At 72.1% G+C, this 56475-nt stretch carries 47 protein-coding genes, 1 tRNA gene and 4 pseudogenes (2 of these 52 cut by a window edge); 31 read left to right on the top strand and 21 right to left on the bottom strand.

What is annotated here, in order from left to right; all coding sequences use genetic code 11:
* A protein-coding gene (locus tag ACZ7LV_RS26165; protein ID WP_471942848.1) for an NAD-binding protein crosses the window boundary here: on the bottom strand, window positions 1–1433 show its 5' portion. The gene continues 505 nt to the left of window position 1, outside the view; the window shows 1433 of its 1938 coding nt (coding positions 1–1433); the start codon lies at window positions 1431–1433; the stop codon falls past the left edge of the window.
* Window positions 1434–1592: 159 nt separating this feature from the next.
* On the opposite strand from ACZ7LV_RS26165, the gene ACZ7LV_RS26160 reads away from it, so the two are divergent.
* From ACZ7LV_RS26160 to ACZ7LV_RS26135, 6 genes are all read left to right on the top strand, one after another.
* A complete protein-coding gene (locus tag ACZ7LV_RS26160) occupies window positions 1593–2651 on the top strand; it encodes a permease (protein ID WP_471942666.1) in 1059 nt (352 codons plus the stop codon).
* The gene (locus ACZ7LV_RS26155) at window positions 2648–3349 is read left to right on the top strand and encodes a TIGR03943 family putative permease subunit (protein WP_471942665.1); all 702 of its coding nucleotides are present in this window, start codon (window positions 2648–2650) and stop codon (window positions 3347–3349) included. The genes ACZ7LV_RS26160 and ACZ7LV_RS26155 overlap by 4 nt, the downstream gene beginning before the upstream one ends.
* A 134-nt stretch (window positions 3350–3483) precedes the next feature.
* Window positions 3484–3927, top strand: a complete 444-nt coding sequence (locus tag ACZ7LV_RS26150) for a hypothetical protein (protein WP_471942664.1) — start codon at window positions 3484–3486, stop codon at window positions 3925–3927.
* A gap of 83 nt (window positions 3928–4010) precedes the next feature.
* The gene (locus tag ACZ7LV_RS26145) at window positions 4011–4199 is read left to right on the top strand and encodes a ferredoxin (RefSeq protein WP_471942662.1); all 189 of its coding nucleotides are present in this window, start codon (window positions 4011–4013) and stop codon (window positions 4197–4199) included.
* 19 nt (window positions 4200–4218) lie between these two features.
* Window positions 4219–5196 carry an FkbM family methyltransferase gene (locus ACZ7LV_RS26140; RefSeq protein ID WP_471942660.1) on the top strand — a complete coding sequence of 326 codons (978 nt, stop codon included), beginning with the start codon at window positions 4219–4221 and terminating at the stop codon, window positions 5194–5196.
* A 61-nt stretch (window positions 5197–5257) separates the two neighbouring features.
* Window positions 5258–5614, top strand: coding sequence for a VOC family protein (locus ACZ7LV_RS26135; RefSeq protein ID WP_471942658.1), 357 nt, complete (start codon window positions 5258–5260; stop codon window positions 5612–5614).
* A gap of 373 nt (window positions 5615–5987) precedes the next feature.
* Here the strand turns inward: ACZ7LV_RS26135 and ACZ7LV_RS26130 are convergent, their stop codons facing one another.
* The 3 genes from ACZ7LV_RS26130 to ACZ7LV_RS26120 form a co-directional block, all read right to left on the bottom strand.
* Window positions 5988–6767, bottom strand: coding sequence for a glycosyltransferase family 2 protein (locus ACZ7LV_RS26130; RefSeq protein WP_471942656.1), 780 nt, complete (start codon window positions 6765–6767; stop codon window positions 5988–5990).
* Window positions 6761–7549, bottom strand: a complete 789-nt coding sequence (locus tag ACZ7LV_RS26125) for a GntR family transcriptional regulator (RefSeq protein ID WP_471942654.1) — start codon at window positions 7547–7549, stop codon at window positions 6761–6763. Before ACZ7LV_RS26125 ends, ACZ7LV_RS26130 begins: the two co-directional genes overlap by 7 nt.
* 226 nt (window positions 7550–7775) lie before the next feature.
* The gene (locus ACZ7LV_RS26120) at window positions 7776–11753 is read right to left on the bottom strand and encodes an nSTAND1 domain-containing NTPase (RefSeq protein WP_471942653.1); all 3978 of its coding nucleotides are present in this window, start codon (window positions 11751–11753) and stop codon (window positions 7776–7778) included.
* Between the two features lie 767 nt (window positions 11754–12520).
* Here ACZ7LV_RS26120 and ACZ7LV_RS26115 point away from each other — a divergent pair.
* The 3 genes and pseudogenes from ACZ7LV_RS26115 to ACZ7LV_RS26105 form a co-directional block, all read left to right on the top strand.
* Window positions 12521–12616: pseudogene (locus ACZ7LV_RS26115) on the top strand (bifunctional DNA primase/polymerase); the annotation flags it as partial.
* 188 nt (window positions 12617–12804) lie between these two features.
* Window positions 12805–13353 (top strand): hypothetical protein, encoded by a 549-nt coding sequence (locus ACZ7LV_RS26110; protein ID WP_471942651.1) that lies wholly within the window; start codon window positions 12805–12807, stop codon window positions 13351–13353.
* Window position 13354: 1 nt separating this feature from the next.
* Window positions 13355–13981, top strand: a pseudogene (locus ACZ7LV_RS26105) (LacI family DNA-binding transcriptional regulator); the annotation flags it as partial.
* A 119-nt stretch (window positions 13982–14100) separates the two neighbouring features.
* Here ACZ7LV_RS26105 and ACZ7LV_RS26100 read toward each other — a convergent pair.
* The 3 genes from ACZ7LV_RS26100 to ACZ7LV_RS26090 all read right to left on the bottom strand — a co-directional run bounded on the left by ACZ7LV_RS26100 (window position 14101) and on the right by ACZ7LV_RS26090 (window position 16066).
* Window positions 14101–14174 (bottom strand) — tRNA-Pro (locus tag ACZ7LV_RS26100).
* Between the two features lie 32 nt (window positions 14175–14206).
* Window positions 14207–15001 carry a Pr6Pr family membrane protein gene (locus ACZ7LV_RS26095; protein WP_471942649.1) on the bottom strand — a complete coding sequence of 265 codons (795 nt, stop codon included), beginning with the start codon at window positions 14999–15001 and terminating at the stop codon, window positions 14207–14209.
* 138 nt (window positions 15002–15139) lie between these two features.
* A complete protein-coding gene (locus tag ACZ7LV_RS26090) occupies window positions 15140–16066 on the bottom strand; it encodes a metallophosphoesterase (RefSeq protein ID WP_471942647.1) in 927 nt (308 codons plus the stop codon).
* A gap of 94 nt (window positions 16067–16160) precedes the next feature.
* Between ACZ7LV_RS26090 and ACZ7LV_RS26085 the strand changes: the two genes are divergently transcribed.
* Window positions 16161–16625: a GatB/YqeY domain-containing protein gene (locus ACZ7LV_RS26085; protein WP_471942645.1), complete on the top strand. Its 465-nt coding sequence runs from the start codon at window positions 16161–16163 to the stop codon at window positions 16623–16625.
* A 328-nt stretch (window positions 16626–16953) separates the two neighbouring features.
* Here the strand turns inward: ACZ7LV_RS26085 and ACZ7LV_RS26080 are convergent, their stop codons facing one another.
* Entirely contained in the window at window positions 16954–19257 is a 2304-nt protein-coding gene (locus tag ACZ7LV_RS26080; RefSeq protein WP_471942644.1) for a transglycosylase domain-containing protein, read from the bottom strand.
* Window positions 19258–19675: 418 nt separating this feature from the next.
* On the opposite strand from ACZ7LV_RS26080, the gene wblA reads away from it, so the two are divergent.
* Window positions 19676–20014, top strand: coding sequence for a transcriptional regulator WblA (wblA, locus tag ACZ7LV_RS26075; protein ID WP_391014411.1), 339 nt, complete (start codon window positions 19676–19678; stop codon window positions 20012–20014).
* Between the two features lie 499 nt (window positions 20015–20513).
* Here the strand turns inward: wblA and bagB are convergent, their stop codons facing one another.
* Entirely contained in the window at window positions 20514–21869 is a 1356-nt protein-coding gene (bagB, locus tag ACZ7LV_RS26070) for an ATPase BagB (RefSeq protein WP_471942643.1), read from the bottom strand.
* Window positions 21866–22843 carry an ATPase BagA gene (gene bagA / locus ACZ7LV_RS26065; protein ID WP_471942641.1) on the bottom strand — a complete coding sequence of 326 codons (978 nt, stop codon included), beginning with the start codon at window positions 22841–22843 and terminating at the stop codon, window positions 21866–21868. The genes bagB and bagA overlap by 4 nt, the downstream gene beginning before the upstream one ends.
* Before the next feature lie 107 nt (window positions 22844–22950).
* On the opposite strand from bagA, the gene ACZ7LV_RS26060 reads away from it, so the two are divergent.
* The 5 genes from ACZ7LV_RS26060 (at window position 22951) to ACZ7LV_RS26040 (ending at window position 25883) form a co-directional block, all read left to right on the top strand.
* Window positions 22951–23112 carry a DUF4177 domain-containing protein gene (locus ACZ7LV_RS26060; RefSeq protein ID WP_003975360.1) on the top strand — a complete coding sequence of 54 codons (162 nt, stop codon included), beginning with the start codon at window positions 22951–22953 and terminating at the stop codon, window positions 23110–23112.
* Entirely contained in the window at window positions 23109–23576 is a 468-nt protein-coding gene (locus tag ACZ7LV_RS26055) for a RidA family protein (protein WP_471942640.1), read from the top strand. Before ACZ7LV_RS26060 ends, ACZ7LV_RS26055 begins: the two co-directional genes overlap by 4 nt.
* Window positions 23577–23644: 68 nt before the next feature.
* Window positions 23645–24514: an NUDIX hydrolase gene (locus ACZ7LV_RS26050; protein ID WP_471942638.1), complete on the top strand. Its 870-nt coding sequence runs from the start codon at window positions 23645–23647 to the stop codon at window positions 24512–24514.
* Window positions 24511–25341 carry an MBL fold metallo-hydrolase gene (locus ACZ7LV_RS26045; RefSeq protein ID WP_471942637.1) on the top strand — a complete coding sequence of 277 codons (831 nt, stop codon included), beginning with the start codon at window positions 24511–24513 and terminating at the stop codon, window positions 25339–25341. The genes ACZ7LV_RS26050 and ACZ7LV_RS26045 overlap by 4 nt, the downstream gene beginning before the upstream one ends.
* Before the next feature lie 77 nt (window positions 25342–25418).
* Window positions 25419–25883, top strand: coding sequence for an SRPBCC family protein (locus ACZ7LV_RS26040; protein ID WP_471942636.1), 465 nt, complete (start codon window positions 25419–25421; stop codon window positions 25881–25883).
* Here ACZ7LV_RS26040 and ACZ7LV_RS26035 read toward each other — a convergent pair.
* Both ACZ7LV_RS26035 and ACZ7LV_RS26030 read right to left on the bottom strand, forming a co-directional pair.
* Window positions 25861–26441: pseudogene (locus ACZ7LV_RS26035) on the bottom strand (nucleotidyltransferase). The gene ACZ7LV_RS26040 and the pseudogene ACZ7LV_RS26035 overlap by 23 nt on opposite strands.
* Before the next feature lie 66 nt (window positions 26442–26507).
* Window positions 26508–27182 (bottom strand): Crp/Fnr family transcriptional regulator, encoded by a 675-nt coding sequence (locus tag ACZ7LV_RS26030; RefSeq protein ID WP_053756529.1) that lies wholly within the window; start codon window positions 27180–27182, stop codon window positions 26508–26510.
* Window positions 27183–27458: 276 nt separating this feature from the next.
* On the opposite strand from ACZ7LV_RS26030, the gene nth reads away from it, so the two are divergent.
* From nth to ACZ7LV_RS26015, 3 genes are all read left to right on the top strand, one after another.
* Window positions 27459–28595: an endonuclease III gene (gene nth, locus ACZ7LV_RS26025; RefSeq protein ID WP_471942634.1), complete on the top strand. Its 1137-nt coding sequence runs from the start codon at window positions 27459–27461 to the stop codon at window positions 28593–28595.
* 82 nt (window positions 28596–28677) lie between these two features.
* Window positions 28678–29373, top strand: a complete 696-nt coding sequence (locus ACZ7LV_RS26020) for an NUDIX hydrolase (protein WP_471942632.1) — start codon at window positions 28678–28680, stop codon at window positions 29371–29373.
* 77 nt (window positions 29374–29450) lie between these two features.
* Entirely contained in the window at window positions 29451–30650 is a 1200-nt protein-coding gene (locus ACZ7LV_RS26015) for a MarP family serine protease (RefSeq protein ID WP_471942631.1), read from the top strand.
* Between the two features lie 36 nt (window positions 30651–30686).
* On the opposite strand, the gene ACZ7LV_RS26010 is transcribed toward ACZ7LV_RS26015, so the two are convergent.
* The 6 genes from ACZ7LV_RS26010 to ACZ7LV_RS25985 form a co-directional block, all read right to left on the bottom strand.
* The gene (locus ACZ7LV_RS26010; protein WP_365450424.1) at window positions 30687–30866 is read right to left on the bottom strand and encodes a hypothetical protein; all 180 of its coding nucleotides are present in this window, start codon (window positions 30864–30866) and stop codon (window positions 30687–30689) included.
* A gap of 139 nt (window positions 30867–31005) precedes the next feature.
* Window positions 31006–31944 carry an alpha/beta fold hydrolase gene (locus ACZ7LV_RS26005; RefSeq protein ID WP_471942629.1) on the bottom strand — a complete coding sequence of 313 codons (939 nt, stop codon included), beginning with the start codon at window positions 31942–31944 and terminating at the stop codon, window positions 31006–31008.
* Window positions 31941–32456, bottom strand: a complete 516-nt coding sequence (locus ACZ7LV_RS26000) for a phage holin family protein (protein WP_401675647.1) — start codon at window positions 32454–32456, stop codon at window positions 31941–31943. The genes ACZ7LV_RS26005 and ACZ7LV_RS26000 overlap by 4 nt, the downstream gene beginning before the upstream one ends.
* A gap of 140 nt (window positions 32457–32596) precedes the next feature.
* Entirely contained in the window at window positions 32597–34018 is a 1422-nt protein-coding gene (gene nhaA / locus ACZ7LV_RS25995) for a Na+/H+ antiporter NhaA (protein WP_471942627.1), read from the bottom strand.
* Between the two features lie 223 nt (window positions 34019–34241).
* Window positions 34242–36197, bottom strand: a complete 1956-nt coding sequence (gene acs, locus ACZ7LV_RS25990) for an acetate--CoA ligase (RefSeq protein ID WP_471942625.1) — start codon at window positions 36195–36197, stop codon at window positions 34242–34244.
* A gap of 285 nt (window positions 36198–36482) precedes the next feature.
* Entirely contained in the window at window positions 36483–40037 is a 3555-nt protein-coding gene (locus ACZ7LV_RS25985; RefSeq protein WP_471942623.1) for a SulP family inorganic anion transporter, read from the bottom strand.
* Window positions 40038–40332: 295 nt separating this feature from the next.
* Here ACZ7LV_RS25985 and ACZ7LV_RS25980 point away from each other — a divergent pair, with 295 nt between their 5' ends.
* On the top strand, window positions 40333–41595 hold the full coding sequence (locus tag ACZ7LV_RS25980; protein WP_471942622.1) for a polysaccharide deacetylase family protein: 1263 nt from the start codon (window positions 40333–40335) through the stop codon (window positions 41593–41595).
* 84 nt (window positions 41596–41679) lie between these two features.
* Here ACZ7LV_RS25980 and ACZ7LV_RS25975 read toward each other — a convergent pair whose 3' ends face one another.
* Window positions 41680–42660: an ATP-binding protein gene (locus ACZ7LV_RS25975; protein WP_471942620.1), complete on the bottom strand. Its 981-nt coding sequence runs from the start codon at window positions 42658–42660 to the stop codon at window positions 41680–41682.
* Window positions 42661–42761: 101 nt separating this feature from the next.
* On the opposite strand from ACZ7LV_RS25975, the gene ACZ7LV_RS25970 reads away from it, so the two are divergent.
* On the top strand, window positions 42762–43586 hold the full coding sequence (locus ACZ7LV_RS25970; RefSeq protein ID WP_471942618.1) for a Fic family protein: 825 nt from the start codon (window positions 42762–42764) through the stop codon (window positions 43584–43586).
* A gap of 364 nt (window positions 43587–43950) precedes the next feature.
* Here the strand turns inward: ACZ7LV_RS25970 and ACZ7LV_RS25965 are convergent, their stop codons facing one another.
* The gene (locus ACZ7LV_RS25965; protein WP_471942616.1) at window positions 43951–44784 is read right to left on the bottom strand and encodes an HAD family hydrolase; all 834 of its coding nucleotides are present in this window, start codon (window positions 44782–44784) and stop codon (window positions 43951–43953) included.
* A gap of 591 nt (window positions 44785–45375) precedes the next feature.
* On the opposite strand from ACZ7LV_RS25965, the gene ssd reads away from it, so the two are divergent.
* The 7 genes and pseudogenes from ssd to ACZ7LV_RS25930 form a co-directional block, all read left to right on the top strand.
* Window positions 45376–46476: a septum site-determining protein Ssd gene (gene ssd / locus ACZ7LV_RS25960; protein ID WP_471942614.1), complete on the top strand. Its 1101-nt coding sequence runs from the start codon at window positions 45376–45378 to the stop codon at window positions 46474–46476.
* Window positions 46473–47822 carry a TadA family conjugal transfer-associated ATPase gene (locus ACZ7LV_RS25955; protein ID WP_471942612.1) on the top strand — a complete coding sequence of 450 codons (1350 nt, stop codon included), beginning with the start codon at window positions 46473–46475 and terminating at the stop codon, window positions 47820–47822. Before ssd ends, ACZ7LV_RS25955 begins: the two co-directional genes overlap by 4 nt.
* A 5-nt stretch (window positions 47823–47827) precedes the next feature.
* Window positions 47828–48688, top strand: a complete 861-nt coding sequence (locus ACZ7LV_RS25950) for a type II secretion system F family protein (protein WP_471942846.1) — start codon at window positions 47828–47830, stop codon at window positions 48686–48688.
* Window positions 48685–49473, top strand: a complete 789-nt coding sequence (locus tag ACZ7LV_RS25945; RefSeq protein ID WP_471942610.1) for a type II secretion system F family protein — start codon at window positions 48685–48687, stop codon at window positions 49471–49473. Before ACZ7LV_RS25950 ends, ACZ7LV_RS25945 begins: the two co-directional genes overlap by 4 nt.
* A 91-nt stretch (window positions 49474–49564) precedes the next feature.
* The gene (locus tag ACZ7LV_RS25940; protein WP_471942844.1) at window positions 49565–49774 is read left to right on the top strand and encodes a DUF4244 domain-containing protein; all 210 of its coding nucleotides are present in this window, start codon (window positions 49565–49567) and stop codon (window positions 49772–49774) included.
* Window positions 49761–50150 (top strand): TadE family type IV pilus minor pilin, encoded by a 390-nt coding sequence (locus ACZ7LV_RS25935; RefSeq protein ID WP_471942608.1) that lies wholly within the window; start codon window positions 49761–49763, stop codon window positions 50148–50150. The genes ACZ7LV_RS25940 and ACZ7LV_RS25935 overlap by 14 nt, the downstream gene beginning before the upstream one ends.
* Window positions 50147–50479, top strand: a pseudogene (locus tag ACZ7LV_RS25930) (Rv3654c family TadE-like protein); the annotation flags it as partial. The gene ACZ7LV_RS25935 and the pseudogene ACZ7LV_RS25930, both read left to right, overlap by 4 nt.
* A 40-nt stretch (window positions 50480–50519) precedes the next feature.
* Here the strand turns inward: ACZ7LV_RS25930 and ACZ7LV_RS25925 are convergent.
* Window positions 50520–53198 (bottom strand): DEAD/DEAH box helicase, encoded by a 2679-nt coding sequence (locus ACZ7LV_RS25925; protein WP_471942606.1) that lies wholly within the window; start codon window positions 53196–53198, stop codon window positions 50520–50522.
* A 79-nt stretch (window positions 53199–53277) separates the two neighbouring features.
* On the opposite strand from ACZ7LV_RS25925, the gene bldG reads away from it, so the two are divergent.
* From bldG to ACZ7LV_RS25910, 3 genes are all read left to right on the top strand, one after another.
* A complete protein-coding gene (gene bldG / locus ACZ7LV_RS25920) occupies window positions 53278–53619 on the top strand; it encodes an anti-sigma factor antagonist BldG (protein ID WP_024885807.1) in 342 nt (113 codons plus the stop codon).
* 101 nt (window positions 53620–53720) lie between these two features.
* Window positions 53721–54161, top strand: a complete 441-nt coding sequence (locus ACZ7LV_RS25915) for an ATP-binding protein (RefSeq protein WP_471942604.1) — start codon at window positions 53721–53723, stop codon at window positions 54159–54161.
* Between the two features lie 324 nt (window positions 54162–54485).
* A protein-coding gene (locus ACZ7LV_RS25910; RefSeq protein ID WP_471942602.1) for a sodium-translocating pyrophosphatase crosses the window boundary here: on the top strand, window positions 54486–56475 show its 5' portion. 419 nt of this gene lie beyond the right edge of the window; 1990 of the gene's 2409 nt are visible here — the first part of the coding sequence; it begins with the start codon at window positions 54486–54488; the stop codon falls past the right edge of the window.

Here is a 56475-nt window from a genome sequence, read left to right as displayed (position 1 = left end):
TAGAGCACGGCCTCCAGGTTGGTCGTGTCGACACTGGTCAGCGCGAGCAGCGTGTCGGCACGGTGGATCTTCGCGGCCTCCAGGACGCCCTCCTGCGTGACGTCCCCGAGCACCACCGGCACCCGCAGCCGCCGGGCCGTCGCCATGCCCCGCGCCTCGGGGTCGGCCTCGACGCAGACCACCGGGATGTGCAGCTCCCGCAGCCGGGTCAGCACACGCGTGCCGATCTTGCCGAGGCCGAGCAGGACGACGTGCCCGCTGAGCCCGCGCGGCGGCCTGCGCAGCGTCGAGGCGCTGCGGAAGGTGCCGAGGGCCTCCAGCACGGCGGCGAGCAGTACCGGCAGCAGCAGTAACCCGACCACGGCGGACAGGAGTTGGAGGATCTGCCGGCCGAGGGAGGCATCGGTGGCGGGGTCGTCGATGCCGAGGATGTCGAGCAGCGTGAGATAGGTGGCGTGCAGCGGATGGTCGTCCGTGACCACGGTCAGCGCGATCGCCAGCGCCACCACGGCACCCACGAGCCCGGCCAGCGACCACCGCAGCCGCCGCGAGAACAGGGAGGATATCGGCGGTACGACACCCACGGCGCGCCCGCCGGACCCGGGCGCTCCGGCGTAGGAGACCTGTTCCAGCACGACCGTGCCACGACCGGTGGCCGCCGCGACCTCCTCCTCGTCCGGCAGCAGCCGCGGACCCCGGTCCCCGCTGCCCTCCGAGCCGTCGGCCCCCGCCGGGTCGCTGCTCGTCGCCGACAGCAGCGCCAGCGTGCACAGTCCCGGGTCGGCGACCTGTCCCGGCGCGGGCGGCGTCCGCTCCACGGCGCGCAGCAGCAGCCCGTCGGTCTGCACGACCTTGCTGGTGCCGACCAGGGCGGTCGCGGCCAGCGCGGGCGCGGCGGTGTCGGCGTCGGACAGCACGGTGGTGGAGGCGTCGAAGCCGCCGCCCGCCCCGCCGGTCGCGAGCCCGGAGGCCTGGTCGAGGAGTTCCTCGATGTGCTGGCCGAGCCGCCGGTTGTAGAGACGCAGGACGATGCGCAGCCGGGGGTTGAGGCGGCGGGCGGTGAGTGCGGCGCGGATGTTGGTCTCGTCGTCGTCGTACACGAGCGCCAGCGCGGTGGCCCGCTCCACGCCCGCCTCGGCGAGCACCGCCTCGGACGGTTCGGCGGCTTCCACCAGCCGCACACCGCTGCTGCTGGTGCCGCCGCCGCTGGCGCCGCTGTCGCCGTTCGGCGGTGTGCCGTTGCCCGCGGCGCGCCCGGCGGCGGCCACCATCCGGTCCAGCAACGCCGCCGACGCGGCCCGGGCCCGGCCCACGACCGGTTGCGGCACCGGCCGTTCGGAGGGCGGCGCGACGAGCGTCACCTGCTCCTCGTACACGCCCCTGAGTTCGGCCGCGAGCCGGTGCGCGAGCCCGTCGTCACCGCACACCACCATGTGCGCGGGCGCCTCGCCCGGCCGGCCCTGATTCGGAACGCTCGCCACGAGGGGAAAGACTGCCCCAACGAGACCGATGGTTCCAGCAACGGATTGAACGCCCGTTCCGATTCAGCCGTATCGAAGAGGAGCCGCCCCGCGCAACGGAGGACCCCACCCGTGGCCGTCACCGTCCCCGAGCCACCGCACCCGTCACCGCCCGGGGCGACGCCCGCGCTCCCCCCGACGTCCCCGCCGCCGTCCCCCACCCCCGGCGGGGACGGCGACGGCTGGCACCTCAGCTCCCCCCTGGTCCTGACCGTCACCTTGCTCCTCCTGCTGCTCGCCCAGGCCCCGATCCGCCGTGCCCTGTCCGCGCCGGTGATGCAGAGCTGGACCACGGTGTTCGTCGCGGTGGTCGTGCAGGCCCTGCCGTTCCTCGTGCTCGGGGTGCTGCTGTCGGCGGCCGTCGCCGTGTTCGTACCGGCGTCCGTGTTCGCCCGCGCGCTGCCGGCCAGGCCCGCCGCGGCGGTTCCGGTGGCGGGGCTGGCCGGAGCGGTCGTCCCCGGCTGCGAGTGCGCCTCGGTGCCGGTGGCGGGGGCGCTGATCCGCCGGGGAGTGGCCCCCGCGGCCGCCTTGGCGTTCCTGCTCGCCGCGCCCGCGATCAACCCGATCGTGCTGACCGCGACGGCGGTCGCCTTCCCGGGCCACCCCGAGATGGTGGCCGCCCGGTTCGTCGCGAGCCTGGCCGCGGCCTGCGTGATGGGCTGGCTGTGGATGCGGCTCGGCCGCGCCGACTGGCTGCGCCCGCCGCCGCGTCCGTCGTACGAGGGGCAGGGCAGGGGAGCGGCGTTCTGGGGGTCGGTGCGGCACGACGTGATGCATGCCGGAGGGTTTCTCGTGATCGGCGCGATGGCGGCCGCGACGCTGAAGGCGGTCGTCCCCGAGGGATGGCTGCGGGTGGCCGCGGGCAACCCGGTGGTGGCGGTGCTGGCCCTGGCCGTGCTCGCCGTGCTGCTGTCGATCTGTTCGGAGGCGGACGCGTTCGTGGCGGCGTCGCTGACGCAGTTCTCGCCGACGGCACGGCTGGCGTTCCTGGTGGTGGGACCGATGGTGGATCTGAAGCTGTTCGCGATGCAGGCGGGCACGTTCGGCCGCGGCTTCGCCCTGCGTTTCGCGCCGGCGACCTTCGCCGTCGCCGTCGGGGTGTCCGTGCTGACCGGGGCGGTGCTGCTGTGAACCGGCACACGCAGGCGGCCGTGCTGTGCCTGCTCGGGGTGTCCCTGCTGCACGCGGGCGCCACGGACCTGTCGCTGCGCTACGTCAAGGCGGGTCTGCGGCCGTTGCTGCTGGTGGCGGGGGTGGTGCTGGTCGCGGCGGCGGTCGCGACGGTCTGGTACGAGCGTCGGGGGCCGGCCTCGGACGCCCACCACGAACCACGCGTCTCCTGGCTCCTGCTCCTGCCGGTCCTCGCGCTGATCCTGATCGCCCCGCCGGCCCTCGGCTCGTACAGCGCGATGCGCACCGGCACGGCCCTGCAACGGCCGCCCGCCTACGCCCCGTTGCCCTCCGGCGACCCGGTCCGGCTCGGGGTCGTCGACTACGCGAGCCGGGCGGCGTACGACGAGGGCCGCACCCTGCGCGACCGCAGGGTCAGGATCACGGGGTTCGTGGCGCTGGACCGGGCGGGCACCCCGTACCTGGTCCGCATGGCGCTCAACTGCTGTGCCGCCGACGCCCAGCCGGTGAAGATCGGGCTGGCCGGACGGGTCCCGCCGGTGCTGCAACCGGACAGCTGGCTGGAGGTCACCGGCACCTACACCCCGAGACGGACCCGCGACCCGGTGGGTGGCGGACCCATCCCGTACATCGAGATCACGAGCGCCGAGCCGGTGCGGACGCCCGCCGACCCGTACGACGAGAGCTGGAACAACTGAGCCGACCCGGGGCGACGCGCTGGTCATCTGACGCTCCGTCAGTTATGGTCCGACCGCCGTTACCGAAGGGGTGATGTCCCGTGCCGTCATGTCCCCAGAGCCCGCAGCCGACGGGCACTCCACGCTGGGTCGCGATGTTCTACGAATCCTCCTCCGCGTCCTGGCGGGTCGGTGCGGAGTCGCCGTACCGGGTTCCCGTGCAGTACGCCGTGGGCGAGATGACCCAGACCCTGCGGGCCCGCGGCCAGGATCCGGTCATGGCCCTGTGGGGGCCGCGGGACGGCGCCTGGCAGCGGATCGACGCGCCCGCCGCCGCTCCTGCCCCCGAGGCCGCCGCCGCTCCCGCCGCCGAGCCGTCCTCCGCGGACCCGGCTCAGCCCTCCCAGCTGACCGAGCGCCTCACCGACCGCCGCCACCAGGTGCTCCTCGCCGCGCTGCACCGCGCCGGACTGTACGACCTCGCCCCGGACGACGAGGCGGCCGTGCGGGCGGTCGTGGAACGGCTGGACGAGACGACGGTCCGCAGGGTCGCCCACTGGCTCACTCTCGCCGCCGACCGGCGTCCCCCGGTTGGGTGAGGGGACCGACGGGCAGGGAAAGGGACGTAGGTGTCGGTTCCGATCCGCCCGTCGGCCCCCGGCCGAAGGCGTCTGGAGTGGGAATGAAGCTCTCCGTCGACCCCGAGCGGTGCTACGGCTCCGGTGACTGCGCGTACCGGGTTCCGTCCGTCTTCACGCTGGTGGACGGCTACGGCGCGGTCGTCCCGGGACGGGAGGACGGCGGGGGTGAGCCCGCGGTCCGGGAGGCGGTCGAGGGCTGCCCGTCCCAGGCCATCACGGTCACCGAGTAGCGCCGGGCCCGCCGACCGGATGAGCCGTTCCCGTACGGCAGCCACGTCACCCGCCGCGCCCCTCGCGGCCACGGCCGTCACCGCGGCCACGGAGGCCCTGGTCACCCTCGGCAGCCGCTACGTACGGCACGCGCCCGGCGCGTTCGGCAAGGCGGCCCTCGCCGCCCGCGTGCTGAACCCGTATCTGCGTGACCATCCGCGGCGGCGCGTCGTCCGAACGCGCTCGGGCGCGCGTTTCGCGGTCGACACCGAGGACCTGATCCAGCGCTACCTCTACCTCTTCGGCGCCTGGGAACCCCATATGAGCGCCTGGCTGCGCGGCCGCCTCGGACCCGGTGACGGCTTCGTCGACGTCGGCGCCAACATCGGGGTCTTCAGCGTCCTGGCCGCGCGACTCGTCGGGGACGCGGGACGGGTCGTGGCCGTCGAGGCGTCGCCCGCGTGCCACCGGCGCCTGGAGCGGCACGTCCGGCTCAACGGCTGCCGCACGGTACGCGCCGTCAACGCCGCGGCGTCCGACCGCCGTCAGAGACTGACCTTCACCCTCGCCAGCTCCCGCAACACGGGCGCGAACAGCATCGTCCCGTACGACGGTCCCGCCGAGGCCGTCTTCGAGGTCGACGCCGCTCCGCTGCCCGACCTGCTCGCACCGGGCGAGCTGGAGAGCGCCCGGGTGATCAAGATAGACGTGGAGGGGGCGGAGGGAGCGGTCGTGCGGGGCCTCGCGCCCCTGCTGGGCGGGCTCCGGCCCGATGCCGAGATCGCGGTCGAGGTGACACCCGCGCGGATGGCCGCGCTCGGTGACTCCGTCGAGGAGCTGCTGGAGACCATGGCCGGGGCCGGCTTCCACGTCTTCCGGCTGGCCAACGACTACGACCCCGCGAGCTATCCGCCCGCCCTCGGCGGTCCCCGCCGGGTGCCGCTGCGCTGGCGTGCCCCGGTCACCGAGGAGAGCGACCTGGTCTTTTCGCGCACGGACGCCGAGGCGCTGCCCTGACATCCGCCGACATCCGACGGGCAGTCAGTAAGGTGCGAAACGGATGAAAGGGGTCCCCATCGTGGCCATCAGGACCGTCTACGCCGTCATTCCCGTCGCCGACTTCGCCGCGGCCCGCGCCTGGTACGAGCGCCTCTGGGGCCGGCCGGCCGACCGGGACCCCATGAGCGGGCTGGCGGAGTGGGAGGTCATCGCCGGCGGCGCGATCCAGCTGCTCCTGGAACCCGACCGCGCGGGCTCGGCCATGCTGACGCTGGCGGTCGACGACGTCGTCGAGGAGGTCCGGCTCGCCGCGGAACGGGGCCTGGACCTGGGCGCGGTCCAGGAGACCCCCGAGGGCCGCTACCGCATCGCCGCGGCCAACGACCCGGCCGGAAACGTCGTCACCGTCGCCCAGGAGATCCTCCGCCCGTCCTGACGCCCGCGCGAACAGCCCCACCGAGCCGTGGCGCGGTCGTACGCACAGCGGCGCGCCGCTGTCTCGTCCCCTGCGTCCGGGAGTGCGCCGCTGTCCGGTCTCGTGTGTCGGGGAGTGCGCCGCTGTCCTGTCCCCCTGCGTCCAGGGGCGCGCCGCTGTCTGGTCTCCTGCGTCCGGGAGTGCGCCGCTGTCCGGTCTCCTGCGTCCGGGAGTGCGCCGCTGTCCTGTCCCCCTGCGTCCGGGAGCCCGCCGAGTCCTGGTGAAGCCGGTCCTCTTCGCCGCGCTGGGACCGTCGTGGCGTCCGCGTCCAAGGGGCGCCGGGTCGCTCTGCCCCTGGTCCTGGGGGCCCGCCCGTTCGGGGCGGGCGACGTCGTCACGACGTGCCGTTCGGCGGATACCCCCAGCCGAACTCCGCCAGTGCCAGGGCCCGTGCCTCCGCCACCGCCATGCGTGCCGCCCGCTCCTCCGGGTCGACGTGCGGGGCCTGGCCCGTCACCTGGCCCTCCCACTTCCGGTAGAGGAGCCCCACCTCCGCCGAGAACCACCCCCGGCTCACCGCGTTCAGCGCCAGCAGCAGCCCCGTGTCCTCGGACGCGGGCAGCGCCATCCAGCCGCCGAGCGCCACCAGCAGGTCCCGGCGTACGCAGAGCGACGCCGGATGGACCGGGGCGCGGAAGTCGTTCGCCCGCCAGAATCCGAGCACGTCGCCGCGCTCGATCGGCCCGTCCTCGGGGTCGCCCGGGAAGCCGGCCGTCGAACCGTCCGGCCACAGGTCCAGCACCCGCGACGTCACCCATCCGATCTCTGGGTCGGCCTCCAGCACCGCCAGATCGCGGGCCAGCACACCGGGCGCCAGCTGGTCGTCGGCGTCCAGGACCTTCACGTACTCGCCCCGCGCCCGCGCCAGCGCGATCGTGCGCGCCACCCCGGGCCCGCCACGCCGTCCCTGACGGAACGTCACCCGCAGGTCCTCGGGCACGTAGGGACGGACGTCCTCCGACCCGCCGTCCTCCTGGATCACCCAGCGCCACTCCCAGCCCCGCGGCAGCCGCTGCTCGCACAGCGACTTGTAGGCGTCGGGCAGGAAGCGGGCCGACGGCGGGTGCACCGCGGTGACGATCACGACGTGCCGTGTCACGGCAACCTTCACCACCTCTCCAGGGTCGTGGTGAAGAGCAGCTCGGTGCGGTCGCCCGGCAGCGTGACGTCGGTGATGTCCACGACCCGGCCCTCGGTGTCGTACGACCTCTTGTGCAGCAGGATCACCGAGGTCCCCGGCGGCAGGTCCAGCTCGGCGGCCTCCTCCGGCGTCGGCGGCCGGGCCGTGAAGCGTTCCTCGATGCGCTCCACCTCGATGCCGACGGTGCGCAGCTGGTGCTGGGTGCCGCCCGGCCAGGGCTCGTTGCCCTGGTCCAGCAGGGCGGGGTTCGCGGCGATCACGTCGCGGACCAGGTAGGACGTGACCAGGCTGAAGGGCGCGGTCTCCGTCGCGCACCGGGTGCGGTACGTCCGCTCCAGCAGGACCGTGCGCTCGGGGACGCCGAACCCCCGCGCCAGCGCCGCGGACGCCTTGACCTCGCGATAGCTCGCGTGGAAGACCAGGTCCCCGGCGTCCAGACCGGTCTCGCGTTCCGTCGCGCCGGTGGCCGCCCGCTGGGGCAGCGGCCGACGGGCGCGGTCCTTCTCCCACTGGTGACGCCTGTTGTCGCGGACCGCGAGCGTGCGCGGACGGCGGACGAAGTTGCCGAGGCCGTGCCGCTTGTCGATGAGGCCTTCCTCGCTGAGCAGCCGCAGCGCGTTCTGGATCGTCGGCACGCTGCGCCGGTACCGCTCGGCGAGTTCCGTCTCGGCCGGCAGCCGTTCTCCGGGTCTGCGTTCGCCCTCGCGGATGGACCGGCGGATGTCTTCCGCGATCACCTCGTACGCCTTCGGCACACGCGTCAGCGTACGGCTCCTCAAGAGGACGTGCTGACCTGGAGGGGCCGAACGGCTCGGGGCGCGGGGGGACATGGGGAGGGGGCGACTGCCCGAAGAGTGAACGAAAACGCCCGATCGCTGGCGACGGGGGATGCACCAGCGATCGGGCTGTGGCCAAGACTAACAAGGCGGATGGCGCCGCGGGAGCCGACTGATGAGGTGCGTCGAGGCGCTGTGACGCGGATCACTCCTGGCAGGGTGGCTCGTAGGACAGGCGAGGCAGGTACTCGTGCCATTTCTCGGGCGTCAGCACACCCCGTGTGGTCGAACAGATGTGCTTCACCGCGTCGTCCACGTTCAGGTCCCACAGCCGTACGGTCCCGGCGCCGCTCGACACCCCGAGCAGACGGCTGTTGGGACTGAAGGACAGGAAGTTCCCGGTCTTGGCGTTGGGGCTGAGCGACTGCCCGATGGGCGTGGCCTGGGAGGGGCGGCCCACGTCCCAGAGGCGGACCGTGTCGTCGTTGCCCCCGCTGGCCAGCGTGCGTCCGTCCCGGCGGAACGTCAGCGACACCACCGCCTCGGTGTGCCCGCTCAGCGGGGACCCGAGCCGCTCGGCCCTCAGCGGGTCGCCGACGCCCCACAGCCCCACGGTGTTGTCGTCGCTGCCGCTGGCCAGCGTGCGTCCGTCGGGGCTGAAGGTGAGCGTGTTGACGGGGCCGTGATGGCCGCGCAGCGCGGCGCCGGTCCCGGCGACGGGGCGGCGGCCGGAGACGTCCCACAGGCGGATGGTGGTGTCGGCGCTGCCGCTGGCGAGCGTGCGGCCGTCGGGGCTGAAGGCGAGGGTGTTGACGTAGCCGGTGTGTCCGGTCAGCGGATCGCCCAGGCGGCGTGGCGCGGAGGGGTCGGCGACGTTCCAGAGCTGGATGGTGCGGTCCTCGTAGGCGGTGGCCAGGGTGCGCCCGTCGGGGCTGTACGCCAGCGCCTCGGGGCCGGCGTACCGGGTGCGCAGCCGCAGGGGAGAGCCGTGGGCGACGGGCGCGGCCGGGTCGGTGACGTCCCACAACTGCACCGTGCGGCTGCCGGTCAGCACCGCGAGGGTGCGCCCGTCGGGGGCGAACACCACGGTGCGGACGTCGCCCTCGACGGGCAGGAACGGCTTGCCCAGCAGCACCGGCCGGCGCGGCGCCCGGACGTCCCACAGCCGGATCCGCTGATCGCGCGCGGCGGTGGCGAGCACCCGCCCGTCCGGGCGGAACACCCCGATCCGCCCGAGCATGTCCGAGGTCGGTATCGACCACAACCGCACCGTGTTGTCGCCGGTGCCGGTGGCGAGGGTACGGCCGTCCGGGCTGAAGCCGAGGGCGTACATCTCGCCGCTGCTGCCCGCGAGCGGCTCGCCGACCTGGGAAGGGAACGCCGGGTTGCTGACGTCCCACAGGCTCGCCGTGCTGTCCGCGCTGGCGACGGCGAGCAGTGAGCTGTCCGGGGTGAACGCCACCGACCACACGGGCCCGGTGTGCCCGGTGAGCGGCGCCCCGAGCAGCGCCGCGTCCCCGATCTCGGTGACGTCCCACAACTGCACGGTGTCGTCGGCGCTGCCGCTGGCCAGGGTGCGGCCGTCGGGGCTGAAGGCGACGGAGTGGACGAGGGCCCGATGACCGGTCAGCACGTCGCCGAGCGGCTCGGGACGACGCCGGTCGGTCATGTCCCACAGCCGCACCGTGGTGTCGTCGCCGCCCGAGGCCAGGGTCCGCCCGTCGGGGCTGAAGGCGACCGAGCGGACGGCGGCGGTGTGGCCGGTGAGGGCGCCGAGCGGGCGCGGCCGCCCAGGGGCGCGCACGTCCCACAACCGTACGACGCGGTCCTCGGTCGCGGCGGCCAGCGTACGGCCGTCCGGGCTGAACGCGAGCAGGTAGATCGTGCGGTCGTGACCGGTGAGCGGGGCACCGAGCGGGCGGGGACGGCGGGGGTCGCGGAGGTCCCACAGCCGGACGGTGCCGTCGTCCGAGGCGCTGGCGAGGGTGCGGCCGTCGGGGCTGAAGACGGCCGTGCTCACCCAGCTCGTGTGCGCGCTCAAGGGCTTGCCGAGGGGCTTGGGGCGGCGCGGGTCCGCCACGTCCCACAGGCGGACCGTGCGGTCGTAGCTCGCCGTGGCCAGCAGCTTGCCGTCGGGGCTGAACGTCGTCAGGTAGACGGCGCCGGTGTGGCCGGACAGCGGGGTGGCCAGCGGCGCGTTCACGATCGACACCAGCCGGTTCGTGGTGCCCTCGTCGTCCGGGCGCAGCCGGTGCGCGACCAGGTCGAGCTGGGCCGACAGCGAGGGGTCGGTGTACTGGACGCGGTCGGCCTCGGCCAGCACCTGCTCGAACACCGCGTCGTCGCGCTGCTGCCACGCCACCACCGCCGCCCCGACCGCCAGCACCGCCAGTGCGACCAGCGCCGCGACCGCGCCCCGGCTTATCCACACCGTGCGCCGGCGCAGCCGGGCCGATGCGGCCAGGAAGTCGACCGCGCCGCGCGTCAGGAACGTGTCGCCGGCCGACCGCGCCCAGGCGCCGGCGTGCTCCAGCCGCGACCCCCGGTACAGCAGTGAGCTGTCGCGGTGGGTCGCCTCCCAGGCCCGGCTGTCCTCCTCCAGCCGCTGGCGCAGCAGGTTGCCGCCCCGGTCCTCGTCGATCCAGTCGCGCAGCCGGGGCCAGGCGTGCAGCAGCGCCTCGTGGGTGATCTCCACGGTCTCCGCGTCCAGCGTCACCAGCCGGGCGCGGACCAGTTCCTCCAGCGACTCCTCCGTCTTGCCGGGGTCCGCCGACTCCTGCGCGAGCTGCCGCCGCGTGCCCCGCCGCCGGGTCGCCTGGGTGTCCTCGCCCAGCCGGACCAGCCGCAGCAGCAGCAGCCGGGCGGCCGTACGCGCCGCCGGGTCCAGCTTCGACCAGGCCCGTTCGGCGGTCGCCGCCACAGCTCCCTGGATGCCGCCCGCCGCGCGGTACCCGGCCGTCGTCAGCCGGCCTCCCTTGCGCCGCTGCCAGGTGGCGAGCAGCGCGTGCGACAGCAGGGGCAGGGCGCCCGCGTCGTGTGCCCCGCGCGGTCCGTCGAAGCCCACCTCACGGACGATCAGCTCGGCGAGGCCCGGCTCCAGTTCGAGTCCCACGGCCTTCGCCGGGCCGGTCACCGCGTCGCGCAACTCGGCGGCGGTGAGCGGTCCGAGCACCATGTGCCGGTGCTGCAGGGCGTCGGCCAGTTCGGGATGGCCGAGGCACTGCTCGTAGAAGTCGGCGCGGATGCCGAGGAGGACGAGCACGGGGGCCGGCTCGCCCGGTCCCGCGGGGGAGGCCGCGTCGTGCAGGATCTGGATGAACGTACGCCGGTCGCTCTCGTCGGAGCAGAGGGTGAAGGTCTCCTCGAACTGGTCGACGATGACGACCGGCCGGGCCCCGTCCGGCGCCCACGCGGCGACCGCCTCCCGTACGGCGTGCGCAAACCCGGGAGTGCCGGGCACGCCGGCGGTGGTCACCGGCGCGAGTTCGGGTATGCGGCAGGTCAGCTCCGCCAGCGGGTCGGCCCCCGGGACCAGTTGCACCACCTCCCGGCCCTCACCGCCCCGCAGCGCGGGCACCAGCCCGGCGTTCAGCAACGAGGACTTCCCCGCCCCGGAGGCGCCGACGAGCATGACGAGGCCGCCCGTCCGCTCCGCGGCGCGCAGTTGGGCCGCCAGGGCGTCCGTGCTCCGCTCCCGCCCGAAGAACCACCGCGCGTCCTCCTGACGGTAGGACGCCAGTCCCCGGTACGGGCACACCCCGCCCGGCACGCCCGGGCTCCCCTCGGCGGGTGTGCCGTCGTCCTCCTCCGGGTCCGCCGCCCCGCCGCCCGGGCGCTCGGCGATCGGATCGGCCACCGCGCGCTCCCACAGGCGCTGCCACTGGCCGATGTCGTAGAGTCCGGCGGAGACCGGGACGGGCCGCTCCCGCCGGGCGTGCGGAATCAGCACCTGCAGCACGGCCGCGAGCGCGGCGAAGTGGGCCGGTACGTTCCTGGCGCGGCGCCAGTCGCTGATCCGCTGCGCGGAGACCCGTACGGGGCGCCCTCGTTCGTCCACCCGTTTCAGCCGGACGACGGCCTCGGACACGGTCTTCAGGGGCGGGTTGCCGGCCTCCTTGTACAGCAGCGCGAGCCGTTCCGCGAAGGCTGTGCGTGCCCCTGAGTCCGAGCCCAAGGTCTCCACCCCTTACTTCCGCACCACCTGGCCATCCGGACCGGAAAACTCACTTTATACGGCTGACCTGCGCAGAAGCCGTCCTCCGGACGCCGGATACTCCTCGTCGCGGGCCCCGAATGGCAGGATCACGACCACGCACAGCACCACCCGCGTGCCGCCCAGGCAGGTCATCAGCTCAGTGCTCGAAGAGGCACCTCAAGTCGCCGTATGTTCTGGGACAACTTCCGCGAAGTCAGCGGACGGCGGTGTCGGTCTCGACATGTGAGCCTGAGTTCCTCTGCGCGCGTCGTTCGGCACCGGTCTCCACGTGGGGAGGGACCGGTGCCGAACGACGTTGCTCACTGAAGATCATGTCCGGCTCCTACCCAAGCCGCCCCGGTGGAACGCCTCGTGGGCGACTCGCGTTGCGTCCTCCACGGACTGGGGAAACCGGGGACCGCTCCCCGCGCAGTGCCCCGAGAGAAGATCCGCGCCGGAGACCTCGGTCGCGACGGTGACCCGTGCCACGAGCGCGTGTGACGGTGCCCCCCGAAGGAACGCCCGGTAAGCGCCTGCGGCGTCGTCCTCCACGGTCGGCTTCTGCGGTCCGTACCGGGTGTCGCTCCGGTCCCGCTTCGGGCCGGAGATCCAGAACGCCTCGTCGGTCTCGGCATCGTGGAAGTTGGCGTCACCGCCCGCGATGCAGGCGCCGGGGTGTGGTCCGCTGGTTGCACCAGCCCGCCTCGGCATGAGGCACCGCGAGCCTCGAAGGCTAGGCCCCTCCACGCGGGACTCGCCACCTGTTCACCATCCCGCAGACGGTGGTGGTCCTCACCCCCAGCGGCGGCCGGCACCTGTGGCTGACCGGGCCACCATCCTCTCCGCGTCCCGCCTGACGACCCGACGGGGCGAGGCGCACTGAACGCCACCCCGGGCAGCATTGTCAAGTCCCGACATTCCGGGCCATGACCCCCACCTCTGGCCGGGGCGTAATGGAGACACGGACGACGGCACGAACGCGGACCCACCGCCTGCCTCGTCCGAACTCCCGAACCGACCCGCCCTCAAGGAGCCCCTCATGGCCCTCACCAAGACCCGGCGCCTCGTCCCTCTCCTTATCGCCACCACCCTCGCAGCCGGAGGCGTCTCGCTCACCACCACCTCCGCCTTCGCCGCCCCGGCCACCAGCACCGGCGTCACCACGGACACCGACAAGCCCAGTCCCTACCTGCTCGACGTCTACAGCAAGCTCGGAAAGCTCGAAAAGATCGGCGCGAACGACACCACCAGCAAGGGCAGCCCCGAGGACGCCAAGGGCGGCGACACCCAGCCCCCCACCGGCGGCGGTGGCGGCGTCGTGGGACCAGATCCCAACAGCGCCCCTGTGAACGTCCCTCCGTACGCCGCCTCCGAGAGTCGGACCGACGACGCGCGCCCCGGCCCGATCATGACCGACGAGAGCAACGGCGGGAGCAAGGGCAGCCCCGAGGACGCCAAGGGCGGCGACACCCAGCCCCCCACCGGCGGCGCCAGTGACAGCGGCGTCGGCAACAGCGACCCCGGGCCCCGAGACGACATCGACTACGGCATCTGGACCGACCCCGACCCCGGCCCCGTCGTCAACTGACCGCGGCCACGGTGCTGCCGATGGCTCTGTGAGCCGTCCGGGAGCAAGGCTGGTCGACGTCGCTCGCGGTGCGGGCGTCTCGACAGGCACGGTGTCCAACGTCCTCAACCGCCCTGGCGCTGTGGCGGAGCCTACTCGTCTGAAGGTGCTGGATGCCTTTACCGATCTCGGGTACGTCCGAAACGCGGGAGCGGGGGAGCTGGCCGCACACTGGCGACGCTCGGGCTTCGCCACCTGGCTCTTTCGACCTGCCGCCACGGGACGGTACCCCGGACGCGGCGATCAGGAAGAGCATCCTGTGCCGGTCGTCGCTGAGCCGTGGCCCGGGATTCCCGCACGTGGGCGAGGAGCCTCCAAGCGGGTTGAGGCGTGCTGGGTGCCGATCGCTCCCGGACTGACGCCGCACGGACTGCGCCATACGCGGACCCCGCCGAAGCTGATGGACGAACGTATGGGTCACGAGGACGGCTCGGTGCAGTCCACCTACGACCACATCACGGCTGGCATGCGGCAGGCGCTGATGACCGCGCTCACCGGAATATGGGAGGAGGCGTTGGACGCGCGCCGAGCGATGAGCCCCGGCTCGCCCGTTGCTGCTCTGGATGCGCTGCTGAGGGCTCGCGGGTAGGGCACTGGTCTGGCGACGATTTCCAAGATCTTCTCCAGGATTTCTCCAGAGAGCCTCTGGAGAACAGTTCAGGGCCGGTGCTGATCCCTCAGCACCGGCCCTGAACTGGTGTTTCTCTGTCGGGGTGGCGGGATTTGAACCCACGACCTCTTCGTCCCGAACGAAGCGCGCTGCCAAGCTGCGCTACACCCCGATGTCGCTGCTGTCGCGGCGACGACGTTTACTTTAGCCCACTGGTGGCTGGAGACGAAATCCGGTTTTGCCGTGGTGGCGGACCGGGTTCGGGCGGGCGTGGTCCAGGGCGACCAGGAGGACGGCCAGGGCATAGATGGCCAGGCCCAGGAGCAGGGCGTTGCCGAGGACGCTCTTGTATCCGTGTTGGTCGACGTCGAGGAACGGGTAGAGGTAGCGGCCCGGCGTGCCGGGGAGCAGGTACTCGCCGCGGAAGAAGGTGAAGGCCAGGTAGGCCATGGGGTACAGCAGCCAGCCGCTGGCCTGGCGGAGGTGCAGGCGGCCGGAGGGCGTGAGGAGCAGCCAGTCCAGGACCGCCGCGATCGGGACCGCCGTGTGGAGGGCGTGATCGGCGATCGTCTGGAGGAGCGCCGGTGTCGTCCCCCCTGCCGTCGCGCCGGCCATTGTGTAGGTGGTCGCGGCGTGCGGCAGGAGGAGATGGTGGACCAGGGCCGCTACCACCACGTACAGGAGCGCCGCGCCCGTGAGTGAGGAACGCAGCGGGCGGCGGGCCGTCCATGCCCGGCGGGCCGAGGCCACGAGGACCAGGGCCAGCAGGATGCTGCTCTGGATCGTGAAGTGGCTCAGCGCGCGTACCGGGCTGCCGAGGGCCAGGAAGATCGTCACCGCCGCCAACGCCGTCAGCGCGGTGAGGAGGCGGAAGACGGCGACCAGCGGGCGGCGTACGGGGGGTACCACCGCCGTGGCGGGGACCGGCGAGGGCAGCAGCGCGGGGATGCCGGGGATCGCGGGGAGGTCCGGGATGTCCCTGGGTATCGGGGCGGTCATGCCCTCACGCTAGACATGTGGGGCAAATGGGGCATGGCGGGTGGGCTGTGTGGGTGACGCCGGGGGCAAGCGGGTGATCATGTCTCGACTCGTGTCCGAGGCCTGCCCGACCCCACCGACAACAGGGGCGACCTGCCGTTACTCCCGCCCCACCAGCGTCAGCAACGTCGCCTCCGGCGGGCAGGCGAACCGCACCGGCGTGTACCGGTTCGCCCCGCACCCCGCCGACACGTGCATGTACGACGTCCGGCCCTCCGACGTGTGCGTCGACAGGCCCTTGACCCGTTCCGTGTCCAGGTCGCAGTTGGTGACGAGGGCGCCGTAGAAGGGGATGCACAGCTGGCCGCCGTGGGTGTGACCGGCCAGGATCAGGGGGTAGCCGTCGGCGGTGAACGAGTCGAGGCTGCGCAGGTACGGCGCGTGCACCACACCCATCGAGAAGTCCGCGTCGGCCGACGGGCCGCCCGCCACCTGCACGTAACGGTCCCGCTTGATGTGCGGGTCGTCCACGCCGGTCATCTCCACCGAGGCGCCGTCGACCTTGAGCATGCCCCGGGTGTTCGTCAGGTTCAGCCAGCCCGCCGCGTCGAAGGCGTCGCGCAGGTCCTCCCACGGGTTGTGGACGACGCCGACCGCGGGTGCGTTGCCGTTCAGTCCGTGCCGGCCCTGGGCCTTCTCGAACAGGTAGCGGGCGGGGTTGCGCAGCTTGGGGCCGTAGTAGTCGTTGGAGCCGAAGACATAGGCGCCCTGGAACTCCATCAGGGGACCCAGCGCGTCCAGCACCTCCGGCACGCCCTCGGGGTCGGAGAGGTTGTCGCCGGTGTTGATCACGAAGTCGGGGCGCAGGCCGGCCAGGGAGCGCAGCCAGCGCTGCTTCTTGCGCTGGCCCCTGACCATGTGGATGTCGGAGACGTGCAGGACGCGCATCGGGTGCATGCCCGCGGGCAGCACGGGGACGGTCACCCGTCGCAGACGGAAGGAACGGGCCTCGAACCCGGCCGAGTAGACGAGACCGGCGGCCGCGACCGCCGTGATGCCGAGGGGTACTCCGTATCGCGCGCGCATACGCCCATCGTGTCAGACCCCTTCGGGCGCCCGCGTCCGACCGCCCCTTAAATCAACGGGCGTCCGGCTGTGCACACCTGCGACAATCGACGTCATGACCACGCTCAAGTCGAAGCTGCAGGAAGACCTCAACGCCGCGATCAAGGAGCGCAACGAGCTCCGCTCCTCGACGCTCCGGCTGACGCTCGCCGCGATCCAGAAGGAGGAGGTCGCGGGCAAGGAGAAGCGCGAGCTCTCCGACGACGAGGTCCTGAAGGTGATCACCAAGGAGGCGAAGAAGCGGCGCGAGGCCGCGGACGCCTTCGCCCAGGGTGGTCGCGCGGAGTCGGCCGAGCGGGAGAAGGCGGAGGGTGAGGTGCTCGCCACGTACCTGCCCCGGCAGATGTCCGACGACGAGCTGAACGCGATCGTCGCCCAGGCGGTCGAGGAGGCCAAGGCCGCCGGCGCGGAGGGGCCGCGGGCTATGGGCGCGATCATGAAGATCGTGAACCCCAAGGTCGCCGGCCAGGCGGAGGGCGGCCGCGTCGCGGCGGCGGTGAAGAAGTTCCTCGCAGGCTGAGCCCGCCTCTTGGCGCAGGCGGCCCAACCCGCCCTGGGCACCCGGCCCAACCCGCCCTGGGCTCCTAGCCCAACCCGCCCCGGGCATCCGGCCTGTCCGCGCCCGCCGAGGGCGCGGACAGAGCCCTCCTAGGCCGACCCCTCCGGGGGCGGCGGCCCGCCCCGCCTAAGGGCCTGCGGGCCGAGCCCCGCTTTTCGGCGCGGGTGGCCGACGCCGCCCTCCGACGCCGCGGCCCACTGCCCGTTCCTTCCGGTACGGCGATGGGGGCGCCCCTTTCTGCAGGGGCGCCCCCATCGCCGTATCACCGCCTACCGCCGGCCGGCCTGCCTCACGGCCAGTTGCCGCCGTTGCCGTTGCCGTTGTCCCCGCCGTTGTCCCCGCCCTGGATCCAGCCCTCAGGGAAGGAGAAGGACGGCTTGGGGTCCGGGCCGCCGCCGGTGCCCCCGTTGATCAGGCCCTCGATGAGGCCGCCCTGGTCGTCGCCGTTGCCGTTGTCGTTGTTGCCGTCACCGCGGCCACGGCCGCCGTCACCCTCGTCACGGTCGCGGTCCTTGTCGACGTCCGGGATGTCGACGTGGTTGAAGGTCGCCGCCTCCTTGCCGACGAGCGCGCCGGTCATCGCGTCGCGCCAGATCGGGCCGGGGACGCGGCCGCCGTAGACCTTGTCGTGGTAGACGCCGCCGATGGTGATGTTCTCCATCTCCACCTGCTGGGTGGCGCTGCCGACCCAGACCGCGCCCGCGAGGTTGGGCGTGTAGCCGACGAACCAGGCGTTCCTGCGCTCGTCCGTCGTACCCGTCTTTCCGGCGCTGTCGCGGTCGGTGAGGCCGGCCTCCTGGCCCGTACCGGAGTCGATCACGCCGCCCAGCAGTTCGTTGATGGTGTCGGCGGTCTTCTCGGACATGGCTCGCGTGCAGGTCGTCTTCGGTACCTTGAGCGACTTCTCCTCGTTGCCGATCTTCTGGCTGATCGACTCGATCGCGATCGGCGTGCAGTACGTACCGCGCGAGGCGAAGGCGGCGTACGCGCTCGCCATCGTGAGCGGGGAGATGCCCTTGGAGCCGAGGGCGATCGCGGGCACCTCGGGCAGCTTGTCGCCGTTGCCCTGCACGACGTGCAGCTTGTCGGTCATCTTCACGACCGGGCACAGGCCGATGTCCGAGATCATCTGCACGAAGTAGGTGTTGACCGACTTGGCCGTGGCCTCCTTGAGCCGGTACGGCCCCACCTCGGACTCGTCCTCGTTCTCGACGGTCGCCTTGTTCGGGCCGGTGTTCACCCACGGCTTGCCGGAACACGTCTGGACCGGGCTCGGGTACTCCATGTCGTACGGCGACGAGTACTCCTGCGTGGCGGGCCGGCCCTGCTCCAGGGCGGCCGCCGCGACGAACGGCTTGAACGTCGAACCGGTCGGGAAGCCGTAGTTCGAGCCGCCCCAGGCGGAGTCGACGGAGTAGTTGTACTCCGTCTCGTTCTTGTTGTAGCCGTACGCCTTCGACTGGCCCATGCCGAGGATCTTGCCGGTGCCCGGTTCGACCAGCGTGGTCGCCGCGGCGATCTGGTCGTCCTTGTTGACGTGGTCGGCGAGCGAGTCCTGGACCGACTGCTGGGCCTGCGGGTCGAGGGTGGTCTTGATCGTCAGGCCGCCCTGGTTCCAGAGCCGCGCCCGCTCCTCCTTGGTCTTGCCGAAGACCGGGTCGTTGAGGAAGACCTTCTCCACGTACTTGCAGAAGAAGCTGGCGCCCTTGACGGCGGTGATGCAGCCGTTCTGCGGCCGGCTGACCTTCAGCTCCAGCGGCACCTTGCCGGCCTTGTCGGCGTCCGCCTGCGAGATGTCGCCGACCTCCGCCATGCGCTGCAGGACGATGTTGCGCCGCTTGGTGGCCTCCGCCTCGTCGTTGACCGGGTCGTACCGGCTGGGCGACTGGACGATGCCCGCGAGGAGCGCGGCCTCCGCCAGCGAGAGGTCCTTGGCGGACTTGGAGAAGTAGCGCTGCGAGGCGGCCTCGACGCCGTAGGCCTGCTGGCCGAAGAACGTGATGTTCAGGTAGTTCTCGAGGATCTTCTTCTTGCCGAGCTCCTCCTCTACCTGGATCGCGTACTTCAGTTCGCGGATCTTGCGGCCGAGGGTCTGCTGGGTGGCCTGCGCGACCTTCGTCGGGTCGTCGCCCGCCTCCTCCACGAAGACGTTCTTGACGTACTGCTGGGTGAGTGTGGACGCGCCCTCGGCGACGCCGCCGCTCTGCGCGTTGCGGTTCAGCGCGCGCAGGACGCCCTTGAGGTCGACCGCGCCGTGCTGGTAGAAGCGCGAGTCCTCGATCGCGACGATCGCCTTCTGCATGAACGGCGAGATGTCCTTGAGCTCGACCACCGTGCGGTCGCGCGAGTAGACCGTGGCGATGTCCTCGCCGCGCGCGTCGAGGATGGTGGTCCGCTGGCTGAGCGGTGGGGTCCGCATGTTGGCGGGGAGCTCGTCGAAGCTCTCCACCGATCCCTTCGCGGCGAGGCCCAGCGCGCCGACGGCGGGCAGCGCGATGCCGGCCATGACGGCTCCCGCGAGCACACTGACACCGAGGAACTTGGCGGCCTGTTGCGTTGGCGACAGACCACCGCCCGAGCGCTTCTTTGGCATGAGGGCAGCCTACGTTCTCATTCGCCGGACACGCGTATATGCCTTGGCCTAAGCTGCTCTCAACTGTCACAGCAGTAGGGCTACGTATCAATACGTCCGGCGACCCCGAATCGTTCCGGATCCCCTCGGCCTTTTTCGCCGAGGCGTGTTGGGGGCGTGCCCGAATCGGCCTTGTGTGTCACTTGGCGTCCGTTGTGACGCAACTGAACCATCCCTAATTGTCGGGATTGTCGCGCATGTCGCAGGCTCACTCCCCCGGGTGATCTGCCGCTTACGCATAGTCCGTTCGGGCCATTCAAGATTGGGCCCGCTGGGGGTGTTGCGCCGTGCCCACCTTCCGTAACGTCCTCAACTGGCGGCGGTGAATATGCCGCTGCCGCCGTGGGGGAGCCTCGATTCGGGAGAGGACGGCGCCGGTATGGGCTGGGTAACCGACTGGAGTGCGCAGGCGGCCTGCCGCACTACCGATCCAGATGAACTGTTCGTTCAGGGAGCAGCGCAGAACAGGGCCAAGGCGGTGTGCACCGGATGTCCGGTACGCACGGAATGCCTGGCCGACGCGCTGGACAACCGCGTCGAGTTCGGCGTGTGGGGAGGAATGACCGAGCGCGAGCGCCGCGCACTGCTGCGCAGGCGCCCGACCGTCACCTCCTGGCGCCGGCTCCTGGAGACCGCGCGGACGGAGTACGAGCGGGGTGCCGGCCTGGTACCCCTCGACGACGACGAGGTGTACGAGAACTTCGCAGCGGTGGGCTGAGCGCCACGGGGTTGGTCGCAACGGGGTTCGGCGTTACGGGCGGTTCCGACGGGGTTCGGCGTCACGGTGCGGGTCACGGCAGGCTTGGCGCCCCAGGCAGGGCGCGACGGAGGCTCGGCGCCATGGCGCCAAGGTCACGGGGCTGAGCGCCATGGCTCGGCGTCACGAGGCTGAGCGCGGACGCGCACTCTCGCGAAAGCGCGGGTCACAGGGCCGAACACCACCGGGCCGGGCACGACCGAGGCTCGGCGCCAAGGTCACGGGGCCGAGCGCGGACGCGCACTCGCGCGACGGCGCGGTCAACGGCCTGAACACCACCGGGCCGGCGACGGAGGCTCGGCACCCACGAAGCCAAGCGTCGCGGGCCTGCGTGACACGGCTCGGTGTCACGAAGCCCGGCGGGCGTGCTCGCGCGCGTGAGCGCCTGTCGCCGGGCCGCGCGTCACGAGGCCGGCCCGACGGAGCCGGGAACCCCGGGCGCCCCGTGAGGAGCCCGCCCTCAGACGTCCTCGACGGGCAGCTCCGGCCGATGGGCCGCGAGCCGTTCGCCGATGTTCCGCAGTCCCGTGAGGTCGTGCACGTCGCCCGGCAGCGCGGCCACTTCGACCACCGCCACCTCGGGGTGCAGCGAGGTGAAGCGGTCACGCGTGCGCTGCTCGCGCGCGATGAGTTGCATACGTTCCGCGTGCAGCCTCAGCAGGCCGGCGGTGAGCTGGTCGACGGAGTGCTGCGAGGTCTGCTCGTCCGTGACGACGGGGGAGTCGTCCTCGTCCGTGGTGGTGGGGGAGTCCTCGGTGCGAGCCGGTGCCTCGGAAGCGGGTGCATCTGAACTGCCATACATGTCGGGAGAGTTACGAAGTCCAGCTTTCCCGCCCCCCTGATCCACAATGCCGGGCTCTTCAAGATTTTCCGCGGCGGCGAGCGCCCGCTCGGCCGACAGCCGGTCGGCGCCGCTGCCGTGGACACGGTTGAGCACCAGCCCGGCCAGCGGCATGTCCTCGGCGGCCAGCCGCTTCACGAAGTACGCGGCCTCCCGCAGCGCGTCCCGCTCCGGGGCCGCCACGACGAGGAACGCCGTCCCGGGCGCCTGGAGCAGCTTGTACGTCGCGTCCGCGCGCGTGCGAAACCCGCCGAAGGTGGTGTCCATCGCGGACACGAACGTCTGGACGTCCTTGAGCAGCTGACCGCCCAGCAGCTTGCCGAGCGTGCCGGTCATCATCGACATCCCGACGTTCAGGAACTTCATCCCCGCCCGGCCGCCCAGCTTCGCCGGGGCCGTCAGCAGCCGGATGAGCCGCCCGTCCAGGAACGAGCCGAGCCGCTTGGGCGCGTCCAGGAAGTCCAGCGCGGAGCGCGAGGGCGGGGTGTCGACGACGATCAGGTCCCATTCGTCCCGGGCCCGCAGCTGGCCCAGCTTCTCCATCGCCATGTACTCCTGCGTGCCGGCGAAGCCCGCGGACAGCGACTGGTAGAAGGGGTTGCCCAGGATCGTGGCGGCCCGCTCGCGGTCCGCGTGCGCCTCGACGATCTCGTCGAAGGTGCGCTTCATGTCGAGCATCATCGCGTGCAGCTCGCCGTCGCCCTCGACGCCCTTGACCCGGCGCGGGGTGTTGTCCAGCGAGTCGATCCCCATGGACTGCGCGAGCCGCCGCGCCGGGTCGATGGTCAGGACGACGACCTTGCGGCCGCGCTCGGCGGCCCGCAGGCCCAGCGCCGCGGCCGTGGTGGTCTTGCCGACCCCGCCCGATCCGCAGCACACCACGATGCGGGTGTCCGGATCGTCCAGCAGCGGATCGACGTCGAGCACGGGCGCCGGGGACAGCCGGTGGTGCGCCGGCGGGGGGTTCGGACTCATGAGAGGTCCTGCTTCCGCAGCTCGGTGGCCAGTTCGTACAGGCCCGCCAGGTCCATGCCCTCGGCGAGCAGCGGCAGTTCGTGCAGGGGCAGGCCCAGCTCCGCGAGGACGGCTCGCTGTTCGTGCTCCAGCAGATACCGCTCGCCGTACTCCTCGGCCTGCGCCACCAGCGGGTCGACCAGCTTCTCGGCGTTCTGCCCGCGGCGCGCCCCGCCGAGCCCCGCGGCCGACAGCGACCGCGCGACATCGGCGCGCGGCAGCGTCCGTACGAGGTCCAGGTCGGCCGCGTCCAGCACCTCGGGCCGCACCATGTTCACGATCACCCGGCCGACCGGCAGCTGCGCCGCGCGCAGCTCGGCGATGCCGTCCGCGGTCTCCTGGACCGGCATCTCCTCCAGGAGGGCCACCAGGTGCACGGCGGTCTCCCGGGACTTCAGCACCCGCATCACGGCCTGCGCCTGATTGTGTATCGGGCCGATCTTCGCGAGGCCCGCGACCTCGTCGTTGACGTTGAGGAAGCGGGTGATCCGGCCCGTGGGCGGCGCGTCCATCACGACGTAGTCGTAGACGAACCGTCCGGCCCGGTCCTTGCGCCGGACCGCCTCGCACGCCTTGCCGGTCAGCAGCACGTCCCGCAGGCCGGGCGCGATGGTGGTGGCGAAGTCGATCGCGCCGAGCTTCTTCAGGGCCCGGCCGGCGCTCCCCAGTTTGTAGAACATCTGGAGGTAGTCCAGAAGGGCCAGTTCGGGATCTATGGCGAGGGCGAACACCTCGCCGCCGCCCGGGGCGACGGCGATCTTTCGTTCCTCATAGGGCAGCGCCTCCGTCTCGAAGAGCTGTGCGATGCCTTGTCGGCCCTCGACCTCGACGAGAAGCGTCCGCTTCCCCTCGGTGGCCAGAGCCAACGCTAGGGCGGCGGCGACCGTCGTCTTGCCGGTCCCGCCCTTGCCGCTGACGACCTGGAGCCTGCTCACGTCTTCGAGCGTAACCAGTTCGCGCGAAAAGCAATCGGCGGCCTGTGGACAACCCTCACCCCGGACGGCCGCGAAGGCAGCCGCCGCCAGCGGATACAGTCGGCCCCATGACCAAGTGGGAATACGCAACCGTGCCGCTGCTCGTCCACGCCACGAAGCAGATCCTGGACACCTGGGGCGAGGACGGCTGGGAGCTCGTCCAGGTCGTGCCCGGGCCGAACAACCCCGAGCAGCTGGTGGCATACCTGAAGCGCGAGAAGCAGGCGTGAGCGCGGTCGAGGCGAAGCTCACGGAGCTCGGCCTGACGCTGCCGGCGGTCGTACCGCCGCTGGCCGCCTACCAGCCGGCCGTGCAGAGCGGGCCCTACGTGTACACCTCGGGCCAGCTCCCGATGGTGGAGGGCAAGCTTCCGGTCACCGGCAAGGTCGGTGCGGAGGTCACCGCGGAGGAGGCCAAAGACCTCGCCCGCGTCTGCGCCCTGAACGCGCTGGCGGCCGTCAAGTCCGTCGCCGGCGACCTGGACCGGATCGCGCGTGTGGTGAAGGTCGTGGGCTTCGTCGCCTCCGCCGCCGACTTCACCGGCCAGCCCGGCGTCGTCAACGGCGCGAGCGAGCTGCTGGGCGAGGTCCTGGGCGAGAAGGGCGTGCACGCGCGCAGCGCGGTGGGCGTGGCGGTGCTGCCGCTGGACGCGCCGGTCGAGGTCGAGATCCAGGTGGAGCTCGTCCAGCCGTAGCGGGCGGCGCCCGTCGAGGTGATCACTGCCTCTCGAACATCCGCTCACCACGGGATAGCCTCGCGCCCATGGCGAACGGTCAGTGGTACCCCCCGGAGTGGCCGGACCGGATCCGCGCGCTGGCGGCGGGCACGCTCACGCCGGTGACCCCCAAGCGCGCGGCCACGGTCATGCTCCTCAAGGACACGGGCTCCGGCCCCGTCGTCCACATGCTGCGCCGCCGCGCCTCCATGGCGTTCGCGGCGGGCGCCTACGCCTACCCGGGCGGCGGCGTCGACCCACGGGACGACGACCGTCACGTCCGCTGGGCGGGCCCCACGCGCGCGTGGTGGGCGGACCGCTTCGGCGTCGACGAGGCGGCCGCCCAGGCGATCGTCTGCGCGGCCGTACGCGAGACGTACGAGGAGGCCGGGGTCCTGCTGGCCGGGCCGGACGCCGACTCGGTCGTCGGCGACACCACCGGGCCGGACTGGGAGGCGGACCGCGCCGCCCTGGTCGCGCGCGACCTCTCCTTCGCGGAGTTCCTGGACCGCCGCGGACTGGTGCTGCGCTCCGACCTCCTGGGCGCCTGGACGCGCTGGATCACCCCGGAGTTCGAGGCCCGCCGCTACGACACCTGGTTCTTCGTCGCCGCCCTCCCCGAGGGGCAGCGCACGCGCAACGCCTCCACGGAGGCGGACCGCACGGTGTGGATCCGGCCGGCCGACGCGGCGGCGTCGTACGACAAGGGCGAACTGCTGATGATGCCGCCCACCATCGCGACGCTGCGGCAGCTGACGGCGTACGGGACGGCCGCACAGGCGCTCGAGGCGGCCCCGGGCCACGATCTGACTCCCGTCCTCGCACAGGCCCGTCTGGAGGGCGACGAGCTCGTGCTCTCCTGGCCGGGCCACGACGAGTTCACCAAGCACATCCCGACCGGGGGAGCCCCCGCATGACGGACGCAAGCGCGCTGCCCGGACGGCCCCGGGGCGGGGTCCTGAGCGGACCCGCCACCCCGCGCGCGGTCAACGTCCTCGCGCCCAACCCCTCCGCGATGACCCTGGACGGCACCAACACCTGGCTGCTGTCCGAGCCCGGCTCGGCGGTGGCCGTCGTGGTCGACCCGGGCCCGCTGGACGAGGGACACCTGCGTACCGTCGTCGACACCGCCGAACGGGCCGGCAAGCGCGTCGCCCTGACCCTGCTGACCCACGGGCACCCGGACCACGCGGCCGGCGCCGCCCGCTTCGCCGAGCTGACCGGCACAAAGGTGCGGGCGCTCGACCCCGCGCTCCGGCTGGGCGACGAGGGGCTCGGCGCGGGCGACGTGGTCAGGGCCGGCGGCCTGGAACTGCGGGTCGTGCCGACGCCCGGTCACACCGCGGACTCGCTGAGCTTCCACCTCCCGGCCGACCGGGCGGTGCTGACGGGCGACACCGTGCTGGGACGCGGTACGACGGTCGTGGCGCACCCGGACGGCCGCCTGGGCGACTATCTGGACACCCTGCGGCGCCTGAGGTCCCTCACGGTCGACGACGGCGTCCACACCGTCCTCCCGGGCCACGGACCGGTCCTGGAGGACGCCCAGGGCGCGGTGGAGTACTACCTCGCCCATCGCGCCAACCGGCTCGCCCAGGTCGAGACGGCCGTCGAGGACGGCTTCCGGACGCCGTCCGAGATCGTGGCCCATGTGTACGCCGACGTGGACCGCACCCTGTGGCCGGCGGCGGAGCTGTCGGTGCGGGCCCAGCTGGACTACCTGGTGGAGCACGGGCTCGTCTGAGGCCGAGGTGCGCCACCGCGGCGCCGCCCGCACGCTGGAGGACATGTCCTGCGTCCTTCGGAAGGAGCGTGGCCGGCGTGGCCCGTAACCGCCGTCTGATCCTCACCTCGCCGTCGGAGGTCTGGAGCCTGCTGGCCGACGGCCGCCGCTACGGGGAGTGGGTGACGGGCACTCAGCGGATCCTCGCGGCGGACGCGCACTGGCCCGAGGTGGGCGCCCGCCTCCAGGTCCGCGTCGGGGTCGGAGCCCTGACCCTCGACGACACCTGCGTCGTGCGGATCTGCGAACCGGAGCGCCGCCTCGAACTGGAGGCGCGGGCCGACCCGTTCGGCGCCGCCCGCATCGCCCTGACCCTGCTCCCCTGGGGCGACGCGACCCTCCTCACCATCGACTGGCACCCCCTGCGGGGTCCCGGCATCCGGATGCACGGACTGCCCGTGGACTACGTCGTCAAGGTCCGCAACGGCATGATGCTGACGAAGCTGGCACGCATCGCGGTGAACGAGGGCCGACGCCCGCTCAGCAGGGCCTCGGCGCCTTGACCCCGTGCACGCGCGCGTACTCCTCGGCGAGCCAGGGACCGAGGTCGTCGACGTACGCCTTCAGGACGGCGGGATCGCCGGTCGGCTCATGACCGAGGACGGCGGCCGCGCGCATCTGCCCGGCGCGCGGGGGGTAGTACGCGCCGAAGACCGAGGCCACCTCGGCCAGATCGCTGGTCCAGCCTCCCCAGCGGGGCATCACGAGACAAGGTCGCCGTTGGTCTCGCGCGTCAGGAGGCCGTCGGGCCGGTAGGGCGGCAGGAGCGCGGCGAGGTCCGGACCGGTGAGCGGTGTGCAGAGGCAGGCGACGAACCATCCCAGGTCGTGCCTCTCCAGGTCGCTCAGCAGCCGCGCGCGGCCGTACAGGCATGCATACAGGAGCGTCCCCACCCCGTCGATCTCGGGGAACTCGCCGTCCAGCGCCTCCTCGAGGGCACAGGCGTCCACCCGGTCCGCGTCGCCGGGCTCGTCCCGCAGCGCGGGCAGCAGATCCAGGTCGGCCACGACGGGACGGAACGAGGCCTGGACGCGCGCGAGCGAGCCCTCGCGCACCAGCAGGCCCTCGGGGTCGAGGCCTTGCGGGGGTGTCGTCAGCGCGGTGCCGGTCCTCGGTCCCGGCAATCCTCAGCGCGAGCGCTTCGCGAGGCGCTCCACGTCCAGGAGGATCACCGCACGCGCCTCCAGCCGCAGCCAGCCGCGCTGGGCGAAGTCGGCCAGGGCCTTGTTGACCGTCTCGCGGGACGCGCCGACCAGCTGGGCCAGCTCCTCCTGCGTGAGGTCGTGGACGACGTGGATGCCCTCCTCGGACTGCACGCCGAACCGGCGGGACAGGTCCAGCAGGGCGCGCGCGACACGGCCGGGCACGTCCGAGAAGACGAGGTCGGACATCGCGTCGTTGGTCTTGCGCAGGCGCCGCGCCACGGCACGCAGCAGCGCGGTGGCGACCTCGGGGCGGGCGTTGAGCCAGGGCTGGAGGTCGCCGTGGCCGAGCCCGAGCATCTTGACCTCGGTCAGCGCGGTGGCGGTCGCCGTCCGCGGGCCCGGGTCGAACAGCGACAGCTCACCGATGAGCTCGCCGGGACCGACCACGGCGAGCATGTTCTCGCGGCCGTCGGGCGACGTGCGGTGCAGCTTGACCTTGCCCTCGGTGACCACGTAGAGGCGGTCGCCGGGGTCGCCCTCGTGGAACAGGGAGTCACCCCGCGCGAGGGTCACCTCACTCATGGAGGCGCGCAGCTCCGCGGCCTGCTCATCGTCGAGCGCCGCGAAGAGCGGATTGCGCCGCAGAACGTCGTCCACGAGTTCTCTCCTTGTCGACCTGCTCAGGGGATCTTTCTCCCCCGGTGTTCCAAGGCACCCTGGTGCCCATTTTGCCGGACCGTCCAAACAGTGTGATCTGTCACAAGGATGCCGCACCGGGGTCCAGTGGTAAGCGGCAGGGGTCCAATTGGGCGCTGATCTTCAGGGTCCGGGGCGGATGTCGGTGCCGGGGCTTAGGCTGGCCGGGTGTCCAAAACACCGGTGAGAGCACAGGCCTAGGGGGCTGCGCGGGTGGTTGTACGTCGAGATTCCGCTGTGGGCGAACAGGATTCCGGCGGCGGAGAGAAAGCGGCAAAGGCGGCAGAACGGGTGGTGTCCAAGGAGACCGCCCCGGCCGCACGGGCCACCTCTGAGCATGGTGCCTCCGCGAAGAAATCCGGCTCCGCGAAGAAATCCGGCTCAGCGAAGAAGGCCGCCTCCGCGAGGCAGTCGCCGGCCAAGAAGTCCGCCTCCGTGAAGCAGGCACCGGCCAAGAAGGCCACCCCCGCGAAGAAGAGCACCGGCCCCGTCAAGAAGGCCACCCTCGGGCGCGGGAAGCCCGCCGTGGCCCCCGAGAGGACCTCCGCCTCCGTGAAGGCCGCGCCCGCCAAGACGGTGACCACCGCCCGGCCGCCCAGCGGCGAGTCCCGTACCGCCCTGGTCCGCCGGGCCCGCCGGATCAACCGCGAACTCGCCGAGGTATATCCGTACGCCCACCCGGAACTCGACTTCGACAACCCCTTCCAGCTCCTGGTCGCCACGGTCCTCTCGGCCCAGACCACCGACCTGCGCGTCAACCAGACCACCCCCTCCCTGTTCGCGAAGTACCCCACTCCCGAGGACCTGGCCGCCGCCGACCCCGAGGTGGTCGAGGAGATCCTCCGGCCGTGCGGCTTCTTCCGGGCCAAGACCAAGTCGGTGATGGGGTTGTCCAAGGCCCTCACCGAGGACTTCGGCGGCGAGGTCCCGGGCCGGCTCGAAGACCTCGTCAAGCTGCCCGGCGTGGGCCGCAAGACCGCGTTCGTCGTCCTCGGCAACGCCTTCGGCCGGCCCGGCATCACCGTCGACACGCACTTCCAGCGGCTGGTGCGGCGCTGGCGGTGGACCGAGGAGACCGACCCCGACAAGATCGAGGCCGCCGTCGGCGCGCTGTTCCCGAAGAGCGACTGGACCGACCTCTCGCACCACGTCATCTGGCACGGCCGCCGTATCTGTCACGCCCGCAAACCCGCCTGCGGCGCCTGCCCCATCGCCGAGCTCTGCCCGGCGTACGGCGAGGGCGAGACGGACCCCGAGAAGGCGAAGAAGCTGCTGAAGTACGAGAAGGGCGGTTTCCCCGGTCAGCGCCTGAAGCCGCCGCAGGCCTATCTGGACGCGGGGGGCAAGCCGGCTCCGCCGCTGGGGTCCGGATGACGCGAGCAGTGACGCGTACGCCCCGCCCCGGAACGATCTCGGTGCTGTGCCGCGTTGGACCATCAGGACGACGGGGGTGGCGATGACACGGGCGAGTGAGACCCGAGGCGGCTCGGTGGCGCTCAGCAGGGACGGGCTGCCCGAGTGGCTGGACCCCGTGGTGCGCGCCGTCGAGACGGTCGAGCCGCGCCAGCTGAGCCGTTTCCTGCCGCCGAAGGACGGCGGGGGCCGCCAGTCGGCCGTCCTCGTCCTGTTCGGCGAGGGCCCGCGCGGCCCGGAGCTGCTGCTGATGGAGCGGGCCAGCTCGCTGCGCTCGCACGCCGGGCAGCCCTCCTTCCCCGGTGGCGCCCTCGACCCGGAGGACGGCGATCCGAAGGCCGACGGACCGCTGTGGGCGGCTCTTCGCGAGGCCGAGGAGGAGACGGGCGTGGACCCGGCCGGTGTGCAGCTGTTCGGCGTGCTGCCCAAGCTCTACATCCCGGTCAGCGAGTTCGTCGTGACGCCCGTGCTGGCCTGGTGGCGGGAGCCGAGCCCGGTGGGCGTCGTGGACCCGAACGAGACGGCCCGCGTCTTCACGGTCCCCGTGGCGGATCTCACGGACCCCGCCAACCGTGCCATGGCTCTGCATCCCAGCGGCCACCGAGGTCCGGCATTTCTGGTCGAATCGGCCCTTGTCTGGGGTTTCACCGCGGGGATCATCGACCGGCTGCTGCACTACGCGGGCTGGGAGAGACCGTGGGACCGGGACAAGCAGGTCCCGCTCGACTGGCGGTCATGACAGGGTGACCTCGTGCTGTTGCCGGGTCCCCGGCCGAGCAGGTGTGATCGCGGAGTGATGAGGCGAGGCTTGAAGCGGTGAACGTGCTGGACATCCTGTTGCTGGTCGCCGCCGTGTGGTTCGCGATCGTGGGCTACCGCCAGGGCTTCGTCGTCGGCATCCTGTCGGTGATCGGCTTCCTCGGCGGCGGCCTCGTCGCCGTCTACCTGCTGCCCGTCATCTGGGACGCCCTGACCGCCAACGCGGAGGTGAGCACCACCGCCGCCGTCGTCGCGGTCGTCGTCGTGATCGTCTGCGCCTCCGTGGGCCAGGCCCTGACGACCCATCTGGGCAACAAGCTGCGCCGGTACATCACCTGGTCCCCGGCCCGCGCCCTGGACGCGACCGGCGGCGCCCTCGTCAACGTCGTCGCCATGCTCCTGGTGGCGTGGCTGATCGGCTCGGCGCTGGCCGGCACCACCCTGCCGACGCTCGGCAAGGAGGTGCGCAGCTCCAAGGTGCTGCTCGGCGTGTCCCGGGCGCTGCCCACGCAGGCCGACACCTGGTTCGCGGACTTCTCCTCCGTCCTCGCGCAGAACGGCTTCCCGCAGGTCTTCAGCCCCTTCGCCAACGAGCCCATCACCGACGTGCAGCCGCCCGACCCGGCGCTCGCGGGCAGCGCCGTCGCCGCCCGCGCGCAGCGTTCCATCGTCAAGGTGATGGGCACCGCGCAGAGTTGCGGCAAGGTCCTGGAGGGCACCGGCTTCGTCTTCGGCGAGCGCCGGGTGATGACCAACGCGCACGTGGTGGGCGGCGTCGAGGAGCCCACCGTCCAGATAGGCGGAGAGGGCCGTCGCTACGACGCGACGGTCGTCCTCTACGACTGGCGGCGCGACATCGCGGTACTCGACGTGCCCGATCTGGACGCGCCCGTGCTGAAGTTCGCCGCCGACGACGCGGCGAGCGGGGACGGCGCGATCGTCGCGGGCTTCCCGGAGAACGGCGCGTACGACGTGCGCTCCGCGCGCGTGCGGGGGCGCATCACGGCGAACGGCCCGGACATCTACCACCGGGGCACGGTCCGCCGCGACGTCTACTCCCTGTACGCGACCGTACGGCAGGGCAACTCCGGCGGCCCCCTGCTGACGCCCGACGGCGAGGTCTACGGCGTGGTCTTCGCGAAGTCCCTCGACGACGCCGAGACGGGATACGCGCTGACCGTGGACGAGATCCGCGAGGACATCACCAAGGGCCGTACGGCGAACCAGCAGGTGGGCAGCGACAGCTGCGCCCTGTAGTCCGTGCGGGCGCCCGGTCGTCGGGCCGTTCGGGGATCAGCCGCGCGGATGACGCAGCCGTACCGAGACCCAACGGGCCCGGCGGCGCAGAATGCGCGGGATGCCCACCCTCGGGTCTGTGGCCGCCAGTTGGGGCGTACCCCGGCGGTGGGTGCCCGGACCGTTGGCCGAGCGGCGAGTGCGTGCTGCGTCACTGTAGTCGTGCGTCCAGCCCATACCTCGACGTCTGCCCCGTCCCAAGGTCCATAACCGCCTCCGGGGTGCCCAATTGGCTTATGCGCCGGGCATTTGGCAGTTCGTCGTACTGGTGTGCCGCTCCGCGTACCGGGCGGGAGCCCGGGCCCGCCCAGCGGGCTCAGCGGTCCGGCTCGGGGTCCTTCAGCCAGCTGATCAGCTCGTGGGAGAACGCCACCGGGTCCTCCTCGTGCGGGAAGTGACCGAGACCGTCGAACAGGCGCCAGCGGTAAGGGGCTTCGACGTACTCGCCGGAGCCGGCCGCGCTGCGGGTGCGCATCACCGGGTCGAGGGAGCCGTGCAGATGCAGCGTCGGCACCCGGACCGGGCGCTTCATCCGGCGGTAGAACTGGACGCCGTCGGGCCGCGCCAGCGAGCGGACCAGCCACCGGTACGGCTCGACCGAGCAGTGCGCCGTGGACGGGATGCACATCGCACGCCGGTACGTCTGCACCGCCTCGTCCTCCGGCAGCCGCGGCCCGGACCAGTCCCGGATCAGCCGGCCCACCAGCGCCCCGTCGTCCGCGACCAGTTGCCGCTCCGGGATCCACGGCCGCTGGAACCCCCAGATGTGCGAACCGGCCGCCGTCTGCCGCGCGTCGGCCAGCATCGCCGAGCGCCAGCGCCGGGGGTGCGGCATCGACGACACCACCAGACGGCGTACCAGCTTCGGCCGCATCACGGCCGCCGTCCAGGCCAGATAGCCGCCGAGGTCGTGCCCGACCAGCGCCGCGTCCGGCTCGCCGAGGGAGCGGACCACGCCGGTGATGTCGAGGGCGAGGTTGGCCGGGTCGTAGCCGCGGGGGGTGCGGTCGCTGCCGCCGACGCCCCGCAGGTCCATGGCGACGGCCCGGAACCCGGCGTCGGCGAGCGCGACCAGCTGGTGCCGCCAGGCCCACCAGAACTGCGGGAAGCCGTGCACCAGCATCACCAGCGGCCCGTCGCCCAGCTCCGCGATGTGGAAGCGCGCGCCGTTCGCCGCCACGTCCCGGTGCGTCCAGGGGCCGTCCGGCCGGACGACCGAGGCGGGCTGCGCCGAAGGGGTGTCGGGTTCCGTCATGACGACGAGCGTGCCACAGCCTCGATGGCCTCGGGCGCGCGGTCCCGCGGGGACGCGGGCAGCGCCGGCCGCTCGGGGCGCTCGGGACGCGGGTGCGGCTTGGCCTTCTGCAGGACGCCCGCCGACTCCTTCACCGACGCGGCGACCTTCTGCGGGCCCTTGCTCTTCTTCGCCTTCTTCGCGAAAACCACACCGATCAGCGCCAGCACGAGGGCGATCAGGACGTTGGCCGCGAACGAGAGCAGGAAGCAGACCGCGAGGTTCCACCCGCTCCAGGTCCGGATGCCGTACGCCAGCGCGAAGTTGAGCATCGGCAGGGAGAACAGGAGCAGCCCGCCGGCCGCGGTGAACGCGCCGCCGCTCGTCGCACCGCGTTTGACGTCCTGCCTCAGCTGGGCCTTGGCCAGCGCGATCTCGTCGTGCACCAGCGCCGACATGTCGGCCGTCGCCGAGGCGAACAGCTGGCCGATGCTGCGTTCGGCGCCGACCGGGCTGCCGTCGGGTGCGCTCATCGCGGTCTCCCTCTTCTGCGTACTGCTGCGTACGGGGTCCGTCGCTGTCTGACTGCGGACGCGAACCGTCGCCGTCCGACCGCGTACGTCCTCCGGTGTCTGACTGCGTACGGTCCCGTCTTTTGTACCGTCTCGTCAGATCATGCCGGACCGTCGCCCTCATCGCCTGCCCCGCCGCCCACTTCGGCAAGCTCGGCGGCCCTGACTTCGGCGAGTCGGCGGTGCTCGGCGGCCTTGCGCTCGTGGATCTGTGCCATCCGCAGGTGGTACGCGGGGTCGTGCTCCTCGTAGACGTCGGGGATGCCGTCGAGGTCGTCGTCGCGCTCCTCGTCCTCCCAGAGCTTGCGGTACTTGACGTTCCGTACCTTCAGCAGCACGGTCGCGATCAGCGCGGCCGTCACCGAGCCGGCCAGCACGGCGACCTTGATCTCGTCCGTCAGCGCGGCGTCGCCCTCGAACGCCAGCTCCCCGATGAGCAGCGAGACGGTGAATCCGATGCCGGCGAGCGAGGCGACGGCGAAGACGTCCGCCCACGCCAGGTCCTCGCTCAGGGTGGCCCGGGTGAAGCGCGCGGTCAGCCAGGTGCCGCCGAAGATGCCGACGGCCTTGCCGACGACGAGCCCGAGGACGACGCCGAGCGTCTCCGGCTTGGTGAACACGTCCCCGAGCACGCTGCCCGAGACCGCGACGCCGGCGCTGAACAGGGCGAACAGCGGCACAGCGAGACCCGCCGACAGAGGGCGCACCAGGTGCTCGACGCGCTCGCCGGGCGAGTGCTGCTCGCCCTCGTGGGTGGTGCAGCGCAGCATCAGGCCCATGGCGACACCGGCGATCGTGGCGTGCACGCCGCTGTTGTACATCAGCGCCCAGATCACCAGGGCCAGCGGGACGTAGACGTACCAGCCGCGCACGCTCCCCCGCAGCAGCAGCCAGAAGACGCAGAGCCCGGCGAGGGCGCCGCCGAGCGCGGCGAAGTTCAGGGAACCGGTGAAGAAGATCGCGATGATCAGGATCGCGAACAGGTCGTCCACGACGGCGAGCGTCAGCAGGAAGGCGCGCAGGGCGCTCGGCAGCGAGGTGCCGATGACGGCGAGCACGGCGAGTGCGAAGGCGATGTCCGTCGCGGTCGGTACCGCCCAGCCGGCCAGTGAGCCACTGCCCAGACCGTTCGTGAGGAGGTAGACCAGCGCCGGTGCTGCCATGCCGCACAGGGCGGCGACCACCGGAAGCACGGCCGCCTTCGGGTCGCGCAGATCGCCGGCGACCAGTTCACGCTTGAGTTCGATGCCCGCCACGAAGAAGAAGACGGCGAGCAGGCCGTCGGCCGCCCAGTGCGCCACGGAGAGGTCGAGGCCGAGCACGCCGGGGCCGAGGTGGAAGTCCGACACGGTCTCGTAGCTGTTCCCCAGCACGGGTACGTTCGCCCAGATCAGTGCGACGACCGCGGCGACCAGCAGAAGCACGCCGCCGACCGTCTCGGTGCGCAGCGCGTTCGCGACGAAGTTCCGCTCGGGCAGGGACAGCCGGGCGAACACCTTGCGGGCGGTGCGGGGGGCGGTCACGAGGAGGACCTCCGGTCGATGGGCAGCACGGAACACATGCCGACCAGACTTCCCGGCGCACCTTTGTACATTGTCGCATCGTTGACGCGTTCCTTAGGTTAGCTAAGGTACGGCGGGACGGCCAGGTGATCTTCACATTACGCGCGAAAGGGGCACCCGGCGCGACCGTCGCGCGTGCTGCGCTTCGGTCGCCGGGTGCCCCCGCCAGTTTCCGTCCTAGGGCTCAGTCCTCGCTGGGCGCCGCCGGGAGCTTCGCCTGGATGAGGTCCATGACCGTGGAGTCGGTCAACGTGGTCACGTCACCGAGCTGGCGGTTCTCGGCGACGTCACGCAGCAGACGGCGCATGATCTTGCCCGAGCGGGTCTTCGGCAGCTCCGCCACCGGCAGGATCCGCTGGGGCTTGGCGATCGGCCCGAGCGTGGTGGCGACATGGCCCCGCAACTCGCCGATCAGGTCCTCGCTCTCCGCCGCGCTGCCCCGCAGGATCACGAAGGCGACGATGGCCTGCCCGGTCGTCTCGTCCGCCGCGCCCACCACGGCCGCCTCGGCGACGGAGGGGTGGGAGACGAGCGCGGACTCGACCTCGGTGGTGGAGATGTTGTGCCCGGAGACGAGCATGACGTCGTCGACACGGCCCAGCAGCCAGATGTCGCCGTCGTCGTCCTTCTTCGCGCCGTCCCCGGCGAAGTACTTGCCCTCGAAGCGCGACCAGTACGTGTCGAGGAATCGCTGGTCGTCGCCCCAGATGGTGCGCAGCATCGACGGCCACGGCTCGGTCAGGACGAGGTAGCCACCGCCGCCGTCGGGCACCTCGTTCGCCTCGTCGTCGACGACCGTCGCGGAGATGCCGGGCAGCGGTGTCTGCGCCGAACCGGGCTTGGTCTCGGTGACGCCGGGCAGCGGCGAGATCATCATCGCGCCGGTCTCGGTCTGCCACCAGGTGTCCACGATCGGGGTGCGGTCGGAGCCGATGTGCTTGCGGTACCAGATCCAGGCCTCGGGGTTGATCGGCTCACCGACCGAACCCAGTACGCGCAGGCTGGAGAGGTCGAACTTCGCGGGGATGTCGTCGCCCCACTTCATGAACGTACGGATCGCGGTGGGCGCGGTGTAGAGGATCGTGACCTTGTACTTCTGCACGATCTCCCAGAAGCGGCCCTGGTGCGGGGTGTCCGGGGTGCCCTCGTACATCACCTGGGTCGCGCCGTTGGCGAGCGGCCCGTACACGATGTAGGAGTGCCCGGTGACCCAGCCGACGTCGGCGGTGCACCAGTACACGTCCGTCTCCGGCTTGAGGTCGAAGACCGCGTGATGGGTGTACGACGTCTGGGTGAGGTAGCCGCCGGAGGTGTGCAGGATGCCCTTCGGCTTACCCGTCGTGCCGGAGGTGTACAGGATGAACAGCGGGTGCTCCGCCTCGAACGCCTCCGGGGTGTGCTCGGCCGACTGACGGTCGACGAGCTCGTGCCACCACACGTCGCGGCCCTCGGTCCAGGCGACCTCCTGGCCGGTCCGGCGCACCACGAGGACGTGCTCGACGTTGCCCGCCTTCTCGGCGGCCTCGTCCACGGCCGGCTTCAGCGCGGACGGCTTGCCGCGTCGGTAGCCGCCGTCGGAGGTGATGACGACCTTGGCGTCCGCGTCCTGGATACGGGTCGCGAGCGCGTCGGCCGAGAAGCCGCCGAAGACGACGGAGTGCGCGGCGCCGATCCGGGCGCAGGCCAGCATCGCGACCGCGGTCTCGGGGATCATCGGCATGTAGACGGCGACCCGGTCGCCCTTGCGCACGCCCAGCTCCAGCAGGGCGTTGGCGGCCTTGGAGACCTCGTCCTTGAGCTCGGCGTAGGTGACGGCGCGGCTGTCGCCGGGCTCGCCCTCGAAGTGGATGGCCACGCGGTCGCCGTGCCCGGCCTCGACATGCCGGTCCACGCAGTTGTACGCGACGTTGAGCTCGCCGTCCTCGAACCACTTGGCGAACGGCGGGTTCGACCAGTTCAGCGTCTGCGTCGGCTCCTTGGCCCAGGTCAGCCGGCGGGCCTGCTCGGCCCAGAAGCCGAGCCGGTCAGCCTTGGCCTGTTCGTACGCCTCCGCCGTGACGTTGGCGCCCGCGGCCAGGTCGGCGGGTGGCGCGAACCTGCGCTCTTCTTTGAGCAGGTTGGCCAGGCTCTCGTTGCTCACGACATCTCCCTCTCGAAGGGTGTCCGTTGTGTCCCAGGCCACAGCTCATCAGACCTGACGGCCCGATGACAAGGGTCGACGGAATATTGGTTTAGACCTGTCGGGCGCCTGGTCATGGCGCACCCCGGCGTGGCGGGTCGGGCTCCGGACCGGTGACGGCACCCGGCCCCCCTACCCACGGACGGTGGCAGGAGCCGGTTCAGCCGTGGTGCGGCCGTGTTGCGGCCCTCACATCCCGGACCGCCCCTCCGTGCACGCGTCACGGAGGGGCGGTCCGGGCTCCGCTCAGGCGGACAGGCCCGCCGCGCGGACGGTGTCGAACACGAGCCCGTCGGCCGTGTCGGTCAGCAGATACGACTGTGCCTCCCCGACGTGGAAGTACATCCCGTGCAGCTCCAGCGCGTCCTCGCGCAGTGCCCGGGACACCGACTCGTGAGCGCGCAGGTGCTCCAGCTGCTGCACGACGTTGGTCAGGCACAGCTGCTCGGCCACGTCGGCGGGCGGCCGCCCGGCCAGCCGGGGCCAGGACGGGCCGTCACCGGCGATGCGCTCCAGGCTGGGCTGCCCGTGCCGCAGCCACCGTCTGAGCGGTGTGCGGGCGCTGCCCGGCTCGGAGTTGAGCAGCGCCTGCATGGCTCCGCAGCCCGAGTGGCCGCACACGGTGATGGACCGCACCTTCAGCACGTCCACCGCGTACTCGATGGCCGCCGCGACCGAGTCGTCGCCGCTCTCCTCGCCCGGCAGGGGCACCAGGTTGCCGACGTTGCGCACCACGAACAGGTCGCCCGGACCACTGGACGTGATCATCGAGGTGACCAGGCGGGAGTCCGCGCAGGTGAGGAACAGCTGATCGGGCCGCTGCCCCTCGCGGGCCAGCCGCGCCAGCTCGCCCCTGACCAGTGGGGCCGTGTTGCTCTGAAAGGCGCTGATGCCTCGGGCCAGTTGATGGTTGCCGGAGGTGTCGGTGAGGGGATCGGGGGCGGTGTTGCGCCTGTCGAGGTCGGTGCCGTACGGGGCCTGTGGGCCGGCCGGGGACCGTGAGCCCTTCGGGCTCTTCGTCCCCTTGGAACCGAACGGGCTCGCACAGCCCGCCGGTGCCGCCGGGTTCATCGGCGCCTTGGCCCTGCCCAGACCGACGGAATCCATGGCGGCCGCGAGGTCCTCCCGGCCTACGGGGCCCTTTGGGCCTGCGAAGCGATCCGGGCCCATGGGGCCCTCTCGGCCTGAGGTGCCGCCCAAGTCGGCGGAACCCGTTGCGACCGCGAGGTCGTTCCGGCTTGAGCCGTTACGGTCTCCGGGGCCGTCCGGACCTGCGGAGCCGTTACGGACCGCGGAACCGTCCGGGCCTGTCGAGCCCTTACGGTCCGGCGGACCGTCCGAGCTTGCCGAGCCCTTACGGACTGTCGAGCCGTCCGGGGCTGTGGGACCGTCCGGGCCTGGGGAGCCGTTACGGACTGTGGAGCCGTGGCTTGTGGAGCTCCTCCGGACTGTCGAGCCGTCCGGGTGTGTGGAGCCGCCCGAGCCTGGGGAGCCCTCGGCCGACGTTCGGGCCGAGCCTTCCGGTCCCACCGAGCCCGTCCGGTCGACGGACCCGTCCCGGTCCGGGGAGTCGTCCCGGCCCACGGAGCTGCCGCGCCCCGGGGAGTCGTCCCGGCCCGGGGAGTCGTCCCGGCCCACGGACCTGTCCCGACCCATGGAGTCGTCCCGGCCCGGGAAGCCGTCCCGCTCTGCGGAACCCTCGCGGACCACGGAGCGTTCCGTTCCCCCGGAGCCTTCCCGGAGCACGGAGCCGTCCTGGCTTGCGGAGCCCTCCAGGACCGTTGAGCCCTTCAGCCCCACGGAACTCGCTCGGCCCCGGGAACCCTCCAGTGCCGCGTCGCCCTCCCACTTCTCGGAACTGTTCCAGCACTCGGAGTCGCTCCGGCCCGCAAGCCCCGGGGAGCCCTGCCCGCCGGCGGAGCCCTTCCAGCCCTCGAAGGTCTTGGCGCCCCCGGCGCTCGAGGAGGCCTTGCAGCTCGCGAGGACCTTGGAGTGCTCGGTGCTCGCCGACGCCTTCCAGCCCACGAAGCCCTTGGCGCGCTCCGAACTCACCGAGCCCCAGACAGGCGCCGGGCCACCGGATCCGTCCGGCCCCGTCGGCGCCTCCAGCAGCGTGGGCTGCACCTCGCACTGGTGGTTGCGCCACGGTGTCCAAGGGCTGCACCGGCAACCGGCGGCAGGATCCGGTTCGTCCGCCCAGCCGTCCCCGCGGTGACCGGGGAACCTCATGGGCTCGGCGATGCGGACACCGGAGCGGCGGCCGATCAGCTCGACGGCGCCACCTGTCGCGGTGTGGGTGTTCTGCCAGTCCTGCAGGGTCTCGTAGGCCGCGTGGTCCATGAACGAGCCGTCCAGCTCGACGAGGACGTCGGCGCCCTGGGGCACGAGATGCAGGGCCCGGCTGAGCCGTGGCACCGCGAGGAAGGTCAACTGGCCTCGTACCTGTACGTGATGGACTCCCTCCGTCACCTCATGGGTGATCCGGGTGCGGGTGAGGCGGTGCAGGGCGACGCCGACGGCCACGGCGATCCCGAACGCCACGCCCTCCAGTACGCCGAAGACCACCACGCCGAGGGTGGTCACCACGTAGACCAGCACCTCACGGTGGCGGGTCACCGTGCGGATGTGGTTCAGCGAGACCATCTGGATGCCGACGGCCATCACCAGGGCGGCGAGCGAGGCGAGCGGGATGAGCTCCAGGAGCGGGACCATCAGCAGCGCGGCGATCACTACGAGAACGCCGTGCAGCATCGTGGAGTTCCGGCTGACGGCACCGGCGTGCACGTTCGCGGTACTGCGCACGGCAACGCCCGCGACGGGCAGTCCGCCGAGTCCACCGGAGACGATGTTGGCGGCGCCCTGACCGAGCAGTTCGCGGTCCAGGTCGGAGCGAGGGACCCGCGCGGCGAGTCCGGGCCGGGCGGCGGCCATCTTGTCGACGGCGACCGCGCCGAGCAGCGACTGCACGCTGCACACGAGCGTGGTGGTGAGCACGGCCGCGACCAGGCCGAGCACCGGGCCCTCGGGCAGGCCGGCCAGGGCGTGACTGCTCCAGTTGGGCAGCTCGACCTTGGGCAGGGTGAGCCCCACCAGCGAGGCCGCCGCGGTCGCGCCGGCGACGGCGACGAGCGCGGCCGGCGCCTTGCGCAGCAGGTTGCCCGCCCGGCCGGGCAGCCGGGGCCAGGCCAGCAGCAGGGCGAGTGTGAGCGCGCTGGTGGCGACCGCGGCCGGGTGCAGATGGGCCAGTTGTGCGGGCAGCGCACGCAGGTTGTCCAGTACGGCGCTCTGCGGAGTGCCGCCGAGCACGATGTGCAACTGGGCGACGGCGATGGTGACACCGATGCCGGCCAGCATGCCGTGCACGATCGCGGGGCTCACGGCGAGCGCGGAGCGGGCCACGCGCAGGCAGCCCAGCCCGAGCTGGGCGAGCCCGGCGAGCACGGTGATGGCGCAGGTCGTACGCCATCCGTAGCGGTGGATGAGGTCGGCGGTGACGACCGTGAGGCCGGCCGCCGGACCGCTGACCTGGAGCGGTGAGCCGCCGAGCCGTCCGGCCACCAGGCCGCCCACGGCCGCGGCGACGAGCCCCGCCTGGAGCGGTGCGCCGGTGGCGAGCGCGATGCCCAGGGACAGTGGCAGCGCGATCAGGAAGACGGAGATGGCGGCCGAGACGTCGACTCCGGCGATACGGAACCGGAAGCGCCGGCCGGGCGGCGGACTGTGGGGCGGGTGGACCCGCTTCGGTCGGTGGGGGTCGGGTCGGTGGGGTTCGAAGGCATGGGTGGGGACGCTGGCTGACATGTTTCCCGTCTCCTCCGGGGCAGCGCGGTCGCGGGGACAAGGGGTCCCCCGCCGAAGCGGGGTGGGGGGTCGCGGCCGTGGGTCACGGCGTGCAGCGGCGGGATCAGCAACTTTCAGTAAACGAATCGTAATGCAGAGTAAAGGACGAGCATGGACTTTCCGGGCAAATGGGTTAAGCAATCACTCCGGAGTGTGATGTGAGCATTTCATCGGCTTGTCGTACTAATTCCTTCTCGGTCCCGTGCGACCTTGACCGCGCTGCCGACTCATCGACTGGAGAAGGAAGGTGGGCGGGATGGCCGCCACCCAGAGGATCGCCGCGGGCGCCGTGGGCGCCGCGGTCTGTGCCCTGTCACTCGCCGGCTGCGGGACCGGCTCCGACCGTCCGGAGAGAGGGGGTTCCGGCCCGCAGGGCGCTCCGGCGCCCAAGAGCGCGGTCCGGCTCATCGGGGACGGCTCCACGGCGTTCACCGGCGCGCAGCCCCGTTTGTCCCGCCCGGAGCGGCTGAAGCCCGGTCAGAGACCGCCCCAGTTCGTGGTGTTCTCCTGGGACGGCGCGGGTGAGGACAGCCAGCGGCTGTTCTCCCATTTCCGCGAGGTCGCCAAGGCCAACAACGCCACCATGACGTACTTCCTCAGCGGCGTGTACCTGCTGCCCGAGGAGAAGCGCGACCTCTACAGGCCGCCGCAGCACTCGCCGGGCCGCTCCGACATCGGCTTCAACGACCGGCAGGGGATCGCCGACACCGTGAAGCAGCTCCGCCTGGCGTGGCTGGAGGGCAATGAGGTCGGCACCCACTTCAACGGACACTTCTGCGGCCCTGAGGGTGGTGTCGGGAAGTGGTCGGTCGAGGAGTGGAAGGACGAGATCGCCCAGGCCAAGCAGTTCGTGAAGTCCTGGAAGACCAACAGCGGCATGACGGACGCCGCCCCGCTGCCCTTCGACTACGACCGCGAACTCATCGGCGCCCGCACTCCCTGCCTGGAGGGCCAGGCCAACTTCCGCAAGGCCGCCCGGGAACTCGGCTTCCGCTACGACACCAGCGGCGTCAACAACCAGGTGTGGCCCGGCAAGAAGGAGGGCCTGTGGGATCTGTCCATGCAGCTGGTGCCCTTCCCCGGGCACAACTACGAGCAGCTGACCATGGACTACAACTTCATGGTCAACCAGTCGGGCACCAACACCCAGGGTGACCCTGACAAGTACGAGTACTGGGGCAACCAGATGCGCGACGGCCTGCTCCAGGGCTTCCAGCGGGCCTACGACGGCAACCGCGCCCCGCTGATCATCGGCAACCACTTCGAGTCCTGGAACGGCGGCACGTACATGCGCGCCGTCGAGGACGTCGTGGAGCAGGTGTGTACCAAGCCGGAGGTGCGCTGTGTCTCCTTCCGGCAGCTGGTCGACTGGCTGGACGCCCAGGACCCCAAGTCCCTCGCGAAGATGCGCACGCTGAAGGTCGGCGAGGCCCCGAAGCAGGGCTGGGAGTCCTATCTGTCCGCCCGCCCCGCCCCGGCCCCGAAGGGTGCGCCCGGGGCGCCGGCGGACCGTACCTAGCCGTCACCGGACGCACTCGTCCGACGCACTCGTCCGATTGGCTCGTCGGACGCACTCGTCGGACGGGCTCGTCACTCGCGTCCGTCAGGCGGGCTCGACGACGCCCTCGCCGAGCACGAAGCCGGGGTCGACCTGGGCCGCCAGGTCGGCCCCGTGCCGCTCGTTGGCCCAGGACTGGGCGTTCTTCAGGTGGAAGTGGACCATCTGGCGGGTGTAGCGCTCCCAGTCGCGGCGCCCGTACGTGTCGTCCGCGGTCGTCCGCAGCACCTCCAGGGCGCGCCGGTTGGCGTCCTCCAGTCGCTCGAACAGGGGCGGCCGGCCCTTCTCCATGGCGCGCACCCAGTCCGAGTGACCGACCGTCACGAGCAGGTCGTCCCCGACCTCGGCGCGGAGGTAGTCGAGGTCGTCCTGTCCCTGCACCTTGTTCCCGACGACCTTCAGCTCGACGCCGAAGTCGCGGGCGTAGTCCTTGTACTGGCGGTAGACGGAGATTCCCTTCCGGGTCGGCTCGGCGACGAGGAACGTGATGTCGAAGCGGGTGAACATGCCGGAGGCGAAGGAGTCCGAACCGGCCGTCATGTCCACCACGACGTACTCGTCGGGCCCGTCCACCAGGTGGTTCAGGCAGAGCTCCACCGCTCCGGTCTTGGAGTGGTAGCAGGCGACACCGAGGTCGGCGTCCGTGAAGGGGCCGGTGACCATCAAACGGACGGCCCCGCCGTCGAGTTCCACCGTCCGGGCGCAGGCGTCGTAGACCGGGTTGTCCTCGCACACCCGCAGCAGCCGTGAGCCCTCCCCGGGGGGCGTGGTCTTGATCATCGACTCGGCGGAGCCGATGCGCGGGTTGGTCCCGCGCAGGTGGTCCTTGATCAGCGCCAGCCGCTCGCCCATCGCGGGCAGTCCGGCGGACTCCGTCTCGTCGAGGCCGAGTGCGGCCCCCAGGTGCTGGTTGATGTCGGCGTCGATCGCGACGACCGGGGCATTGGCGGCCGCGAGATGGCGGATGAACAGGGAGGACAGGGTCGTCTTTCCGCTGCCGCCCTTGCCGACGAAAGCAATTTTCATGTTCATCAAGCGTAGTGGCCTCCCCGCCCCGGCACCCGGCGTTGCGTGAAGAAGACCACTCCTTCGTGGGGTTTCCACGGTGGGTGCGTAGGGTCGTACTCATGAGTACGACAGGCGCGACCGCCGATCCGCTCGCCGCCCTGGGCTCGCTGCCCGGTGTGACCGAGGCCGTGGAGTCCGTGCGCAAGGCCGTGGACCGGGTCTACGGCCACCGGATCATGCGCCGGCGCAGCAACGAGATCACCGCCGAGGCGGCGCTGCGCGGAGCCCGTGGCTCCGCCGCGCTCTCCGGTGCGGACTGGGCCCTCGAAGAGGTACGCCGGCGCTCCGACTTCAGCGGCGAGGACGGGGCGCGCACCGTGGGTGCCGCGCTCCGGCTGAGCGCCGAGGCGGGTCAGTTGCTGTCCATCTGGCGGCAGTCACCGCTCCGGGTGCTGGCCCGGCTGCATCTGGTGGCGGCCGCGGACAACGCGGACCAAGTCGGGCGGCCCCGGCAGCAGGGCGAACGGGTCGAGGAGCCGCTGATCGAACAGCCGCTGCCGGACGCCGACGAGGTGTCCGGGCGGCTGGAGGGGCTGTCCGAACTGATCATCGCGGGGAGTTCGGCGCCGGCGTTGGTCATGGCCGCCGTCGTGCACGGCGAGCTGCTCGCGCTGCGCCCCTTCGTCTCCCACAACGGCCTCGTGGCGCGTACGGCCGAACGGATCGTCCTCGTGGGCAGCGGCCTCGACCCGAAGTCGGTCTGCCCGGCCGAGGTGGGACACGCGGAGCTGGGCCGTGCGGCCTATCTGGCCGCGTTCGAGGGATACCTCTCCGGCACCCCCGAGGGCATGGCGGCGTGGATCGCGCACTGCGGCCGGGCGGTGGGGCTCGGGGCGCGCGAGTCGACGGCGGTGTGCGAGGCGCTCCAGCGCGGGGCCGCCTGAACAGGGTTGCGGCGGTACGATTTCTCGTACCGCCGCTGGCATGAGCGCCGGGTTACCAAGCGTCCTCGAAGGTTGCCCATCAGGCGGGGATCTTTGCCCGTCACCTGGTGCGGCTGGCCCGTAATCGACGGGTCGACGTCGCGTGGGTGCCCAGTTTTCATGCTCGGTCCGTGTGGCCAAATGCGTTTGAAGGGTGATCCTCTCGGATGTCCTTGGTCTCGCGGGCCGTTGTCTCCTTTGTACTCCAGGTGAGGGACAAGCGGAAGTGCTGACCTCGGTTCTTTACTTGTGAATTCAACGAATTCGGCGAAGTGGAAGCGGTTGCCGCTATTCCGAAGCGGTTCGGACCTGGTGGCGCGGCAGGTCAAGCGGTGGCCGCGCGGCGCCGATTCGCGTACCAGACAAGACCGGCCGTGGCGGCCGCGGCACCTATGGCGGCCGCCGCGACCAGAGCGGGACGCGGCGGTACGGAGAACGCGGGCAATCGCTGCTTGAGTCGGACGGGGCGGTGGAAATCGAGAATCGGCCACCCGCGCGCGAGTGCCTCACGGCGGAGTGTGCGATCGGGATTGACCGCGTGCGGATTTCCGACCGACTCCAGCATCGGAAGATCCGTCGCCGAATCGCTGTAGGCGTAGCAGCGGGAAAGGTCGTAGCCCTCGGACTCGGCCAGCTCCCGGATCGCCTCCGCCTTCGTGGGGCCGTAGGCGTAGTACTCCACCTCGCCGGTGAAGCAGCCGTCCTCACCCACGACCATGCGGGTCGCGACCACGCGGTCCGCGCCGAGCAGCTCGCCGATCGGCTCGACCACTTCGGCGCCTGACGTGGACACAATCACCACGTCACGGCCGGCGATGTGGTGCTCCTCGATGAGGGACGCGGCCTCGTCGTAGATGATCGGGTCGATGATGTCGTGCAGGGTCTCGGCGACGATCTCCTTGACCTGCTGGACGTTCCACCCGCGGCACAGTGCCGACAAGTACGCGCGCATGCGTTCGATCTGCTCGTGGTCCGAGCCGCCCGCGAGGAAGACGAACTGGGCATATGCGGTGCGCAGTACGCCGCGGCGGTTGATGAGACCACCCTGGTAGAACGACTTGCTGAAGGTGAGCGTGCTCGACTTCGCAATGACCGTCTTGTCCAGGTCAAAGAAGGCCGCTGTGCGGGGCATCGAGTGGTTTTCCACGACCCCGAGCATAGGGGCAGCCCATTCGGCGTAAGCTCGGGCGTGTGGGTTTGCCTGAGAGGGCTCTCGGGTACACCATGGAAGTCACGGATCGTTCGCGACCGTGCTAACCCGGTCCGACTCCTCCCCCCCCGAGTCGGCCGTGGGGACGACCCCCGCTCTCCCCCCCGGCGGGGGTCGTCGCATGTCCGGGTGGGTTTTTCCCCTCTCTTCACGGCCGCGAGGCCGGCTCGGGGCGGCTGCGGCCGCCCCTTCTTCATGCCCCTGCGTCGTCACGCTGCGTAGTCGTCGGACTGCTCTGCGGAACTCGCACAGGAGAGGGCGCGGCGGTCACCGGTACGGGTGACAGCGATATTCACAACCATCGAGTTGTCCACAGTTATCGACCAAGATCCACACGATTTCCCGGATCGCTGCACCGTGATTCCTGTGCGGCCCGCCGACGGCGAGTTCCTGGCCGGTTCCGATTGCCGGGCGCGCATGGCCGGATTGGTTCGGCCGTTCATATGGAGGCCGGTTGCCGGTTCTTCACATGTATGCGAATCGCGGGGCCGCAGGGGCCCCGCGAGCGCGAGGCACAAGCAGCGAAGGGGGAAGCACACTGTGGCCGGAACCGTCACACACGATCCGCAGTCCGCCGCCGGAGGCCGGCAGAGCCGACCGCTGATCGTCACCGAGGACGCCGACCTGCTCGACGACCTGCTGCGCCTGTGCGCGGCGGCCGGCGCCACGCCGGAGGTCCACCACACCCTGCCGGACCGCGGCGGAGGCTGGGAGGCCGCACCCCTGATCCTGGTCGGGGACGACGCCGCCCGGCGGGCGGGCCGGGCCGCTCGCCGACGAGGTGTGGTGCTGGTCGGCCGCGACCAGGACGACCCCGGCGTGTGGAAACGCGCCGTCCGGATCGGCGCCGACCACGTCCTGATGCTGCCCGACGGCGAGCAGTGGCTGGTCGACCGGATCGCCGACGTCGCCGAGGGCGTCGGCCGGCCCGCGCTCACCGTCGGCGTGATCGGCGGCCGGGGCGGCGCCGGAGCCTCCACGCTGGCCTGCGCGCTCGCCGTCACCTCCGCGCGTGAGGGACTGCGCACCCTGCTCGTGGACGCCGATCCGCTCGGCGGCGGACTCGATGTCCTCCTCGGCGGCGAGACCGCCGAGGGACTGCGCTGGCCCGCCTTCGCGGCCTCCCGCGGCCGGGTCGGCAGCGGGGCCCTGGAGGAGTCCCTGCCCGAGCTGCACTCCCTGAGGGTGCTCAGCTGGGACCGCGGTGACTGCGTCGCCGTTCCGCCCCAGGCCGTGCGGGCGGTGCTGGCCGCCGCCCGGCGCCGGGGTGGCGCGGTCGTGGTCGACCTCCCGCGCCGGATCGACGACGGCAGCGCGGAGGCGCTCGCCCAGCTCGACATCGGGCTCCTCGTGGTCCCCGCCGAACTGCGCGCGGTCGCGGCCGCGGGACGGGTGGCGTCCGCGGCCGGGATGGTCGTGCGCGATCTGCGCGTGGCGGTACGCGGACCGTACGCGCCCGGTCTCGACGACCGCGAGGTGGCCCGGCTGCTCGGCCTGCCGCTGGCGGGCGAACTGCCCGTGGAGTCCGGACTTCAGCGCCCGGCCGACGGCAGGACGCCGCCCGGCGCCGGACGCGGTCCACTGGCCCGGTTCTGCAGGGAGTTCTGGGAGCGGGCGCTGGTAGAGGCGGGTGCGGCATGAGCACCCTCGCGACACCCCTGCTGGACGGTGTGCGGCAGTGGCTGGCGAAGAGCGGCGCCGAACCCACGCCCGCGCGCGTGGCCCAGGCACTACGGGAGCAGGGCCGGGTGCTGGGCGACGCGGAAGTCCTCGGCGCCGCCGAGCAGTTGCGGTCCGAGCTGGTGGGCAGCGGGCCACTGGAGCCGCTGCTGGCCGACCCCACGGTCACCGACGTGCTGGTCTCGGCGCCCGACCGCGTCTGGGTGGACCGGGGCGGCGGCCTGGAACTGACGACCGTGTCCTTCCCGGACGCGGCGGCCGTACGGCGCCTCGCGCAGCGTCTGGCCGCCGTCGCCGGGCGGCGCCTGGACGACGCCCGCCCCTGGGTCGACGCCCGGCTGCCGGACGGCACCCGGCTGCACGCCGTGCTTCCCCCCGTCGCCGTGGGCAGCACCTGCCTGTCGCTGCGGGTGGTACGGCCGCGCGCGTTCACGCTCGGCGAGCTGGTGGAGGCCGGCACGGTTCCGCCGGGCGGGGACCAGGTGCTGAGGGCGCTGCTCAGCGCACGGGCGTCCTTCCTGATCAGCGGGGGCACCGGCACGGGCAAGACGACCCTGTTGAGCGCGCTCCTGGGGCTGGTCGGGCCGGACGAGCGGATCGTGCTCGCGGAGGACTCGGCGGAGCTGCGCCCCGACCATCCGCACGTGGTGCGCCTGGAGACCCGGCCCGCGAACCAGGAGGGCGCCGGGCTCGTGACGCTGGAGGACCTGGTCCGGCAGGCACTGCGGATGCGGCCCGACCGGCTGGTGGTCGGGGAGGTGCGCGGCGCCGAGGTGGTGCATCTGCTGGCAGCCCTGAACACCGGTCACGAGGGCGGCTGCGGGACGGTCCACGCGAACGCCGCCGCCGACGTCCCCGCCCGCCTGGAGGCCCTCGGGACGGCGGCCGGGCTCGACCGGGCCGCTCTGCACAGCCAGTTGGCGGCGGCGCTGTCGGTCGTGCTGCACCTGGTGCGGGACCGCGGCGGAAGGCGGCGGATCGCGGAGGTGCAGGTGCTGGAGCGGGACGCCTCGGGGCTCGTGCGGACGGTGCCGGCCCTGCGGTGGGGCGCGGAGGCGTTCGTCCGGGAGCGGGGCTGGGGACGGCTACGCGCGCTGCTCCGCCGGGGGAGCGAGAGCGGGCCGGGCGTGCCGGAGGACCAGAGCGGGCGGGCGGAGGAGGAGGGCGTGCCTGTGGCGGACGCGGGCGTGTGTGTGGCGGATGAGGGCGTGCGTGGGACGGACGCCGGCGGTCGTTCGGCGGACGAGGGCGCTCATGTGGAGGGCGGGCGGCGGCTGCCGTCGTGGAGTCGTGGAGGGGCGTGGTGAGCGGGATGAATGACACGGCGATGAGCGCGGCCCTGGTGTGCGCCGGGGCGGCCGCCTGGCTGATGGGCGAGTGGCACTCGGGCGCCCGGCGGGCACAACTGCTGTACGCAACCGGCGGGGTGATGGGCAGTGGGCCTCCCGGGTGGCGACGCCGGGCCGCGGAATTACGTCGGCTACGCGGGCGGCTGCGGGCCGAGTGGTGGGCGCCGGTCGCCGGGGTGGTGCTCGGGGTCCTGGGGGCGTCGGTGCTGCCGGTCGTCGCGGGGGCGGCCGGAATGCCGGTGCTGCGACGGGTGCGGCTGGCCGGGGAGGCGCGGCGGGCACGGGAGCGGCGAGGCGACGCGGTGATCGCGCTGTGCTCGGCGCTCGCCGGAGAGGTGCGGGCCGGACGGCAACCGGGCGAGGCCCTGCTGCGGGCCGCGGGGGACACCGAAGGGCTCGGTGCGGCGCAGGCCTCGGTGTTGGCGGCGGCGCGCTTCGGCGGGGACGTGCCGGGCGCGCTCGCGGTGGCGGCACGCCAGCCGGGCGCCGACGGGCTGCTGGGGCTCGCGGCGTGCTGGCGGGTCGCGGTCGACCGGGGAGCGGGTCTCGCGGCCGGGCTCGACCGGCTGGAGGCGGCCCTGCGGGCGGAGCGCGACCAGCGCGCGGAGTTCCGGGCCCAGTTGGCCGGCTCGCGCTCGACGGCCGTGATGCTCGCCGCGCTACCTGCCCTGGGGATCCTCCTGGGCACCGCGCTCGGCGCCGACCCGCTGCACGTGCTGCTGCACACCGGGCCGGGACTGGGATGCCTGCTGGTCGGAGGGGTGCTGGAGGGCGTGGGGCTGTGGTGGGCGCTGCGGATCGTGCGGGGAGCTGAGGCGGCGTGAACGCGGAAGTTTTCCACAGGCTGGGGGTGGCCCTGGGGGTGGTGCTCGCCCTGGCGTGGCTCGTCCACCGAGCGGCCGCGGCACGGCGGGAACGCCGGGCGCGGAGGCGGCTGGCCGAGCTGTTGGGCCGGCACGCCGTGGCTCAGGGACCGCGCTTCGCGTGCGCGCCGGTCGTACGGCGCTGGTGGCCGCCGGTCGCCGCGGTCGGCGCCGGGTGGGTGCTCGTCGGTGGCGTCCCGGGTGTCGTCGTGGGCCTGGTCGCCGCGCTCGCGGTGGGGCGCCGGCGCCGGCGGCAGTCGGAGGTGGCGGCCGGGGGTGACGTACCCGATCCGCGTGAGGCGGCCCGGCAACTGCCGCTCGCGGCCGATCTCGTGGCCGCCTGCATCGCGGCCGGCGCCGGACCGGTGATCGCCGCGCAGGCGGTCGGCGAGGCCTTGGGCGGCCCCGTGGGAGAGGCGCTCTCGCGTGGGGCGGCGGAGGTGCGGCTCGGTGGCGAACCGGCGGCGGCTTGGCGGCGGTTGGCCGCCGCACCGGGGGCCGATGCGCTGGCGCGGCTGCTGGAACGGGCCGGCGAGTCCGGGCTTCCCGCCGCCGTGCCGGTCGCGCGGATCGCCGCGGACGCCCGCGCCGACTGGGCTCGTGGAGCCATCGCACGGGCGCGCCGAGCGGCCGTGATGGTCACCGCGCCGGTCGGACTGTGCTTCCTGCCCGCCTTCATCGCGGTCGGTGTGCTGCCCGTGGTCATCGGGCTGGCGGGAGGGGTGCTGGGAGGGGGTGGCGGCTGACGGACGGGAGCAGAGCGGGCGCGAAAGGCGTGGGACGAACGGCTTGAGGCCGACGAAGACAGAGCGGGAACAGAACCTCACGGGGGTCGAGATGGGCAAGGCGGTACGGGCACGCGTGCGTGCACTGGTGTGGCGGATGCGCGGTATGCGCAAGGAGGCCGGGATGGTCACCTCCGAGTACGCGGTGGGGATCGTCGCGGCGGCGGCCTTCGCGGTGCTGCTCTACAAGGTCGTGACGAGCGGGCAGGTCAGCGCGGAGCTGCAGAGCATCGTGAAGGAAGCCCTCGATGCGCGGATGTAGGTGGTGGGGTCGGGGCGCGGACCGCGGGTTCGTGACGGCGGAGGCGGCGTTGGTGCTGCCCGTGCTGGTGACGTTCGCGATGGGGCTGGTCTGGGCGCTGCTCGTGGTGGCCGCGCAGCTCCAGTGCGTGGACGCGGCCCGCACGGGCGCCCGGGCGGCGGCCCGTCAGGACCCGCACCACGCGGTGGTCGAGGTGACACAGGAGGTCGCACCGCGGGGCGCCGAGGTCACGCTCAGCCGGGAGGGCGACCGGGTCAGGGTCGTCGTCGTGGCCCGGGCACCGGCGCTGGGCCGGCTGTCGTACGAACTGCGGGAGGAGGCCGTCGCGGTCGCCGAGGAGACGGTGGCGGCGGGCCGAGGGGAGACGGGACGGTGAGGCGTTGTGGGCCGGGTGCGGCGGGTCCAGGTCGGCGCGCGCCGGCGAGGGGCGGGCCGACGAGAGGCGGTGCCCGGGATCGTGGGTCGGCCACCGTGTGGAGCGTCGGGGCGATCGCCGTGCTGTGTGTCGTGTTCGGCGTCCTGCTCGCCCTGGGCCAGGCCGCCGTGTCCCGGCACCGTGCGGCGGGCGGCGCCGACCTCGCGGCGCTCGCGGCGGCGGACCACTGGGCGCGGGGCGTCGAGGCGGCCTGCGCGCGGGCGGCGGAGGTGGCGAGGGACCAGGGGACGCGGTTGGTGCGGTGCGCGATGACGGGCGAGGTCTCGGACGTGACGGCGGCGGCGGGAAGGGGGCCGTTCAGGATGGAGGTCAGGGCACGGGCGGGCCCTGCGGAGGCGGGGGCACCGCTTCCTCCCGCTGCCCCTGCCGCTCCCCTGGGGACCGTTCCCCTGGGGACCGCTGCTCCGGGGCCCGCTTGGCGTCCGGTTCCTCCAGGAGCCCGTCCGGGCGCACCTGAGGCGTCCGCGGCGGTTCCACGTGAAACGTCTCCGGTCCCGCCTCGGCCCCCTCAGGGTGGCCCGCAGCCCCGTCCGGCCCTTCCTCCGGCGCTCCCCGCAACAGCACCGTGAGGAGGCGTACGGCTCCCCGCTTGTGGAGCGGATCGTTGCCGTTGCCGCACTTGGGGGACTGGATGCAGGACGGGCAGCCGCTGTCGCACTCGCAGGAGGCGATGGCCTCGCGGGTGGCGGAGAGCCAGGCCTTGGCGGTGTGGAAGGCGCGTTCCGCGAATCCCGCCCCGCCCGGGTGGCCGTCGTAGACGAAGACGGTCGGCAGGAGCGTGTCGGGGTGCAGCGGGATCGACACGCCGCCGATGTCCCAGCGGTCGCAGGTCGCGAAGAGGGGCAGCATGCCGATCGACGCGTGCTCGGCGGCGTGCAGGGCGCCGCCGAGGATCTCCGGGCTGATGCGGGCCTCGTCCAGCTGGTCCTCGGTGACCGTCCACCACACGGCGCGGGTACGGAGGGTGCGGGGAGGGAGATCGAGTTTGGTCTCGCCCAGCACCTCGCCGGTGATGAGGCGGCGACGCAGGAAGGAGACCACCTGGTTGGTGACCTCGACGGAGCCGTAGCAGAGGCGGCCCTGGCCCCAGGGCACTTCGACGTCCGTCTCCAGGACGGAGATCGTCGTGGTGTCGCGGGCCACTGTGGAGTAGGGCGGGGCGGCCTCCTCGACCAGGGCGACCGAGTCCTCCAGGTCGAGGGAGCGCACCAGGTACGTGCGGCCCTGGTGGAGGTGGACCGCCCCCTCGTGGACGGAGGTGTGCGCGGCGCCCGCGTCGACCGTGCCGAGGAGTCGTCCGGTGCCGACCTCGACGATCTGGATCGGCCGGCCGCCCTCGCCCCGGATGTCGGCGAGGTCGGCGGCCCGCTCCCGGCGGGTCCAGTGCCAGGCCTTCGTGCGCCGGCGCAGCAGCTTGGCCGCCTCCAGCTGCGGGAGGAGCCCGGCGCTCGCCGGGCCGAACAGCTCCAGGTCGTCCTCGGTCAGGGGAAGTTCCTCGGCGGCCGCGCAGAGGTGGGGCGCGAGGACGTACGGGTTGTCGGGATCGAGGACTGTCGACTCCACCGGTCGGTCGAACAGGGCCTCCGGATGGTGGACCAGGAAGGTGTCCAGCGGGTCGTCACGGGCCACCAGGACGGCCAGCGCGCCCTGCCCGGAGCGGCCCGCCCGGCCCGCCTGCTGCCAGAGGGACGCGCGCGTGCCCGGGTACCCGGCGATGACGACGGCGTCCAGGCCGGAGACGTCGACGCCGAGCTCCAGGGCCGTGGTGGCGGCCAGCGCGAGGAGTTCGCCGGAGTGCAGAGCCCGCTCCAGGGCGCGGCGCTCCTCGGGGAGGTAGCCGCCCCGGTAGGCGGCGACGCGCCCGGGCAGGGAGCGGTCGATCTCCGCGAGCCGTTCCTGGGTGATCACCGAGATCAGCTCGGCGGCACGCCGGGAGCGCACGAAGGCGACCGAGCGGACGTTCTGGAGGGTGAGGTCGGTGAGCAGGTCGGCGGTCTCGGCGGTGGCGGTACGGCGGACGGGCGCGCCCTTCTCGCCGTGGAGCTCGGTGAGCGGGGGCTCCCAGAGGGCGAAGACCAGCTCCCCCCGCGGGGAGGCGTCGTCGGCGACCTCCACGACCGGGAGGCCTGTGAGACGCCGGGCGGCCACGGCCGGCTCGGCGGCGGTCGCGGAGGCCAGCAGGAAGACCGGGAAGGAGCCGTAGCGGGCACAGAGGCGGCGCAGGCGGCGCAGTACCTGGGCGACGTGGGAGCCGAACACGCCGCGGTAGGTGTGGCACTCGTCGATGACGACGTACTTCAGCGACTTCAGGAAGGAGGCCCAGCGGGGGTGGGACGGGAGTATGCCCCGGTGCAGCATGTCGGGATTGGTCAGGACGTACGTGGCGTACTGGCGGATCCACTCGCGTTCCTCGAACGGAGTGTCGCCGTCGTACACCGCGGGCCGTACCGATTGGCCCAGCGGATGTGAAAGTTCTTTCACGGCCCGGCACTGGTCGGCCGCGAGGGCCTTGGTGGGGGCCAGGTACAGGGCGGTGGCGCCGCGCCCGTTCGGGGCCTCGGCGCCGTCCATGAGCGTGGAGAAGACCGGGACGAGGTACGCCAGGGACTTGCCGGACGCGGTGCCGGTGGCGACGACCACGGACTGGCCGTCCAGCGCGTGTTCGGCGGCCCGCGCCTGGTGGACCCACGGGTGTTCGATGCCCGCGGCCTGGACCGCGGCGATGACCTCGGATCGGATCCGGTCAGGCCAGACTGCATGCCGACCCGCACGCGGGGGCAAGTGCTCCGTATGAGTGATGCGCGAAGCCCTGTTCGGCCCCGAGGCGAGGCGGTCCAGGACCGTGCCCGGGGCGGGGCGGGACGCGGTGTCCGTCGGGGATCGATCGGATCGGTGATTCTTGGCCATCGGCACCGAGTGTGTCACCGGCTTGACGGACAATGGGACCAAGGCGTCGTGCACGCCTGCCGGTAAGTGATTGAATGCCATCGCGGCTGGCGAACCGTCCAGGGGGATCTGCCGAGATGTCCCAAGGACGACCGCTCGATAGCAAGGTGCTGGAGGATCCGTGGACCTGTCCCTGTCGACCGAGACCATCGGCGATCGCACGATCGTCAGGGTCGGTGGCGAAATCGACGTATATACCGCGCCCAAGCTGCGCGAGCAGCTGGTCGAGCTGGTGAACGACGGCAGTTTCCACCTCGTCGTCGACATGGAGGGCGTGGACTTCCTCGACTCCACCGGGCTCGGCGTGCTGGTCGGCGGCCTGAAGCGGGTGCGTGCCCATGAGGGCTCGCTGCGCCTGGTCTGCAACCAGGAGCGCATTTTGAAGATCTTCCGCATCACCGGCCTCACCAAGGTGTTCCCGATTCACACCTCGGTCGAGGAAGCGGTAGCGGCCACCGACTGATCACCGGCCCGGGCCGAGGGCCCGGGACGGCAGATTCGTAGAGGCGGTCCGGGCTTCGGCGGCCCGGACCCCGAGCACGCCCGTAGCTCAGAGGGGGATGCATGGCCACCGTCGAACTCCGCTTCAGCGCGCTGCCCGAGCACGTGAGGACCGCCCGGCTGGTGGCGGCGGCGGTGGCACGCAGGGCCGGAGTCGACGAGGCCGTCCTCGACGAGGTCCGGCTCGCCGTCGGCGAGGCCTGCTCGCGTGCCGTCGGGCTGCATCAGCTCAGCGGTATCACGGCGCCGGTGAAGGTGGCGCTGATCGAGGAGGAGAAGCAGTTCTCCATCGAGGTCGGCGACGAGGCGCCGCACACTCCGACCGGGGTCCGGACATCCGGCGCAGCCGCCGACGACCCCGACACGGAGGCCGAAGAGGACGAGATGGGCCTCGCGGTCATCAGCGGTCTCGTCGACGACGTCGAGGTGTCCGCCGGGGAGCACGGCGGTCTGATCCGTATGACCTGGCCGACCACGCCGCAGCCGACCGCGGTGCTGCCCTGAAGTCACCCTGACGTCACCCTGACGGAGCAATCACAGCGAGGGCCCTGCCGAGCAGGGCCCTCGCTGTTTTACGCGTGAAGCGGCCCTGAATTCGTGAAGGAATTCACGACCGGTGTGGATCAATTGGCTGATCAGCGGCGCCGCAATTCGATCATGCGCCCACACTTCTGGGGCATTACCACTTTCGGGTTCGCAGCCTTCCTGCGATCATTTGCGGTGAAGCACGGGACGACTAATTCCGCTTGCCGCGCCCTGTTTTGATCAGGACCGGCTCCCTACAATCCGTCCACATCTTGAGCTCAGCCCAAGCGTCAAGGAGGACGAATGGCGGGGCTTTCTACCCCTCATCGGTTGGACCTGGACCACTCCACAACCTTCGCAGCCGCAGTGCTGACCGACGGCAACCGCGTCATGGTGGTGATCATCGCGGCCGTGGCCCTGGCCGCCCTGGTCGTCGCCGGCGTGCTGCTGCGTCAGGTGCTCGCGGCAGGCGAGGGCACCGACAGCATGAAAGAGATCGCGGCGGCCGTGCAGGAAGGCGCCAACGCCTATCTGGCCCGGCAGTTGCGCACGCTCGGTGTATTCGCCGTGGTCGTGTTCTTCCTGCTCATGCTGCTGCCCGCGGACGACTGGAATCAGCGCGCCGGAAGATCGGTGTTCTTCTTGATCGGCGCGGCGTTCTCGGCGGCCACCGGCTATATCGGCATGTGGCTCGCCGTGCGCAGCAATGTCCGGGTCGCCGCGGCCGCCCGGGAAGCGACTCCGGCGGAGGGTGAGCCGGAAAAGGATCTCACCCTCGTCTCCCACAAAGCCATGAAGATCGCTTTCCGCACGGGTGGCGTCGTCGGCATGTTCACGGTGGGCCTCGGTCTGCTGGGCGCCTCCTGCGTCGTGCTGGTCTACACGGCCGACGCGCCGAAGGTGCTGGAGGGATTCGGCCTCGGGGCCGCCCTCATCGCGATGTTCATGAGGGTGGGCGGCGGCATCTTCACCAAGGCCGCCGACGTCGGCGCCGACCTGGTCGGCAAGGTCGAGCAGGGCATTCCGGAGGACGATCCGCGCAATGCAGCGACCATCGCCGACAACGTGGGCGACAACGTCGGCGACTGCGCGGGCATGGCGGCCGACCTGTTCGAGTCGTACGCCGTGACCCTGGTCGCCGCGCTGATCCTGGGCACGGCGGCCTTCGGCGACTTCGGGCTGGCGTTCCCGCTGCTGGTCCCCGCGATCGGTGTGGTCACCGCGATGATCGGCATCTTCGCCGTGGCTCCGCGGCGCGCCGACCGCAGCGGGATGAGCGCGATCAACCGCGGGTTCTTCATCTCCGCGGTGATCTCCCTCGCCCTGGTGGCGGTCGCCGCCTTCGCCTACCTGCCCTCGTCCTACGCCGAGCTCGACGGCGTCACGGACGCCGCGATCCTGGCCAAGGGCGGCGACCCGCGGATCCTCGCGCTCGTCGCGGTGGCCATCGGCATCCTGCTCGCCGCCGTGATCCAGCAGCTCACCGGCTACTTCACGGAGACCAACCGGCGCCCGGTGCGGGACATCGGCAAGACCTCGCTCACCGGCCCGGCCACCGTCGTCCTCGCCGGTATCTCCGTGGGCCTCGAATCGGCCGTCTACACCGCCCTGTTGATCGGCCTCAGCGTCTACGGGGCCTTCCTGCTCGGCGGTACGTCGATCATGCTGGCCCTGTTCGCGGTCGCGCTGGCCGGTACGGGGCTGCTGACCACGGTGGGCGTCATCGTCGCCATGGACACCTTCGGGCCGGTCTCCGACAACGCGCAGGGCATCGCCGAGATGTCCGGCGACGTCGAGGGCGCGGGCGCGCAGGTGCTCACCAACCTGGACGCCGTCGGCAACACGACCAAGGCCATCACCAAGGGCATCGCCATCGCCACCGCCGTCCTCGCGGCGGCGGCGCTCTTCGGGTCGTACCGGGACGCCATCACCACCGGCGTGCAGGACGTGGGCGAGAAGCTCAGCGGCGAGGGCGCGCCCTTGACCCTCGCCATGGACATCTCGCAGCCCAACAACCTCGTGGGGCTCATCGCGGGTGCGGCGGTCGTCTTCCTCTTCTCCGGGCTGGCGATCAACGCGGTCTCGCGGTCGGCGGGTTCGGTGGTCTACGAGGTGCGGCGGCAGTTCCGCGAGCACCCCGGGATCATGAACTACACCGAGAAACCGGAGTACGGGAAAGTCGTCGACATCTGTACGAGGGACGCGCTGCGGGAGCTGGCCACGCCAGGTCTGCTCGCGGTGATGGCGCCGATCTTCATCGGGTTCACGCTCGGCGTCGGCGCGCTCGGCGCGT

The organism is Streptomyces sp. NPDC107562 (assembly GCF_055657325.1).
The sequence above is the reverse complement of the archived record's forward strand: the minus strand, read 5'-3'. Positions and strand labels throughout refer to the sequence as shown.

What these genes read in the sequence shown, in the direction of transcription:
- ACZ7LV_RS26080 (WP_471942644.1), bottom strand. Translation starts at nt 19,257, where the DNA reads ATGCCAAAGAAGCGCTCGGGCGGTGGTCTGTCGCCAACGCAACAGGCC.
- ACZ7LV_RS25980 (WP_471942622.1), top strand. Translation starts at nt 40,333, where the DNA reads ATGGCCGCCACCCAGAGGATCGCCGCGGGCGCCGTGGGCGCCGCGGTC.
- ACZ7LV_RS25965 (WP_471942616.1), bottom strand. Translation starts at nt 44,784, where the DNA reads ATGCTCGGGGTCGTGGAAAACCACTCGATGCCCCGCACAGCGGCCTTC.
- ACZ7LV_RS25935 (WP_471942608.1), top strand. Translation starts at nt 49,761, where the DNA reads ATGCGCGGATGTAGGTGGTGGGGTCGGGGCGCGGACCGCGGGTTCGTG.
- ACZ7LV_RS25975 (WP_471942620.1), bottom strand. Translation starts at nt 42,660, where the DNA reads ATGAAAATTGCTTTCGTCGGCAAGGGCGGCAGCGGAAAGACGACCCTG.
- ACZ7LV_RS26145 (WP_471942662.1), top strand. Translation starts at nt 4,011, where the DNA reads ATGAAGCTCTCCGTCGACCCCGAGCGGTGCTACGGCTCCGGTGACTGC.
- ACZ7LV_RS26150 (WP_471942664.1), top strand. Translation starts at nt 3,484, where the DNA reads ATGTTCTACGAATCCTCCTCCGCGTCCTGGCGGGTCGGTGCGGAGTCG.
- ACZ7LV_RS26140 (WP_471942660.1), top strand. Translation starts at nt 4,219, where the DNA reads ATGAGCCGTTCCCGTACGGCAGCCACGTCACCCGCCGCGCCCCTCGCG.
- ACZ7LV_RS26010 (WP_365450424.1), bottom strand. Translation starts at nt 30,866, where the DNA reads ATGGGCTGGACGCACGACTACAGTGACGCAGCACGCACTCGCCGCTCG.
- ACZ7LV_RS25970 (WP_471942618.1), top strand. Translation starts at nt 42,762, where the DNA reads ATGAGTACGACAGGCGCGACCGCCGATCCGCTCGCCGCCCTGGGCTCG.
- ACZ7LV_RS26090 (WP_471942647.1), bottom strand. Translation starts at nt 16,066, where the DNA reads ATGCGCGCGCGATACGGAGTACCCCTCGGCATCACGGCGGTCGCGGCC.
- ACZ7LV_RS25925 (WP_471942606.1), bottom strand. Translation starts at nt 53,198, where the DNA reads ATGGCATTCAATCACTTACCGGCAGGCGTGCACGACGCCTTGGTCCCA.
- ACZ7LV_RS25955 (WP_471942612.1), top strand. Translation starts at nt 46,473, where the DNA reads ATGAGCACCCTCGCGACACCCCTGCTGGACGGTGTGCGGCAGTGGCTG.
- ACZ7LV_RS26095 (WP_471942649.1), bottom strand. Translation starts at nt 15,001, where the DNA reads ATGACCGCCCCGATACCCAGGGACATCCCGGACCTCCCCGCGATCCCC.
- bagB (WP_471942643.1), bottom strand. Translation starts at nt 21,869, where the DNA reads ATGAGTCCGAACCCCCCGCCGGCGCACCACCGGCTGTCCCCGGCGCCC.
- ACZ7LV_RS26000 (WP_401675647.1), bottom strand. Translation starts at nt 32,456, where the DNA reads ATGAGCGCACCCGACGGCAGCCCGGTCGGCGCCGAACGCAGCATCGGC.
- ACZ7LV_RS25915 (WP_471942604.1), top strand. Translation starts at nt 53,721, where the DNA reads ATGGCCACCGTCGAACTCCGCTTCAGCGCGCTGCCCGAGCACGTGAGG.
- ACZ7LV_RS26050 (WP_471942638.1), top strand. Translation starts at nt 23,645, where the DNA reads ATGGCGAACGGTCAGTGGTACCCCCCGGAGTGGCCGGACCGGATCCGC.
- wblA (WP_391014411.1), top strand. Translation starts at nt 19,676, where the DNA reads ATGGGCTGGGTAACCGACTGGAGTGCGCAGGCGGCCTGCCGCACTACC.
- ACZ7LV_RS26045 (WP_471942637.1), top strand. Translation starts at nt 24,511, where the DNA reads ATGACGGACGCAAGCGCGCTGCCCGGACGGCCCCGGGGCGGGGTCCTG.
- ACZ7LV_RS25985 (WP_471942623.1), bottom strand. Translation starts at nt 40,037, where the DNA reads ATGTCAGCCAGCGTCCCCACCCATGCCTTCGAACCCCACCGACCCGAC.
- ACZ7LV_RS26060 (WP_003975360.1), top strand. Translation starts at nt 22,951, where the DNA reads ATGACCAAGTGGGAATACGCAACCGTGCCGCTGCTCGTCCACGCCACG.
- ACZ7LV_RS26005 (WP_471942629.1), bottom strand. Translation starts at nt 31,944, where the DNA reads ATGACGGAACCCGACACCCCTTCGGCGCAGCCCGCCTCGGTCGTCCGG.
- ACZ7LV_RS26020 (WP_471942632.1), top strand. Translation starts at nt 28,678, where the DNA reads ATGACACGGGCGAGTGAGACCCGAGGCGGCTCGGTGGCGCTCAGCAGG.
- ACZ7LV_RS25950 (WP_471942846.1), top strand. Translation starts at nt 47,828, where the DNA reads ATGAATGACACGGCGATGAGCGCGGCCCTGGTGTGCGCCGGGGCGGCC.
- ACZ7LV_RS26110 (WP_471942651.1), top strand. Translation starts at nt 12,805, where the DNA reads ATGGCCCTCACCAAGACCCGGCGCCTCGTCCCTCTCCTTATCGCCACC.
- ACZ7LV_RS25940 (WP_471942844.1), top strand. Translation starts at nt 49,565, where the DNA reads ATGGGCAAGGCGGTACGGGCACGCGTGCGTGCACTGGTGTGGCGGATG.
- ACZ7LV_RS26085 (WP_471942645.1), top strand. Translation starts at nt 16,161, where the DNA reads ATGACCACGCTCAAGTCGAAGCTGCAGGAAGACCTCAACGCCGCGATC.